Here is a 55,667-nt window from a genome sequence, read left to right as displayed (position 1 = left end):
CCCGCACGACCAATCGGGCCAGATCGGTGCCCGGACGGGTCTTCAATGTCAGTGGTACGGCGGAACCGTCGAACGACACCGGCATTTCAGCACGGGCGGTCATGCCGACCCACCCCTGCAACTGCCCCATGCCCAGAACGCCCAACTGCGTGCCCAGCCCGGTCAGCAGGTCGTTGGTCCGGACCTGCTGCTCGACGGTCGAAAACGCGGCGAGTTGCGACGCGAACTCGGTCGAATCGACTGGATTCAGAGGATCCTGATTCTGCATCTGCGCCGTTAGCATTTTCAGGAAGGTCTCAAAGTCAGAATTAAGCGCAGTTGCGCCCTTGGCCGTCTGAGCCGGACCGCCTCTTGCGTCTGTGGGCGGCGATCCGATTGGCGGTGAAATAGCATCCATTTTTATGTCCTTTCTAGAGGCGAATATCGAGGCGATCGACTGGGACCGCAGGTGCGGGCGTAGCAATCATCGGCGAACCGGCTGACTCGGCTAATACAGTGGCCGGCGCTTCATCATGGCGCGCAGGGCCGTGCGGCCCGCCGTCTTGGGCGCTTTGCTCGCGGTCAAAGGTGAATTCGGTGCCGCCATACCCGAGGTCATGAAATTCCTGACCCAAAATATCGCTATGACGCCGCATCAGATCCAGGGTCTCTGTCCGTTCTGCAGCAACGTTGACGATCATTCCTGCGTCTGAATGCGACAGAGTGATCCGCACGCGGCCCAGTTCGGCGGGATTGAGAATAATGTCTATTGGACGATCGGCGGCCTTGGCCATCACGTCATGTATCTGGCCCGCAACATGTCGCGCGGTCTGTACCGACTGCGCCAGCGTCCCCAGATATCCGCGCGACTCAGGCATCAATGCGGACGCCATCCGCAGATCCCCCGGCACGGGCGAATCGGCAGTTTCATCATTCAGTCCGCCTGCTGCGTCGCCCTCCAGCGCAAAGACTTGGCTTGTGTCCACCGCAGCGGAAATGGGCCTTGTGCCAGTGACGGCGAAATACCCCGAGATCGGCGGCGTCGCTGGTCGCCCGGCAGATGAATAGGCATCTTGCATGGACGAAAACACATCCTGCTCAGGGACAGCTTCGCCCGCCGCCGAACGAATCGTCACCTGCATGTCTGTGGCAAGGCGCAGGTCCGTATCACCTGAGCGACCTTGCATAGCTTGGGCGGTTTGTCCCGGATCGGACACTTGCGTTTGATTCGACGGTATTGAGGGCTGTTGATGCTGCGAGCCGCCCGAATGCGCGCCGGACCGCAAGGCCAGTACATCTGATTCTGCCTCACCGCCGTTCGCCACGCGCATGCCAATCATGGTCTTCGTCACATTGTCGAGCGCGCTGGCGGAGGCGTCGGTCTTCGCGGCGCCTGCCAAAGTACCTGCCTCAGCTAGCGGCATGAAACCATCGTTGCCCTCTGGTGACATGAGTGCAGCATTCTTGACGTCGTTCAATAACGACGTGGTACGTTCAGTCGCGCCAGTTAACCCCAATGCGGGTTGTGCGTCATTCCCTGTCAGCCGATCCGCCACGAGTGCAGAACCATCCGCCCAGTGCTCGCCGTGCCCAATCTGCCCGGCCACGGGCATCGCCAAGCCGGCAAGTGCCACCTTTGGGGTTTCGCCGCGCGCTGCGCTTTGCAGCTTGGTCTCATTTGCGAAACTCTGCTCGCCCATGGCTATGGATTCGTTTGAAAATTGCCGATCTGGGCCACGCATTTCAGGACGCGTGGCCAGTGACACACCATTCTCACGGTGGCCAAGCAACTCTTGCCCGAGACCGAGGTAGGATTCTTCTTCCTCGTCCAGAAATTCAAATGAATCCGATTCGGATAAATTTTCGAACGCCACCACATCATCTGCGGCAGATCCAAGGTCGCCCTCCTCATCCTCAAGCCCAGCATTCCGGCGTGTGGAGCCATCTGGCTGGGAAATCGCAACCCGCGAGGGGACAGGAGGAGTGTCATCCTCTTTAAATAATTGAATAAAGTCCTGAAACGTCTTGGTCTTGCCATCTGCTGGCGCGGCGCTATTGCGGTCGGCAGATGACCCTCGCTGCGGCACATGGAGTGTGCGCGTTGCGGCGTCGGATGTCAGTGTAGTCAAAAAGCCCTGCATGGGTGCCTCCAGGAATTCTTCCGTCGAGAGGCATATTCGCAGATGCTGGTTACTGCTTCTTTACCGGTTTGCGATCAAATGCCACGGAGTTCGATCAATTCGAGGTATTCCTGTGACAGATTCTTTACCAATCTCTATGGCTGCACAGCCAAAAACACATGCAAAGCTGACGGCGATGAACAGCGCTCGCGAGGCTGCGCAAAAGTTGGAAGCGACATTTCTGGCCGAAATGCTTAAATCCGCCGGCTTCGGCAAAAGCGACGGTTTTGCCGGCGGCATCGGCGAAGATCAGTTCGCATCTTTCCAGCGACAGGCTTTGGCCGATGAAATGGTCAAATCCGGTGGGCTCGGCCTAGCCGATTCCTTCTACCAATCAATGATGGAGACGACGAATGACCCATGAAACCGCACAATCACTGATCGACCAGCTCGATTCGCTGCTGGACGATGAACGCTGCGCGCTGCTGGACGGCGATATTGAGGCCATCGGCGCGCTACTAAAGCGCAAGGAGGGGATTATCGACGCTATGAATGCCCAGAAGCCAAGCGATCAGGCGGACATGACCAAGGTGCAAGGCAAGGTGGTGCGCAATCAGGCGCTACTGGACGGTGCGCTACAGGGGATTCGCACGGTTGCCGGACGATTGGCGGCTCTGCGCAGGGTGCGCCGCACGCTCGAAACATACGACAAGACCGGGCGCAAATCCGCGATCTCGGACGTCATCGACCACAAGGTCGAAAAACGCGCCTGACATTGATTTGTCTAAAATGCCAATGACATAGGAGAGCCACCTTAGCATTCCCTTAGCACATATCACGTCATTCTGTACCTGCATCCGATGTGGATGGCGCAGCATCAGCACACAGCCTGCTGCACTTGTCAGAATGACGTCCAAAACCGCCTCCGCTTTGGAGGTGGGATATGTAATTGGCGCAAAGCGCCACAAGCCAAAGGAAAATGCTATGTCCAGAATTCTGACCAACAATAGCGCAATGGTTGCATTGCAAACCCTGAAATCGGTCAACAACAACCTGTCCAAGACGCAGGATATGATCTCGACCGGCAAGGAAATCGGCAAGGCCAAGGATAACTCGGCGATCTGGGCGATCTCCAAGGTGATGGAATCCGACGTAAGCGGCTTCAAGGCCGTGTCGAAATCTTTGGCTCTGGGCGAGTCGACCGTGGCCGTCGCCTCGGCCGGGGCCGAACAGATCACCGATATCCTCAAGGATATCAAGGAACGTATCGTCACGGCCACAGGTGAAAACGTCGATCACGCCAAGATTACTGCGGAAATCGCCGAGATGACCGCGCAGGTTAACGGCATCATCGAGGCATCGCAGTTCAACGGCACGAACCTGCTCAAGGCGGATGTCGACGGTAACGGCGCCACCAACCTTACCGTCACGTCGTCAATCGACCGCAGCGGCTCCTCAGGTGTCACGCGTGCTGATATTACTGTGGCAAGCGCCGATTTCGAGACTGCTCTAGATCTCAGTGATATCGACGTTTCTACCTCAGGCGACGCCGACAATTCCATCGCTCTGATCGAAGCCCATATCCAGACCGCAGTAAACGGCGCGGCGGCATTGGGTGCCTCGGCCAAGCGTATCTCCGACCAGGGTGACTTCGTCTCAAAATTGACGGACGCAATGAAGTCGGGCATCGGCGCCCTTGTCGACGCCGATATGGAAGAGACTTCGGCCCGTCTGCAGGCCCTTCAGGTGCAACAGCAGCTGTCGACACAGTCGCTGTCGATCGCCAATCAGGCGCCGCAGGCGCTCCTGTCGCTGTTCCGCGGGTAAACTTGTCAGGGGTGCCCCCACGGCACCCCTGATCCAACGTCCCTGATTTAGATTTCCAGAAGGATCAAACACGTGAATGCCATTCGCCAGGCGCAAAACGCCTATGGACAGACCAACCATCCGATCCGCACGACTCGTGGCACCGAATACGAGGCCGTCGCGCGCATCACGCATCGACTGAAGTCAGCTGCCGAGAGACAGCCGTTCAGCATGGTGGAACTCGCTGGCGCCGTGAACGAAAACCGCGAGCTATGGACTCTGTTCGCCACTCAGGTCGCCGATGGTGACAACCCCCTTCCCAAGGATCTTCGTGCGCGAATATTCTATCTGGCCGAGTTCACGACCCAGCACAGCCGCAAGGTTCTGGCGCGTCAGGCCGGAACCGATCCCCTAATTGAGATCAACACCGCCATCATGCGCGGTCTTCGCGACGGGAGTAATGCAAAATGAGTGGTCTGGTTTTGAAACTCGCCCCAAAGGAGCGCGTCCTGATCAATGGCGCAGTAGTCGAGAATGGCGACAAGCGCTCGCGACTTTCCATCGTAACGCCGCAGGCCAACATCCTCAGGCTGCGCGATGCGATTCATCCACATGAGGCTACGACACCGGTACGCCGCGTTTGCTATTCGGCCCAGCTGGTCTTGTCGGGTGACGCCGTTCCCGAAGAGGCGCGCCTGCCCCTTTTGCGACACATCGAAGAACTCAGCCAGGTCCTGATCGACACGGACAGCCGCACCCATCTGGCGCAAGCGACACAGGCCGTAATCGACGGGCAGTTCTACCAATGCCTAAAGGCGCTGCGCAGTCTGCTCCCTCGCGAAGACCGCCTGTTGGCGCGCAGCCTGCAATGACCTATCAGCCGATCGTTCCGGCGGGCGGCCTGATCGGCTGGAGTTTTCTGTCCCGCACGCTGGGCCAGCAAACCGACGCCTTTTCGAAAAGCCCCGAGATCAGCCGCGACACCGAGTATTTTGAAAAGAACATCAAAAACGCACACACTGCCGAGGATCTCGTCTCGGATCGGCGCTTGATGCGGGTCGCCCTCGGCGCATTCGGACTCGAGGCCGATTTGAACAGCAAGGCGTTTGTTCAGAAGATCCTCGAAGGCGGCACGCAGGACACCGGTGCCTTGGCGACCAAGCTATCAGATGAGCGTTATCGCGACTTCGCCAAAGCCTTTGGTTTCGGCAATACCGGCGGCGCACGCACGGGCAGCAAAAGCTGGGCGCGCGACATCGTTGCCAAGTTTCGCAGGCAGCAATTTGAGGTCTCCGTCGGGAACCAGGACCAGAGCATGCGACTGGCAATGGATGCCAAGCGCAACATGCCCGAAATCGCCAGCATTGATGGCAAGAACGAGACGCGCTGGCTCAAGATCATGGGCAACCCGCCCCTGCGACAGGTGTTCGAGACGGCGCTTGGCCTGCCGGCCAGCTTTGCGCAGGCCGATCTAGATACTCAAATCGCCGAGTTTTCTGACCGTGCAAACAGGCAACTCGGACTTGGCGATCTACGCGATCTCGCCAACGAGGACGCTCAGGATGCGCTGATCGAGCGCTTTTTACTGCGCGATCAGGTCAAATCCTTCTCACTGCAATCCTCCGGTTCGATCGCACTCACGCTTTTGCAATCCGCACCTAGGCGGTTCTAACGCCGCCCGGTCCGGCGGATCCAAGCATCGCGGTCTCCAAAGTTTACCAAAGCTCGGCCCGCGAATTGGCGCGGCCTAGCCCTCAGCGCGCAGGGATTGCGGGCACACGTCCCCCGACGGTACGAAAGGCCCCGGTGCGGGCAGGAACGGCGCCGGGCGCTTCGTTCGCTTTGCGGGGTGCCTGTGGTGACGCGGTGCGCCCACCAGCTTGAGTCGATTCCGCACGGCGCAGGATCAATGCGAGGCGGTCAAAGCTGTTCTTTGTGCTGCCTTGCTCATCCTCTCCTAGGTATCGATCCAGCTCGGGCCAGGCCCGAACCGCAATGTCCAGCTCCGGGTCGCTACCGCTGGCGTAGAGGCCTGCGCGAATCATCGTTTCGGAACGGTCATAAGCCCCCATGAGTTTGCGCGCCCGGCGCAGCAGATCGTTTTCCTCATCCGAAGCGGCCCGCGGCAGGCTACGCGACACTGAGCGCAGCAGGTCTATCGCTGGGTAGCGCCCCCGCTCGGCTATGGATCGGTCCATCACAACATGGCCGTCCAGCACGCCACGCAGAATATCTGCCACCGGCTCGTCCATATCGGATCCGGCCACGAGAACGCTGAAAAGGCCCGTAATACTGCCCTGTCCTTCGACGCCTGGTCCCGCCCGCTCACACAGCGACATGATCATGTGTGCGGTCGACGCGGGATAACCGCGCAGGCTGGGCATCTCGCCTGCTGCAGTCGCGACCTCACGATGCGCTTCGGCAAAGCGTGTGATCGAATCAGCCAGCAACAGCACCTCTAGACCTTGATCGCGAAAATGCTCAGCGACAGCCATCGCGGTCCACGCACATCGACGACGCACCAGCGGCGAGCGATCCGAGGTCGCGGCCACAATAACTGATCGCGCCATGCCTTCCGGGCCCAGCACGTTCTCGATGAAATCGCGCAACTCGCGCCCACGCTCACCGATCATTGCGAATACGACCACATCAGCCTGCATGTTGCGCCCCAGATGCCCCAAAAGACTGGATTTTCCGACGCCGGATCCCGCGAAAAGGCCGATTCGCTGACCGCGCACGATCGGCAGGAACGTGTTGAATACGGCCATTCCCGTCTCAAGCCGAGCGCCCAACGCCTGACGCTGAGCCGGAGGGGGCGGGTCGGCGCGCAGCGCCCGCTCCTGCGTGCCAGGCAACAGGGGGCGCCCGTCAATGGGCTGGCCGAACGGGTCGATCACACGTCCAATCCACGAGTTCGAAGGCGCGATCGCACCCGCATCCCGCAGCGACGTGCGATCGCCCAAGGACACCCCGATCGGCGCATCGTCGGGCAGCATGACGACATGGCTCTGCGCCAATTGCAGAACCTCGCCCCACAGCTCGGAGCCGTCGCGGCGCACAACGCGTAGCCGGTCGCCCAGTCTGGCAACGCCGGACAATCCTGCAATTTCCAGCGTCGCGCCCGCGACAGCGGCAACGCGGCCGATTGCGTGAACCGCGTTCAGCCTGTCGATCTCTGCGCCAAGGCAGGTCAGATCATTTGTGCTCATCGAACTCTCCAAAAATCTTCTGAAAACAATTTCTAAAGGAATCACGGTTAATCCTAGGTTGAAGACGACACGAAAGAGGTGGAGGAATGTTCGAAAAGCTTCAGATTTTCCGCATGGCCCATGCGATGGCTCAGCATGCGGGCGCACGTCAGTCCGTACTGGCGCGCAACATGGCTAATGCAGACACGCCCGGCTATGCCGCGCGTGATGTCGCACCTTTTGCCGAAACGTATCGCAATGATGCGGGATTCGCGCCACGCACCACGCGGCCCGGTCACATGAGCGAATCGGCAGGTGGGCACGCGGTCGAAATTCGCGATGCATCGCGCGGACAGACGGATCCCAATGGCAATTCCGTCTCACTTGAAACCGAAATGCTCAAAGCCGTCGACACCAAACGCCAGCATGATCGCGCGCTGGCCATCTACAAGTCGTCCCTCACCGTGCTGCGCGCCGCAACCGGCCGCCGCTAAAGGAGATATGTCATGAGTGATTTTTCCGACTCCCTATCGCTATCTTCGTCAGGGCTGCGGGCGCAATCCGCGCGCCTGCGCCACGTGTCCGAGAATATCGCGAACAACGACACGCCCGGCTATCGGCGCAAGACCGTGCCCTTCGAAACGGTGATGCACGGGCAAACGCCCGGCGCAGTCGAGACTGGTCGCGTCCATCTTGATCAAAGCGAGTTGGAGCAGATTTACGACCCATCCCATCCGATGGCGGATGAGGCCGGCAATTACTCCGGTTCGAACGTCGAGTTGGTGATTGAGATTGCGGACGCCCGTGAGGCGCAGCGCAGCTATGAGGCGAACCTCAAGATGTTCGATCAGGCACGGCAGATGTCGTCCAGCCTGATGGATCTTTTGCGCCGATGATTCGACTCGAACCTAACTATCCCCCTAATTGAAAGGACTTCCAGAATGGAACTCAGTGCCCTTAGCTCCGCCGGTAAATACGCCGCAGCCCGTCCCGCGACCGAACCGGGCGCCAATGGTGGCCCCGCCCAACTCGCCACCGATCTAGTGCGCGATTTCGCAGCCACCCTCCAAGAAAGCGAAGCCACGGCAACGGCCGCAATGACTAGCGGCGCTGATCCACACGCTTTGGTCCAAGCCCTCGCCCAGACCGAACTGGCGATCGAGACGGCCGTAAGCGTCCGCGACAAGGTGGTCGAGGCGTACCAGGAAATCCTGCGTATGCCGGTCTGAGCCAATGCATAACGAAGTGATTTTCTACGACACGCTCCGGCAGGGACTATGGGTGGCCGTCGTCATCTCGATTCCGATCCTGACCGTCGCGCTGCTGGCGGGTCTGACCGTGGGCCTCTTTCAGGCGCTCACGTCGATCCAGGAAATGACGCTGACGTTCGTTCCCAAGCTGGCGGCGATCATCGCCGTCTTCTGGATCTCGATGGGCTTCATGACCACGACGCTCGTGTCGTTCTTTCAGGACCGGCTGATACCGCTGATCATAGGAGGCTGACCATGGAAAATGCAGGCTATACGACCCTCACGCGCCAAACAGGCTTGATGCGCGAAATGCAGGTGGTCGCCAACAATATCGCCAACGCTGCGACCACCGGCTATCGGCAAGAAGGGCTGATCTTCGCCGAGCATATCATTCGCATGGAGGACGGGCCGTCCCTGTCGATGGCCACGGCGAACGTGCGTAACACGTCGATGCTGCAAGGGGCGATCACACAGACCGGCGGCACTCTGGACTTCGCGGTCGAGGGCGATGGATTCTTTCTGATCGAAACGCCCGCTGGCGAGCGACTGACGCGCGCGGGCAGCTTTTCGGTTTCGGCGGAGGGCGATATGGTCACGAATGATGGCTACCGCGTGCTCGACGCAGGCGGTGCGCCGGTTTTCATTCCGCCGGATGCCGCCAATCTGGCCGTCTCACCGGACGGCACTATCAGCGATGATGGCCGCCCGCTGGCGCAGATGGGCCTGGTCCAGCCACTGGATCGCATCGGCCTCATCCGCGAGGACGGCGTCATGTTTCGCTCGGACGCGGGCTACGAACCCGCGCCGAACGGGCGCATTCTGCAAGGTTTTCTCGAGGGGGCCAATGTCGATCCAATCGGCCAGGTTGCCCGAATGATCGAGATCCAGCGCGCCTACGAAATGGGCCAAAGCTTCCTCGAAAGCGAGAACAAGCGCATCCGCACCGCGATGCAGACCTTTATTCAATCCAGATAGGAGACACCATATGCGTGCCCTGAAAATCGCTGCCACCGGTATGGCGGCTCAACAAATGCGGGTCGAGACGATCTCGAACAACCTCGCGAACATGTCGACCACAGGCTACAATGCGCGTCGCGCCGAGTTCGCCGATCTGCATTATCAACAGCTTAGCCGACCGGGCAGCGTCAGCGCCGCCGACGGCACGGTTCTGCCGACGGGGGTTCAACTGGGCCTTGGCGTGCGGCCGGCCGCTGTGTCGGTTCATCTCGCGCAGGGCTCTCTTTCGGCGACGAATGGCGATCTCGACGTGGCCATTGACGGCAACGGCTATCTGGAGGTGCAGCTACCCTCCGGCGATATCGGCTATACGCGCGACGGGGCGCTGAAACGCTCGGCGGACGGTGTGATTGTCACTTCCGACGGGTTCCCGGTCGCGCCTGAAATCGTGATCCCCGACGACGCACGCAGTATTTCGATCAACGGCGAGGGCGAAGTCTACGCCTATTTTCAGAACACCGCCGAGGCGCAGTTACTGGGCCAGTTCACCCTTGCCAATTTCACCAACCCCAAAGGGCTGGAGGCGCGCGGCAGCAACCTCTTTACCGAGACCGAAGCCTCCGGCCCTGCGCTCAGCACCACGCCCGGGCAAGATGGGCTGGGCACCCTGCGGCAAGGGTATCTTGAGGATAGTTCGGTCGATCCGGTCCGCGAAGTGACTGAACTGATCGAGGCACAGCGCGGGTATGAGCTGAATTCCAAGGTGATTTCAGCCGCCGATCAGATGCTCGGCGCAACGGTACAGGTGCGCTGATGCGGATCATCGCCCTGATAGGCTGCCTCATGGCCGCCCCCGCCGCCGCCGACACTGTGCTGGCCGCGCGCACGATCCGCGCACAAAGCCTGATCACTGCGCAGGATCTGGTAGTCAAAAATGTCGACGTGATCGGCGCCATCTCGGATCCTGCGCTGATCGCGGGTCAGGAGGCGCGCGTCGCGCTATACGCGGGACGCCCCATCCGGCCCGGCGATGTTGGCCCGCCCGCCTTGGTCGAGCGCAATCAAATCATCGCGCTGATCTATGACCGCTCCGGCCTCAGTATCACTGCCGAGGGGCGGTCACTGTCGCGCGCCGGTCCCGGAGAGACGGTGCGCGTGATGAACATGTCCTCGCGAATTACCGTTTCCGGGCAAGTCCAGCCCGACGGCCGCGTTTTCGTATCCCAATAGGAGGCCCACTCATGCGCCCATATCTCGCCAGTTTTTGTCTGATCCTTGGGGTCGCCGCTTGCGGGCGCGCCGGCCATATCGGCAAGGCGCCCGAATTCTCGCCCATCGCAGACTCGCCCGAGCAGGCCGCGATGTTCAGTCCCGGCCTGCCGGACACCACTACCTATCGCCGCAGCGCCGATCAGGCGTCTCTTTGGGCGGCAGGGCAGCGATCGCTGCTTGGTGATCGGCGCGCGATGAAGCGCGGCGATATCCTGACCGTTGTCATAGAAATCGACGACGAGGCCGAGATTTCGAATTCGTCCTCCCGCTCGCGCTCGGGCTCGGGCTCGGAAAGTCTGGGGTTTCCCAGCTGTTTGGCCTGCCCCAGCGCTTGGGTCAAAAACTGCCCGAAGGCGCCAGTCTGGCCGATGCAGTGTCGATTAACTCGGCCAGCAAGTCTGGCGGTGACGGATCGGTCAGCCGCCGCGAGGAACTGACATTGCGCGTCGCCGCGACTATTATGCAGGTGCTGCCAAATGGCGTTCTGTCGATCCAAGGCAGCCAGGAAGTACGCGTGAACTACGAGATGCGCGAACTTTTGGTCACCGGTTACGTGCGCCCAGAAGACATCTCTCGCCAGAACGAGATCACGTACGACAAGATCGCCTCGGCCCGTATTTCCTATGGCGGACGTGGCCAGATCACCGACATGCAGCAACCACGCTACGGCCAGCAGATACTGGACGCGGTGCTACCGTTTTGAAAGGCGCAAGATGAAAAAGCTGATACCCCTCGTGTTCATGCTGGTCGGCATAGGTGGCGGCGTGGGTGCGGGCCTTGCCCTGCGCCCGAACCCTGCCACCGTGCCTGGCGACGCGGAGCAGTCCAAGCCGGCTAGTCCAAGCGAAGCTAGTCACGACACTGCGGCGCAGGATGCGCCTGGCTCCGATTCAACCAATGGTCATGGCGCTGACTCGACGCACGATGGCGGGCTTGAATACATAAAATTGAACAACCAATTTGTCGTACCTATAGTAGCAAAGGATAGCGTCGAGGCTCTGATCGTGATGTCGCTCAGCCTTGAAGTGGCGTCCGGTCAGTCCGAGACCGTATATCTTCGCGAGCCAAAGCTGCGGGACGAGTTCCTGCAGGTTATGTTCGATCACGCGAACATGGGCGGATTTCGCGGCACTTTTACCGATACGGAAAAGCTGGATGCGCTGCGGCGCGGGTTTCTCAATGTGGCCAAAGGTGTGTTGGGTCCAGCGGTTACGGCTGTCCTAATTACCGATATCACCCGCCAGAAGATGTAGCGGCTCTCAGCAGTGCCAACTGCTGACCCACTTGTAGATCACGGTCCTGCGCAGCTTTGCGCCGGGCCGTTTTTTCTTGGACCAGCAACTGCGATACCGCCTCAGCCCGACCGAAGGCCTGACGCAGCGCGGACATCTTCTCGGCCTTGCGCACCAGAACCTGCGCCAACTGCACGTTCAACTCCTGCCGCGTACGCTGGGTCCATCCCTGCCAAAGTAGATCAGCGCCGATGGCGCGCGGAGCGGCAAGTTGATCGTCGGGCAGCGCGCGCGCACCTTGGCGCATATCGTCCAGATCCGAAAGCGCCCGGCGCAGATCGCCTTCCTGACGGGCCAGATCGCGTAGCACAGCTTGCTGAGCCTGATAGCGCGCATCCATTGCCTGCTTCAGCTGCAGAAGATCGCTCATGATCGGCCTCCGGCACGGCGACGGATAGTTTCGGCAAAACGGATGGCGGCAGCTACGGCGCGGTATTGATCAGGATCGATCTGGTCGCCAATCCGGGTCGTCGCATAAAGCGCACGTGCCGTTGGCGGATCGTGCCGTATCGGCACGCCATGTTCTGCCGCCAGTTTGCGGATCGCTAGGGCCATATGATCGACACCCTTCGCCACACATTCGGGGGCCGCGCCCGGCGCACGGCTCCATTTGAGAGCAACTGCGTAGTGGGTGGGGTTCACGACAATAACGTCGGCGGTAGGAACATCGGCCATCATCTGCTCGGATGCAATCTGGGCAGCGCGGGCGCGACGCTCGCTCTTCATGTGCGGATCGCCCTCTTGCTGCTTGTGTTCATCGCGCAGGTCCTGATGTGACATGCGGTTCTTGCGCTGATGATCGAAATGCTGCCACAGGAAATCAAGCGCGCCGATCGCGAGCGCGACAATGCAGACGACCAGCATGAATTCGGTCAGCACCTTTCCGAGCAGCGCGCCGATGCCTCCCGGCTCCGAGTACAGCGCACTTTGCAAAGCCGGGAGGCGCCACTTCAGGAAAAGCCCCAAGACGATGGAATAGACGATCAACTTTACCAGGCTTTTGGAGAATTCGAACAAACCGCTCAGACCATACTTGTTCTTGGCGTTTGATATCGGGTTGATGCGAGATGCCTTGAAGGTCAGCTTGCTGGGCGAAAAGACAATGGTGCGTGTTGCGATCAATGCCAGCATCGCGAGTCCGGCAGGCACGATAAACCACGCAGCTAACCCCAGCGAGATACCACCCATAATTCCGCCTACTGGCGCAGTCGCGTGGCCAGAAAACATCAACCGCGACAACCCGTCCGCTTGATCAATGAGCACCATTAGCTGCGTGCTAACATAAGATACCGTCTGCGAGCCGGCGGCCAGCCCGGTGATCAAAAATCCCCAATACGCTGCCGCCGCTGTCAGATCAGCCGAACGGGCCAGCTCGCCTTTCTTGCGGGCCTCATCCAGCTTGTGCTGGGTCGGTTCGTGGGTCTTGTCACTGTCGTCCTCCTGGCCGGACATCAGCGCGTGCCGAACGGATTGAAGATAAACCCCTGCAAGGCCGCAACCCAGATCCCAAGCATAATCGGCGCTAGCAGGCAAAGCAGGATCATCCCGCCCGCCGTGATGACCGGCGCCCCGACAAAGACGACCATCATCTGCGGCATTGCGCGGTTTATGATCCCGAGCGTGAGATTGTAGAGTACCGATATCAGGACAAAAGGCGCCGCCAGACTGAACGCCAGAGAAAATGCCCCCCCGACCTGCGCGATCCCCCATTGGGAGGCGGCGGATGCATCAGGCAATTCACCTAGCGGGAACATGCCGTAAGTTGCGATGATCATTTCCGCCACATGCACATGCAGATGCAGTATCATCGCCAACGCGATGCCGCCCATCGTCAGCACGTGACCCATCGCCGGCAATGGTGTGGCACCGGCCGACCCGAGGATTTGCGACAGAGAGGTTGCCTGCGCCGCCATCGACCCAGCAGTTTGAAGCGCGAGCAAAAACATGCGCAACCCGATCCCGATCATAAGACCGACCGCAGTTTCAGCCACGATGACCCAGCCAAAATTGAACTCTGGAGATGCCCCCACCGCTATACCCGGGGCGACGGCTGGCGCGACGATCGCGGTATAGGCCAGCGTCAGCACCAATTTGATCCGAACCGGCACCGACCGCTCACCAAAGCCCGGAAACAATGCGATGATCGGCCCCACTCTGAGAAATACGGTGGCATGAAGCCAAAGCATTTCTTGGCTGATCTGCAGAAGTTGCGCCAGACCTGTCACGCCGCCGCCACGCCAACGAGAGACGGCTGCGCCTCGACCCCGATTTCCTCGAAGGACAGGACTGGATTGCTGATATTCTTGGCTGCCAGAACAGTCCGCAGGAACCGCCTGCGTGCAGTCGAAGTCACGATCGCAGGATAGATGCCCATGTCGGCAGCGCGCGCCACCTCGCCCGAAACCGACGCAGTCAGGGCATTGAACAGTTCCGGCGGTAGCGCCACGTCCAGCCTGCCCCGATCCTGGTCGATCTGATAGGTCTGAAATGTATCCTCCCATTCCGGTGCCAACTGGATAAGCGGCAGTGTGCCGTCCTCGCGCTGAAGAGTCGCAACCAGTTGGAACCCCAGCCTTTGGCGAACATGCTCGCAGATAGCGTCGGGCGCTTGGAACAACTGCCGCGCTTCCGCCGTCGCTTCGATGATTAGCGGCATGTTGCGGATCGACACCTGCTCAGCCAGCAAAAGACGCAATACAGCATGCAGTAGATCGGCGGGTACGCGGTCGGGGATCATCTCGTCCAGCAGCTTGCGGTTGGCCTCGGAGCGTGTGGGGTCGCTGAGATTGACCATCTCATCCAGCAATCTGCGCATCGCCTTCATCGTCAGCAGTCGGCTGAGGTTACGGCGGATCACCTCCAGCAGGTGAGTCGCCAGAATCTCGGTCGGCGCCACGATCGTCGCACCAGACAACGCGACGCTATCCTGATCACGCTGCGAAATCCAACGCGCCGGCGCACCGTACACAGGCTCGGTCACCGTATCGCCGGGCGGGAGTTCTGCGGCGTTAGCCGGATCCAGCAACAGAACCTGATCAATCCGCAGTTGAGCATGGCCCTGCTCGACTCCTTGGACACGAATGACGTAGCTGCCGCCCGACAGGGACGGGTCGTCCGTCAACCGAATTTCCGGCAGAATCAGACCATAGTGGGTGGCCACATGCGTGCGCATGTTGACAATCCGCGCATCAAGGCCCGTCCCGGGATCCAATACCAGATTCACCAGATCCGGAGCGAATTCGACATGGATATCGTCAAGCTCGAGAATATCGCCAAGCGACTTGTCCTTCAGTGGCTCTTGTGGTGCATCAGCCACGTCCACGTCGGTCGCTTTTTTCGAATTTCTGTGACTGAAAACCGCCATCACGCCCAGTACTATTCCGCCAATGATAAACGGGATGAACGGTAGGCCCGGCACCAGCGCAAACAGCACCATCAGAACGGCAACCGTGCCAATGGCCGCCGGATGACGGCCAAGTTGCGCAGTAAGGGCGAGGTCGGTCGCACCCGTGCTCCCCCCCCCGGGCCAGCAACAGGGCCGTGGCGATCGAAATAATTACCGCAGGGATCTGTGTGACCAGACCATCACCCACAGTCAGGATCGTATAAGTCTCGAAGGCCGTGCCGAGCGGCATGTCATGCACAACGATGCCCATGATCAATCCCATAACGAGGTTGAGCAGGGTGATCAGCAGTCCCGCGACGGCATCGCCCTTAACGAATTTCGACGCACCGTCGAGTGAGCCGAAGAACGTTGTCTCCAGCTGTTCGCGCTCACGCCGCTCTCGCGCCTCGCGGTGGTCGATTGCACCTGCGGACATGTCGCTGTCGATTGCCATTTGCTTGCCCGGCATTCCGTCCAGCGCGAACCTCGCGCCGACCTCAGCCATACGCGCCGCACCTTTGTTGATGACCATGAAATTGACAATCAACAGCACGCCGAAAACGACGAGGCCCAAGAACACGCTGCCGCCCATGACGAAGCTCGCAAATCCCTCGATAACGTCGCCTGCCGCGTTGGTACCGGTATGTCCTTGGCCGATGATCAGCTTGGTGGACGATACATTCAGCGAAAGTCGCAACATCAGAGAGGCTAGCAGGATTGTCGGAAACGCAGAGAAATCAAGTGGGCGTTCGATGAACAGCGTGACCGTGAAAATGAGTATCGCCAGAGCAAACGACGCGGCCAGACCGACATCCAGGATCCATGAAGGCACAGGGAGGATCATCATAACGATGATCGCCATCAAGGCCAGCGACAGGAGGACGGTCGGCTGAAAGATATCTCGAATGGAAATCAGCTTCATCGATCAGCCTCCGCTCATCGCAAAAAGGCTGCCTTTGGATCCGCTGGCCGATGTCAGGGGTACCAGCGAACCAAAGCGCTGGGCGCCCTTGGTGTCTTGAAAGAATGGATAGTTGTTTTCTCGCGATGTGCCGGACGCCCGCGCCGCTGTTTGCACGATGGTCGGCTCTCGCGTTCCACCTTGGCTAATGGACGGACCAACAGGGATCGCATCTGACGCGAGAATCCGATCAAAGCGCTTTCGATAGCGCGTCGAGTATTTCTTTGTTCGTGAATGATAGGCGCCCGCCGCCTCGGACCAGTCGTTCTTTTCTGCATAAAGACGTTTCAGAAACCTCGCTGCATAAAGCGCGTTGGCCTCGGGATCGAACATCTCATTGATTGAGGAGAAATTTTCCCCGTGCCATCGATAATTGATCTGAAAACACCCAACGTCGAAACTTCTGGCGCCTGTGTCGTATTTTGCGCTGACATAGCCCAGCGCGTCATCACGGGAAGAAAACCACTTGCCGACGCCCTCCATATTAACCGTCCAAGGCCATGGGCGCAGTTCGCCACGCTGCGTCTGGCCCGTTTCGCTGCGCGTAATTGCGCGCAGAACCGAGACAGGAACGCCCGTCTTGTCCGAAGCATAGCGTGCAGCGTGATCGCAGGTCGCCGACACCCCGGCGTGCCCGGCATCTGCCAAAACCAGCAGTATGCTGATCGCGGCAATTCTGCCGCCAAAATTATTTTGAGCTAGCGCTTTGAAAAATGGGGGCTCAAGATGCGAGTCATCCGCCAAAGCGTGACACGTCATGTTCGGTTTGATCAAAGCGCTTCCTCTTCACTACGTTCTGTAGTCCAGAAACACGCTAGCGCTCATGTCTTTACAAAAGATGAGCGCAAGATCTCATTATCACGCTAAACTCCTGTCGGTATCACGGACAGCGTGACGACCGCATAGTTCAGCAATGCTGCATTCCTTCAAGAGGTTAAGCCGCGAGGGCGGCTTCGAGTTTGGCGCTGTGGAACTGAAACAAGCAGTCGCCGATTTCTGATCGGGTAGCAAATAAGCAGGCGGCCGTTGAAAGCGCATCGGCAACGGCCGCAGAGTCTGCAGAAACTGAGATCTCTTGCCAGTTCACCTCAGCGGGCAAACCTGTGCGCGGGTCGAGAATATGGCCTATCCGCGCGTCCGCATCGAACGTTGTGCCAAGAGGTGCGGATGTAGCGAGGGCGCGCGTGGCAAGCGGCACCTCTCCACCGGCTGCAAGTTTGACGGGCCATGCACTCCCGTCGGGGTGCGTTCCAAGAGCGCGGAATTCGCCGGTATTGATTAGGATGTTCGTTAGCCCCTCGGCGCTCAGCATATCTGCCACGCGGTCCGCGATGTATCCTTGGGCTATCCCGTTCAGGGTCAGTGCCATACCCGGTCGCATCGTGATGCCAGAAGAATCCAGCGTGACGCCATCCCAACCAGTCAATGCGCGGGCTTTGGAAAGCGCACGGTCATCTGGTAGTGCACCCTCTGAACTCGCCTCAGCGTAGCTGGCCCAAAGCGGCTGAACTGTTGGATCGAACCGACCGCCGCTGGCGCTATGAACGGCCCCCGCTAATGACAGGCATTCCAGCAATTCGAACGGTGGATCTTGCAAATTTGCGGTCCGGTTGAGCCGGGACAGCGCGCTGTCCTTGCGATAGAGGCTGAAAATATCCTCAAGCCGCGAGATTTCATCAGCGACACGTATGCTGATTGCTTTGGCGTCGGGATGCGACAGACGCAGAGTGGCCTGTGCACCAAGGGCCATGCCTTGCCAAGTGTACATGGAATTTGCACGAAGCATTCCCGGAAGGGCAATTGCGGCGGCGCTGATGGCAAGAAAACGGCGACGGTTGGTCATGGTTCTATTCTCCCACTTTGCGCGACAAGCTGCGCAGGCGATCTTCAAAATCTGCATTGCCGCTGTCGCCGTTCAGTTCGACGGGGGCCAAGACGGCGCTGTCTGGAATCTCGGCCAGTCGCATGATCTGCCCGCCATTTTCCTGAGTAAATTCGGTTGCAGTTTGCAGGTCTGTAAATGGTACGATTTCGGGCGCGCCCATCCCACCCACGACGTGCCCGTCAACGACGTAAATTGCATCGTCTGCCGCGATCCAGTTGGTTCTGCCGGGCGTGGCCCAGGTGGCCCCCGGCGCGCCCATGTCGTTGACCCAGATGGCTAGAATCTGGTGGCTTTGCTCTGGCATGCGCATGTAGGCTAGGGCATCGCGAACCTGACTGAAAAACAGCGGTGCGCCGGGCAATCCTGCCAAATGGACCTGCGCTTTAGGGCCTTCATGCTCCAATAGGTTCATCTGACAATAATGCCCGATGGCGGCCTCACTCAGCGGCAAGGGCGCGGTGTTTTGCACAGCCTCTTCCTTGCACCCTGCGAGCGTCAGCACCATCAGCGCAATAATCACGGGTCTCATGGCTCGACCTTTCGAAAGGCCAAGGCAGCCAGTCCGATCGCAATCAACGGCCAAAGCAGTATTGACGCCAGCGATTGCCATTGCGCGATGGTCGTCGCCGCGCCTCCAACGCCCGAGACTGCAGCCGTGGCTTGCGCTGCGCTCAGGTTGAACAGGCGGAATGCATCGGCCGGGTTGGCGAGCAGAGCCATCGGAAAAACCTTGGTGGTGAAGGTGCCGCCATCGTCGGCCACGACAGCCGCCAGCAAGCCCAGATCGTAAAGCACGACCAAACCCAACCATAGCCCGATCGCCAACCCCGCAGCTCCCGAGACGCGGCGCGCCAGAGATGACAGCGCATAGCCGATCCCCAGAAAGGTCGCGCCCAGTAAAGTGGACGTCCAAGTCAGCCGCCAGAGCGCGCTCAGACCCGACATTGCCGCGGGATCGACGGCAATGGTGATCGCCGCAGCGGCACCATAGCCCGCGAGGATCGCCACGATCAGGATGGCCGTGTGCGCCAGAAGCTTGCCGACCAACACCTCCCAGCGGGCGACAGGATAAGTCAAAAGCAGCGGCAGCGTGCCGCGCTCGACTTCGCCTGCCACGGCGTCGAAGGACATGAGTAGCGCCACCAAAGGCACCAGATAGACCGACAGCGAGGTCAGCGAGGCTACAACAACTGACAGCCGATCCGCGCCCAGTGCGCCGGTAGGAGCGGAACCGGCCGCCGAGAGCACCAGTGAAAAGACCACCATCAGCAGCACGGCAATCAGAACCCAGCGGTTTCGCCGCGCAATGTGAATCTCGGTCGTGGCTGTGGCAAGGATGCGGGCGATCATTGGCCATCCCTCCGGCTGAAATGACTATAGATATCCTCCAGACTGGGTGGAATGACATCGAGGTCCGCGACCTTATCTTGCAGTGCCGTGATGCGGGCCAGCGTCGCCAGCTTTTCATCTTGCGCGCAGGTCAAATGCAGCATGCCGTCGACCCGGATTGCGGTGGGCAGCGCGGTCTGAATGTCTGCGTCATAGCCGTTGATCGCCGAAATGTTAATCGCGACCGGTAATGCTGCCTCGCGCCGCAATTCGTTCAGCGACCCTTCGGCCACCATGCGTCCGCCAGACAGGATCATCAACCGGTCCGTGCGCGCCTCAACCTCTGTCAAGGCGTGGCTTGACAAGAGGACCGCAGCACCGTCGGCAGCGAGTGCATCCAGAAGCTCATAGAAATCGCGCCGCGAAACGGGATCGAGTCCACTGGTCGGCTCGTCCAGAACCAACAGACTGGGATGCCCAATCAGCGCCTGCGCAAGCCCCACGCGCTGCCGCATGCCTTTTGAATAGGTGCCGATCCGTCGCTTGGCCGCGAACGCAAGGCCAACGCGGTCGAGCAATTCCATAGCGCCGGACGGATGCACATTGCGCAGGCGCATATAATAGCTGATCTGCTCTAGCCCGGTCAGAGCAGAGTGGAACGTCGCGTTTTCGGGCAGATATGCTACTTGCGCACGCACGCCGACGTCTCCCGGAGCCGCGCCGCACACTGAAATTTGGCCACTGTCCGGCGCGATCAGACCCAGTATGATTTTCATCAACGTGGATTTTCCCGCGCCATTATGGCCAAGCAGCGCTACGCGCTCACCCGGTGCCACGCTGAGCGAGACATCGGAAAGGGCTTGGGTCCTGCCGAACGCCTTAGTGAGTTGCGATATTGTCAACGTCGAAGTCATCTAGGTTACTTTCATCCCGTCTGGCGACCGCTTCGGCCTCCATGGCGGTATATTCTGGTGAAACTGCAATTGTGGGCGCGATCATCAGGGGGGCATTGTCGACCACCCCTCCGGGCAGCGTCGCCGGAAAGCTGGATTGCGCCCAACGGATCAGTTGAACGGCAGGGGCGCCAGTTAGCAGCGCGGCAGCAGGCTGCGACCAGAGAATATGATCCATGAGGTCGTTCGGGCGAAAGGCGCTGTCGGCGATACCGTCGCCCCCGAGGTCGAAACCGGGATGGTCCGACCAATAATTGCCCCTGCCCTCAAAGCTCCATTCGATATCACGCGTGCCGACATATTTCACCTGCGTCCGGTTGCCAATAAAAGCATTTCCAGTCAGCACGTTACGCTCGGACCCGGCGGTGAAATGGATGCCGATGTTGCACCCCTCGAAACGGTTATCATAGATCAGGTTCTTGTGGGCATTATAGATGAACGTGCAGCGATCCGCACCGCCGCGCACCAGATTGCCGGACACGTCGGCATTGTTGGCATAGTTCAGCATCACGCCATGGCTGATATCCGAAAGGCTCAGGTTATCTTTCACGATCACCTTGTTCGAGAACATGATGGCATAGCCCAGATGATTGCCAATAGACACGTTGCCCGACACCTCGGAATCGTTGGTATACATGTAATGCACGGCAAAGCGCAGGTCGCGGAACAGATTGTCGCGATAGATGCCGGTGCGGGACGTGTTCGAAAAGATACCGTCGCGCCCCCAGCGGACCGAATTACCCTCGACCAGCGTTCCCGGTGAATTCCAGATATAGATACCGTTGCCGCGATCATTCATGCGCGGGTTACGAGTGCCTTCGATTTCATTTCCGCGAACCTGCGCATCATGCCCGCCATGCACGTCGACACCGTGCAGGTTGCCCAGGACGCGGTTATTTTCGACCACGGCACGGTCGGCTTTCTTGAGTATCTTGATGCCGGCGTCCAGATCCTGACTGCTTAGCCCAGATCCGGTCACGGTCAGGTTTTTGATAGTGACATCCTCGGCGTCGATGGTAACCACAGTGCCATCGCCCATCCCGTCGATGATCGCATCGGTACCGCCAGTCACCGTTAGCGGGCGGTCAATGACGACCGGCCCTTCATGGCGGCCCGGCGCGAGGATCAGCACATCGCCGGGGTCGGCCCCGGCGATGGCTTTGGCAAGGCTCCCGGATCCCGGCAGCACGCTGACCTCCGCCGCCCAAACGGGCAGGACGGTCAGCAATGACAGCACAAGGATCAGGGAACGTAACATGGCTTAGGACGCCTTCGATTCAGTTTGCATCAGCTCGCCTTTGGCTCATTTTGCATCAGCTCGCCTTTGGCTCGACGAACATCCGGCCGCGCATCTCCATGTGGAGCGCGTGGCAGAACCACTGGCAATAATACCAGAAGACGCCCGGCTGCGCGGCGACGAACGTAACAGACGCGGTTGCCTGCGGTCCGAGCTCCATCGCGACGCCGTGGTTGCCCATCGTGAAACCGTGGGTCAAATCATCGATATCGTCGAGATTCGTGACGATAACGGTGACTTCGTTGCCCTGCTGCACCGTAAACTTCTCCAGCGAAAAGCTGGGCGCGTTGCTGGACATGTAGACGCGCACCTTGTTGCCGTCCCGGATGATCTCTTCCTGCCAGCCATCCAGATCAACGCCATCGGCCTCGGCCTGCTTGCGGGTGTCGGCCCACATCGGATCGTTGCGATCCCAGACCGATTTCGGGTTTACCTTGCTGGGGTCGACGAGGATCGCATCATGCGGTTCGGCAAAGGTCGGGCCGTCGTGGATCAACGTCATCTTGTCGCCGTCGATCGCAAACAGCTGTTCGTTCTCAGGCTTTAGTGGACCCACATTGAGGAACCGGTCCTTGGAGAACTTGTTCATCGTGAGGTAGTATTTCCCGCTCGCCTCCAGCGTCTCGCCCATGACGGTCGAGTTGTGGCCGGGCTGGTAATGCACGTCCTGCTTGGTGATGATCGGATCGACGTCCTCGCCGTTATAGAGCTGGATCGCCTTGTCGATGTTCCACTTGACCACCTGACTGTCCAGGAACAGCGTCGTGAACGCATTGCCCTCACCGTCAAAACAGGTGTGCAGCGGTCCAAGACCTAGCTCGGGTTCAGCCACCACAACGCTGCGCGGATCGGCATCCTCGTTGAACACCGCGTCCAGTTTACGCACGTCGATCACCGATACCGTCGGCGACAGTTTCCCGGCGATGCACAGGTGAATCTTGTCCGGTGCCATGTTGCAGCCATGCGGGTTATTCGGGATCGGGATATAGCGGGTATACTTTTTGTTCTGCCCTTTGCGCCCATCCAGAACCTTGACGCCGTTAAGCTCCTGAAAATCGCCCGCTTCAATACCCTTCTCAATCTCGGCAATGTTAAAGACGACGACGTGATCCATGTCGGCCTCGGTCATGTCCGCCAGGTTCATGCCCATTTCCGAGTTGTAGGACGTCGAAAAGGCGTATTTGCCTTCATAGTCGCAGTCAGTGTTGTCGAGGTTGCCTGACACCATGACCTGCCATGCGACGGTCATCTCGTCCGCATTCACCGCTGTGTAGAAGTTTACATACTTCTCCGGCTCATCCAGGATCGTGCCGTCATTGACCATCGGCACCTCGTCCTCGCCATTGCAGAAGACATAGTTTGTGCGTGGCCATTTTTGCGGACGTAGGCCGTGGATCGCCTTGGCGTTCGGGATTTCGATGATCTTGTCGCATTTCATGACATCACACCGTACACGGGCGACGCGAGTGTTGGCCTTGTCGTTCATGAACAGATAGCGACCGTCATATGTGCCTTCGGTAAAGGACATATGGGGATGGTGCAAATCCCCGTTCGGCGGGAACTCGTGGCCGTTGGCGGCCAGATACTCCTTGGTCTTGGGCAGCAGGCCCTCGGTCAGGATCTTCTTGGATTCGTTGGAAATGCCCCAGCCGGTGGCCGAGCAAGTGTTGAACACCGGAATACGCATCAACTCGCGCATCGAGGGGATGCCCAAGATCCGCATCTCGCCACACTGGCCCGAGGACCAGAAACCATAGTATTCGTCCAGTTGACCGGGACCGACTTCTGCTCCGGTCGCGGCGCGCGCGCTTGTGGTGCTGGCCAATGTCGCAGCTCCGACGGCGACGCCCCCGGTCAGCATTGCACGGGTGCCGAATGCACCGGCAAGTGCAGCCCCGCCAGCGGTCGCGCCAAGCAGGCTCCTGCGCGAAATCGGCAATTTTTTTCCGTCAGACATGGTATGTCCTTTCACGTTAACGTTTGAGTTTTGGGTTGGTTTGGGTGCCCTGAAATGTCGCGCGAAAGATCAGGGGCGGCACCGACTTTGGCGCGCCGTTTCATCTTCTTGATGACAACAGGGCATGTGGTTTCGGATTGGTACAGCACTTGGCAATGCAGGCAGTTGATGCATTCGTTAGGGTTGATTTCCCCGGTTGGATGTATGGCTTGTACCGGGCATTGATGGGCGCAAGTCTGGCATGGGTTCCCGCATTCATGATACCGTTTCAGCCAGTCAAACATGCGCAAGCGCGCCGGAATCGCCAGCGCCGCGCCAAGCGGGCAGAGATAGCGACAAAAGAACCGCTCAACGAACAAGCCCGCGACCAGCAGTGCACCAACATAGGCCACGAACGGCCATGCGCGCACAAAGTTGAGGATGATCGCGGTCTTGAATGGCTCAACCTCGGCCAGACGCTCGGCTTGCTCTATGCTAGTCAGGGACACACCAAAAAGGCCGAGGAAGATCATGTATTTCAGCGGCCACAAGCGTTCGTGCAGGCCCCAAGGCAACGTCCATTGCGGGATGCGCAGCGCCTTGGCCACGCGGTTCAATAGTTCCTGCAATGCGCCAAACGGACACAGCCAGCCACAATAGGCGCCGCGCCCCCAGAACAGCAGTGCCGCCGCCAGTGAAAACCAAAGGATAAAGGTCAGCGGGTCAAGCAGGAAGGCCTGCCAGCTGAACCCCGACACCAGCGAGCCAAACAGCGCCATCAGATTGACGACAGATAACTGAGCGTTGGCGTACCAGCCCAGATAAACCAGCGTGACCGTCAAAAAACCGATGCGGAACCAGAAAAATGTCCGCTCGTTGCGCGTCGCGAATGTCTGAAAGAAGAACACGCCGGTCAGCAGGGCCAGCATCACGCTCAGCACGCCGATCTCGGTTTTTTTGCCGACCCAGATGCGTTTCCATAGCGCCCGATGCGCGTCGGCCTCAGATTGCGATGTAACCTCTTTCACGGCAGCGGGCGCTTCTGACGGAGGCGGTGGCGCGATCGCGCGCAGGTATGGCTTTGGCAACTGGTAGCCGAGGTCGAATGTGGTAAAGACTTTCTCGATCGCTGCCACTTCACGCTGCACCAGAAGCTGAATGCGGAACGGCTCGGTCGGATCAAATCCGCTATCTGCCGGGATCTTGAAAAGGTCCGCTTCATTAAAGACAGGCGCGCCGTCGGCGGCAATGGTGTTGATCCTCTTGTGCATCCGGTCACGGAATCGCACCGACACATCGTGCTGAATCAGAACAATCCGGTCAAAGATACCACCCCTCACATAGCCGGACCCCTTAAAGGAATAGAGCCCCCGCCCAAAGACAGCGATGGCGTGATCGCCTTCCTCCAGCCAATCGTCCAGATTTGTAGAAACCGCATCGCCCAGCAGCGCGCGCGCGATTGCGGGATGCGACACCAAGGCAACCTGCATCTCGATGAATGTCGTTTCAGGTGCCTCCGTCAGGGCGCGTTTGGCGGCGCGGGGGTCGTCCATCGCAGCAAAGGCTGCGTTGACCTGACCCACATCCAACGACAGGCGGCGAAGAGTACCGTCGCCTTCCAGCGTCATCCAGTCCGGCGCGGCTTCGGCGTCAGGATCAATCTCGAACCGTGGTCCACCATCTGGTTGCTCTACGGCCAGACCGCCCAGTCCAAGCTGACGGGAAACCTTAAGTCCAGCGCGGATTATGGAATCGTCGATGACCATGATGGTCACTGTCGCGCCTGAAATAATATCCAGTTCGCGTGCGGTACTACCTGATTCAGCCTCGGCCACCAAGTCGAGGCCACGGTAGTTCGCCACCAGCGTCTTAACCTTTGAATCAGGGATTCCAATCAGGACGATCGGTTCGGAGTGTTTGACGAGCGCCACGCCGATGACCTGTGCGTCATCGTCGACGGCGACCATCGTGTGAATAGGCTTGCCCGAATATCCAGTGGTCGAAACATAGTCGGAGGTGACGAACGCCCAGCCAATTTGCTTTCCGTCTCTGAGGACCTGCACCGCGGGAAGGTCTTCGTGCGTCGCGCCAAACGCGTCGGCCCCCTCGACCAGATCACCAGCCTCTACATTGGGCAAGAGTTCGGAAAGGACCGACTGCGCTGCCACCGCAACGCCGCAAAACAGCATTGCCGTGACGAGAACCATGATTTTGGCCAGAGATCGAAGGATTGTCATGCGTCAGCGTCCTTTGACAAAAGGCGTCCCTGTTCAGCGGCGACTGCGTCACCGTCTGTCGCCGCAATGGCCAATGAACCGCATGTCATCAGCAGCAAACTGGGCGAAAGTGAAACCGCATTCTTCATGCCGCCGATCTGCCATTGATCTGCCCCTAGCTCTTTGACCTAGAACAAAGGTTGCTCATTAAGGCACTCGTCGTAGTCTGATCACGTGAATCTTAGACAAGCATGGCGCATTGACCTCATCTAACTGCCGGAAAGCCATTATTAAGCTAGGAAAGCAGGACCACGTCAGATGTCTTTTGTCTTATTTGACTTAGCGCAATGAGCAGCTCACCAAGACGTTCTATCGCTTCGATATGAGAAATTTCAATCAACTCACCCAGTTCGGATTGTTCGACACGCACGTGCCGCGCTACACAAGCTATCCAACAGCGCCCATCTTTTCCCAAGACGTGGGCCAGACGTTTCAAGTTGATGCGCTCAAGGCTTTGGATCCGGATGTTCCTGTTTCGCTGTACGTCCACATTCCGTTTTGTGAACGCCTTTGTTGGTTCTGCGCCTGTCGCACACAGGGTACCCGCACCCTTAGCCCGGTAGAGCATTATCTTGAATCCGTGAAACACGAACTTCAGATCTTGTCGGAGATAATTCCAAAACGTCTTAAAATGGGCCGGCTACACTGGGGTGGGGGAACGCCGACAATCCTGCCACCGGCGCTGATCCACGACCTTGCACGCGCGATAAAGCAGGCCGTACCTCCCGCCGATGAGTTTGAATTCTCGGTCGAGATTGATCCGACAATGGTCGACGACGCCAAGATCACAGCACTCGCGGCCGAGGGCATGAATCGTGCAAGCATTGGAACTCAGGACTTTTCGCCAAAGGTCCAAGCGGCCATCGGTCGAGAGCAGTCATACGAGTTGACTGCGCAGTGCGTCCGGTCGCTGCGCAATTCTGGAATCACATCGCTCAATACCGATCTCGTCTATGGGCTGCCCCATCAAACAGAGGATGCGATCACGCAAACCGTCGAAAAGGTCCTGACGCTGAACCCAGACCGTGTTGCGCTGTTTGGATATGCTCATGTGCCTCACATGGCGAAACGGCAGAAGCTGATTGATGAGGCGGCGCTGCCTGGCGACGTCGATCGATACCGGTTGTCGGTCCTTGCCACTGACCTCTTTTGCCAAGCTGGATACCAAGCGATTGGGATCGACCATTTTTCCAAGACAGGCGACAGTCTTGCTCAGGCGGCTAATGACGGCACCTTGAGGCGGAATTTTCAAGGATATACTACAGATACCTGCCCCACCCTAATAGGAGTGGGCGCGTCCTCCATCTCACGATTTAACGAAGGATATGTCCAGAATGCGGCTGCGACAGCCGCCTACATGCAGCGTATCGAAGCAGGAAACCTCGCCGGGTATCGCGGCCACATCCTAAGCCCTGACGACAAGCTACGTGCGCGCGCCATCGAAATGCTGATGTGTAGTTTCGCGATTGATGTTGGTGCGTTGTTCGAAGGTTTCGGCGACTTTTCCAAAGAACTCGAACCGATCCATGAGCAGGTTCTGACTGCGTTCGACGGCTTCGTAGTCCGCACCGCAACCGGAATCGAAATCCTTCCGGAAGGTCGGCCATTGGCGCGGATAGTCGCGCAACATTACGACCGATATGCCGACGTATCTGCCATATATTCAAAAGCCGTCTGAGGGTGAGCAGCGGCCGCACTGCCCTCCGGTAACTGGCCTCTAGGCCGATATGTCAAAGGCGTGCCTCAGGCAGGCTCAGCAACCGGGCGCCGCCGCGACTCCGAGCGGGCGAATAGCACATAGTAAAACACCGGGGCCGCGATCAGTGTCAGCACGCTGGCAAAGGCGAGTCCGCCCATGATCGTCACCGCCATCGACACGAAAAAGGCGTCACCCAGTAGCGGCAGCATCCCCAGGATCGTCGTTGCCGCCGCCAGCACTACGGGCCGCAGGCGCGACACGCAGGCCGTCACGATTGCCTCGCGCAGCTCCAGCCCCTCGGCGCGGACAAGGTCGATCTCTTCGACCAGAACGATGCCGTTCTTGATCAGCATCCCTGACAGCGAAAGCAGGCCCAGAAGTGCCGTGAACGTAAAGGGCAGCCCAGTTGCGAGCAGTCCGATTGCCACGCCATTCACCGACATCGGCACGAGAAGCCAGATGATGATCGGCTGCTTGATCGCGTTGAATAGCAGGACTGAAATGACCACCATCACCAAAAGGCTGAGCGGCAACTGCCCGTTCAGGCTTTTCTGGGCGTCCGACGAACTTTCGAATTCGCCGCCCCAGTCCAGCGTGTAGCCCACCGGTACCTCCACGGCCTCGACAGCGGCGCGGACCTGGCCGAACACTTCGGCCGCCGTGCGCTCGGGCGGGATGTCCGCACCAACCGTCAGCGTCGCGACGCGGTCGCGGCGATGAAAGAGCGTATCTTGCACCTCGTATGTCAGGCCGTCGATCACTTGTTCGATCGGCAGGAAATGCTGCCCGGTTTCTGACCAGACCGGCTGGTCCCGCAGATCGCTGGTGGCGTCGCGTGGCAGCCGGACAGTGATCGGGATCAGACGCTCATCCTCGCGATAGACGCCGCCCGCGATGCCATCGGTGGCAAAGCGCAGCGTGTTGGCCACATCTTCGCGGCTGATGCCCGCGCTTTGGGCGCGGTCGGTCGCATAGATGGGCCGCAGGACCAGCTCTGGCTCGCGCCAGTTGGTGCGGGCGTCGAGAATATCGGGCGATGCGCCTTCCATCGCGTCGATCACCTGCTCGCCCAGCGCACGCAGCACTACAGGATCAGGCCCCGAAACGCGCATCTCGATCGGATCGCCGCCGCCCGGCCCAAAGACCAGCCGCCGAGTGCGAAACTCGCCTTGCGGCAACGCCTCGCGCCCAAAGGCTTCCAGTTCGGCGCTTAGGGCCGGGATCGTATCGATACCTTCGGTGCGAATAATCATATGGCCATAGCTGGGGTTCGGCTTTTCGGCGGCATAGGTCAGCATGAAGCGTGACGCGCCCTGACCGGCATACGAGGTGTAAGAGACCACATCGTCACGCTTTGACAGCCAGTTCTCGATTACTGCCAGATCCCCAGATGTCTCATGAATCGTGCTGCCTTGAGGCAGCTTGTAATGCACAAAGAACAGCGGCGTGTTGGAGTTGGGAAAGAACTGTTGCCGGATCTGCCCGAAGCCTGCAAAGCAAACGACAGTAATTGCGATCAGCGCCCCGATTACCAGCCAACGCGCCTTGATCGCGCTGCGCAAGGTCGCGGCGTATGCGCGAAACATCGGCCCATCATAAGCCCCAGCGCCGCCAGCCGTGCCGCGCTTAAAGAAATAGTGACCCAAAAGCGGTGTCACCGTGATCGCCAGCACCCAGCTCAGCAACAGCGAGATGCCGATGACCGCGAAAAGCGAGAATAGAAATTCGCCTGTGGCATCAGGACTAAGGCCGATGCCTGCAAAGGCCATGATACCGATCACAGTGGCGCCCAGCAGCGGGATCTGCGTTTTTCCCGCCGTCTCGCTAGCGGCCTGCCGCGAGGATTGACCGCCCCGCATTGCGATTTGCATGCCCTCGGCAACCACAATCGCGTTGTCCACCAGCATCCCCATAGCGATGATCAGCGCCCCGAGCGAGATGCGCTCCATCTCAATGGCGAAGACCGCCATGAAAAACAATGTGCCAACCACAGTCAGCAGCAGCGTGGCGCCAACGACGACCGAGGCGCGCCAACCCATGAACAGCGCCAGAACCGCGACGACGATGCCGACAGACATGGCGAGGTTCACCAGAAAGGCGTTCGAGGCCTCTTCGACCACGACGTGCTGCTGATAGATCGGGCTCAGTTCGACGCCGTGGGGGATTTCGGTAAACAGCTCGGCCAGCCGTGCATCGACGCGTTGCCCAACCTCGACGATATTTTCGGAGGCAAGTCCCGCGACACCAAAGCTGAACGCCTCCGCCCCGTCATGGCGCAGAATTAGCGAGGGCTGCTCGACCCGGCCGCGATGCACTTGCGCGACGTCATAGAGATTCAAAAGATCGCCAGCGACCCCAATTGAAAGGCCGGAAATCTCGGAAACACTGTCCGACCCCTTTGGCCCTTCGATAAGCGTGCGCCGACCAGCGCCTTGGACCGAGCCTGCTGGGGATTCGGAGTTTGCCGATGCCAGCGCGTTCACGACGGCCTGCGGCGGCACATTTTTTGCGACTGAGATCGCCAGCTCGGGCTCGACAAATATCGCTTCTTCGGGAAGCCCTGCCAGGTCGACATCCGCCACACCCTCGACTGCAAGAAGCTCGCGCCGGAGCCATGTGGCTAGGCGGTGGATCTCGGAATCCGAATAGCCCAGCGCAGTGACAGCGTAGTAAAGGCCGAATACATCACCAAAGCCGTCATTGACCCGCGGGGCACCGACACCTGGTGGCAGATCATTCACGGCATCGCGAATCTTGGCGCGTAATTTCGTCCAGATTTCAGGCAGCTTGTTGCCATCATAGGTCGATTTCACCTCGACCTCGATCATGGACCGGCCCGGCTGGTTCACCGATGTAATTGTGTCGATTTCGCCCATCTGCTGGATCGCAGATTCAAGCGGCTCCGACACCTCACGCGCAACCTGTTCGGCCGACGCGCCGGGATAGGCGGTGACGATCACAGCCTGCTTGATGGTAAATGCCGGATCCTCCAGACGGCCCAGAGAGGAAAACCCCCAAAGACCCCCGAACAGACAGCCGAGGATCAGAATCCAAGTCAGGATCGGCTTCTCGATCGAAGCGCGTGCGATGTTCATCTGTCGGGTTCCTTACTTCGGAAAGCCGGTAAAGCGGCGCACCACCTGGCCATCAACCAGCGCGCTCGCGCCTGCGGCAACGATCTGTTCGCCCGGTGTCAGGCCGTCCGTCACCAGAAAACTGCCATCGTCGGCGACATCAAGTTCGACGGACCGCGTGCTCACACGGGCATCTGTATCCGTCTCTTCGTAAACCATGACCGATACCGTTCCATCCGGCGCGGGCACCAGCGCCGAGGCGGGCACCGCCAGCCCACCTACGCTGTCCAGCTGCCTTGCCGAGACCGTGACGGAAGAGCCGGGCAATACGTTGGGCGCGGCGTCGGCATCGAAGGCCAAGGTGAACTTGAACGTCTGACCGACAAGGCTGGCATCCGAGGTGAATTCGCGGATCTCAAGCGGATATGTCGTGGGGTTGCCGGGAAATCTTGCATGGATTTCGACATTCGGGTCCCGGCCAGCGCGCTGAAAGAGGATCTCGGGCACTTCAACTTCGATGCGCAATTCCGACATGTCATGCAGCCGTGCAACCGGGGTTCCCGGTGCGGCCGTAGTAAAATTGGCAACCAGCCGCTCGGCCACCAGCGCCTCAAAAGGTGCCGTTAACGTGGCCTGTGACAGCTCGCGCTCTGCCTCTCTCAGGGCAACTGACGCCAGTCCTTCTGCGGTGCGCGCATCGTCCTGTGCGGCCTGACTGACCGACGCACTGCTGAGGCGTGACAGCCGGTCAAGATCGCGCGCGGCTTGCGCTTGGCGCAGGCGTGCCTGTTCAAGCGCTAGCTCAAAAGGCTCGGGGTCGAGCCGTGCGACCAATGCCCCGGCTGGTACAGTCTGCCCCTCCACCAGCGGGAATTCGATCAGTTGACCGCCGGTTTGAAAGGCCAGATCTACCGTCTGGCGCGCGACCACTTGGCCATAAAATTCGCGGGTCAGTCCGACCTCCGATCGACCTACCGTCACCACCTTGACCGGCCGGGCCGCCGGCTCCGTAGCCGATGCTGTTAGCGGAGAGATTGAAACTGCAAGAAGCAGCGCACACGCAGCTAGACGGGTCAAAACGGCAATCCTTTTGGCAGGCCACCGGTCATGATGTGGTCACGAATCCGAAGCATTAACGCACCGAACACCTTGAGGTCGGCCTCCGGCAGGCCAGTTGCGTCTCGCAAGGCAATCTCTATCCGGTCGAGCAGATCACGCCGCGCGGTGCGACCTTTTTCAGTCAACTCAAGCAGCCAGGCACGGCGATCATCTGGATCACGATTGCGCGCCACCAGCCCTTTTTCTTCCAGCCCGTCCGCCAGCACCGTCAGCGTCGAGGGCAGTGTATGCATGATCCGCGCAAGATCTCCCATCCGGCGTGGCCTGGACAATCGCATCAGGAACAGACGCTCCTGCTTGGACAGGTCGGGGCCGGAGCAATCGAGCTTGTCGTGAAGAGACCAATAAAGGATGGCGATGCTCAGCATCACCTCGCCACGCGTAAAATCAATATCGTCCACAACTGTCATGACCTGATCCATTCACCGAGAGGTTCAGACGTCATATGCTTCACAATATGAAATATTCAAGACGACAATTATTTGATTTCATTCACTCACGGTTTTCTGAGCAGGCGGATCGCCGCGCGCGAGGCTGATCTCGTCGCTGCAACACCGAAAGACAAGTTCAGTTCCGCCTTTCAGATGCGAACGATCAAGAGGTTGCCGCTGCGACCGTCAAGGCCGCAGTATCCGGGTGCGGCCGCCTGTAGATACGCTGATCCTCGCTGTAGGCAATCAGCCCAGAACCAGCTGCCAACTCGCCTACCTTTTCGTCTGGAAACGGGCGAGGTTCAAAAGATCAGCTGGAATGGTAGATTCGCTCGACCTCCGCAGACCTAGATCGAACGCAGCCTCAAACGTTGTCCCGTTGAAAGTGCTGACACTGGAACAACGTTCTGCCCCGTAAATCCACTTGGCCCCTGTTGGACCTTTCGCGCCCCGACGCGTTGTAGGTGCAGGTGCAGGTGTTAGATCCGCAGCTAATGATTGGAGACTGATATGAAAAAGCTACTCGCGACGGCAGCCCTCGCGCTGACCCTCACCGCGCCTCTGGGCACCGCGCAGGCCGAAACGTGGGATGTCGGCATGTCTGGCGGTTACTTCCCTTTCACCTTCGTGAAATTGGACAAACTTCAGGGTTTCGAGGTGGATTTCATCAATGCGCTCGCAGCCGAGACTGGGAATGATGTAAATTTCGTCACCATGTCCTTTTCCGGGCTGGTCGGCGCGCTGGAATCAGAGCGTATCGACACCATCGCCAATCAGATCACCATCACACCCGAACGCGAGGCCAAGTTCGCTTTTTCGCAGCCTTACGTCTTTGATGGCGCGCAGGTGGTCGTCAAAAAGGGCAACGAGGCGACAATCCAAAGCACCGACGATCTGAGCGGCAAGACCGTCGCCGTCAACCTCGGCTCAAACTTCGAAGAGTTGCTGAATGGTCTGCCCAATGCAGGCGAGATCGACATTAAGACCTACGAGAGCAACATCGCTCAGGATACTGCGCTGGGGCGCGTTGATGCCTTTGTCATGGACCGCGTATCGTCGGCGCAGCTAATCCAAGAAAGCCCACTGCCGCTGGCATTGGCTGGCAAGCCGTTCAGCCAGATCCGCAATGCGCTGCCCTTCCGCGACACCGATGAGGGGCGCGCCCTGCGTGATGAGATCAACACCGCGATCACCACGCTCAAGGAAAACGGCACGCTGGCTGAGATTTCGCAGAAATGGTTTGGTTCCGACATAACCACGGCGGAGTGACCTGATGCGCGGGCTTAACGTCGAATACATGCTGGACCTTTTGCCCGTGCTTTTGGGCTATGTGCCGCTGACGCTGTTCATGGCGGTGGTGGGGATGGCCTGTGCGCTGATCCTCGCCGCTCTCATGGCTGTCGAGCGGGTGGCCAAGGTGCCAGTGCTCGACGTCTTTGTGCGTCTTTTCATCAGCTTCTTTCGGGGCACGCCGCTGCTCGTGCAGCTATTCCTGTTCTATTTTGGCCTGCCCCAGATGTTGTCGTTTCTGACCACGATCAATGGTGTGACCGCGACAATCATGGGTCTGACGCTACATTTTTCTGCCTATATGGCCGAGAGTATCCGCGCCGCAATCCTCGGCGTTGATCGCGCCCAGTGGGAGGCGAGCCGCGCAGTCGGAATGACGCAGGCGCAAATGATGCGGCGCATCATACTGCCGCAAGCCTCACGCGTGGCCGCACCGACGTTGATCAACTACTTTATCGACATGGTCAAAAGCACGTCGCTGGCCTTTACCCTCGGCGTGACCGAACTGATGGGCGCCGCGCAAAAGGAGGCGGCCGGCAGTTTTCTTTACTTCGAGGCGTTTCTCGTCGTGGCGGCGATCTATTGGATCATGGTCGAGGCTCTGTCTTGGTGTCAGCGGCGACTTGAGACCTATCTGAACAAGGCACATGCCCGATGATTTCCATTCAGAACCTCAACAAGAGCTTTGGCACGACGCCGGTTCTTCAGGACATATCGCTGGATATAGCGCCGGGCGAGCGGGTGGTGGTGATCGGCCCCTCTGGCACTGGCAAGTCCACGCTGCTGCGCTGTTTGAATTTTCTCGACACACCCGATAGCGGGAAAATCACCATTGGCGATTTAACGGTCGATGCTGCGCACGCATCCAAGGCCGATATTTTGGGCCTCCGGCGGCGCACCGGGTTCGTCTTTCAGAATTACGCACTGTTTGCAAACAAGACGGCGCGCCAAAACATCACCGAGGCGCTGGTGACGGTCAAGAGCATGAGCCGCGCCGACGCGGACGCGCGGGCGAACACGATCTTGCGCGAGACAGGGTTGGAGGCGCGGGCTGATGCGTACCCTGCATCCCTCTCCGGCGGGCAACAGCAGCGCGTCGGCATCGGACGCGCAATGGCACTGGACGCCGATTTGCTGCTCTTCGACGAGCCAACCAGCGCGCTTGACCCTGAATGGGTGGGCGAGGTTCTGGACCTCATGCGCAAGCTGGCCGAGACGCGCCAAACCATGCTGATCGTTACCCACGAGATGCAATTCGCGCGAGAGATCGCTGATCGCATCCTTTTCATGGATGGCGGACGCATCGTAGAAGAGGGCCCACCCGCTGAATTACTGGATGCACCACGCGATCCGCGCACCAAGGCGTTCCTACGCCGCGTGGGCTAAGGGGAAAGAATGTGGTAGCTTGCTGGGTGCTGCAGGCACGAGCAGCGCCTGAGCCACGGCCACCAATTTGAACTGAATCCAATATACGGCATTGACGTCGTTGGCGTTCTTGTCCCGGCAACAGGGGTGGTGGGGGCGGTATTCAACCGCAGCGCGGCTGGTGTGGGCTTACCGCAGCTTGGCCCGCGAACCAAGTCATGCTCGAAAACGGGTGTTCCATACGGAAATACGATCGCTGTCACGCTGTTCGTATTCCTTGATCGCCGCCTCTAATGCCGTTGCATCTGCTGGCGTCCGGTCCTCACCAAGCTCCGTCAGTCGCAACGTATACCACGCCGTGACCCCGCCTTCGGGTGGGTCCTGAAACCTTGGAAAGACAGGGTTGTCGGCCTCGCCAGATTGCCATCCATTCGGAAGGGCTGGTTCAAGAGCCAGTGCGCGGGCGAGGCCGACCATATCGACGACCCCTTGGGCGACCGCGTCCACCGCCTGCTGCAAGGTCTTGAACCCGCCGGTCAGCATCAAAGGCTTGCGCGTCAGGGGCCGGGCACGTTCTGCAAAATCCATGAAATACGGCCCACCGCGCGTATTGTCGGTCGCGGATCGCGCACCGGGGAAATATGTTCCACCGCTAATGTCGATCAGGTCGATTCCTGTGCCGTCCAGTGCCGCAACAACGGCTAGCGCATCGCCTGACTCAAGGCCCCCTTCCAACTGATCGGTCGCATTCAGCTTGATGGCGACCGGAAAACCGGGGCCGACAGCGCCGCGCACCTCATCGACAACCTCCAGCAATAGCCGCATCCGGTTCGCTATGGAGCCGCCATATGCGTCATCCCGCCTGTTGAACAAAGGCGAGAAAAACTGACTCAGCAGAAACCCGTGGGCAGCGTGTATCTGCACCCCGCCGAACCCAAGCCTCTTCGCGAGGCGCGCTGTTCGGGCAAATTCGGACGGCAACGCGCATATTTCATCACGGGTCAAGGCGGCACAGGTCAGGCCGGGAATGTCGAGCGCGCTGGGACCTTTGGGAGTGCTGATGGGGGGATGCGCCATCGCACCTGCATGACCCAGCTGAAGCCAGAGTTGTGCGCCATCGGCAGCCCCTCTGCGGGCGAGGGTTTCAAACATGCTCAGATCGGAATCCGGCGCCAAGACCAAATTTCCCGGCTTTTCTGCGAAATTCGGATTGCCCTGGACCTCGCCGATGATCGACACGGCCACCCCACCTTCCGCCCAGCGTTCATACAGTCGGATTTGGGCATCCGTTGGATTGCCGCGCCCGTCGCCCAAGGAATCAGACATCGCCGACTTGGCAATCCTGTTTTTCAAGACTGCCCCGCATGGCAGTTCGATTGGTTGAAATAGAGCCGAATTATTCTGGTTTTCCACGACAGCACCCATAAACGTAAAGGCTTGCATTCACGACACCCGGTTAGCCGAATTCAGCCTGGACGTTTTTTGCCATGCGCATCCTTGTCGTCGGGCGCTCACCTCGCTGTCGACACCGGCTCAGGCGGGCCGCAATGACGACGGCGCAATCCGGCAGAGGATGTCAGGACTACTCAGAAGTAGGCACCGCCCGGCATTGAAGCCGGGCGATGCATATGCCGCTTTAAATGGGTCGCATGACAATGTGCACGGTGGTGATGCCGTTCGATCCGATCATGTCGGTTTGGACAGTATGGGCCGTAGCGGCATTGACCCCCGAACTATGCTATGTGCGCTGCGGAGGCAGCCGTCCTTCGGGGGTGTAGTGATCCACCGCTTTGGGAAGGTCCCGCGACAAGCGTGAGAGTATTTCTTCCCGCGACAGGCCCGTATGCTCGGACAACTCGGCAAGCGTCTCAGCGCCCAGAGTTTGCTCAAGATCTTGGGTTGAAACGTCACGATTGGGTCCAGTCCCGACCCAAGACTCCACTGTTTCGGAACGCCCGCTCTGGCGGAAGCGATCAGTCAATTCAGACAATCCGCCACCGAGCAGTCGGTCAAGCCCAGATGCGTCGAGAAATCCGCCAAGAAGCTCTTCCAATCCGGACGCCTTGGAAGAATCCTCGCCGGATGAGCTGCTGCCCAAATCTTGCGGAGCTGCGCCCGGCGAAGTTTTATCTGAACCAGCGCGGTTCGACAGCATTTCCGAGATTTTGTCCCGGTTCTGATAACCCGCAACTGCTAACAAACCTAGCAGCGCGGTCATCGACGGAAATCCACGTCGTGCCATAATAGTAATCCTTTCTTTGAGAGGCGCGATGGCCCGTTTTCATTAAATTCGGCGTCAGGAGTTTCCGCGTTTTACAACCGCACCCCAGATTAGCAGGACTATAACAGCGCCGATAATCGCGCCAATAAATCCCGCGCCGTCACCCGCACTATACCAGCCGATAGCCTGCCCAAGCCAAGTCGCGACGAAGGCGCCTACGATGCCCAGAATGGTGGTCAGAATGAAACCGGATGGCTCGTTGTCACCGGGAGTGACGAACTTTGCAATCACTCCGGCGATGAATCCGATCAATATGGTCCAGATAAAACCCATCGTGTTTCTCCAATAAAAAATGCCGATAAGGGGCCATTTTTGAAACGGCCCCCGACCTTAGTGTTGGCGAAATTCACAAGCGCTCAATGCTTGTGCTCGGGCAGGTCTTTCAACTGATCTTTCGTCATGCTTGTCGTTGCATGAACCTTACCATTTTCGTCGCGCATGAAGTTCAGGCTTGAGACTGGCAAAGCCACTGGCTTGGCGCCCAAGCCGAGAAATCCGCCTACATCCAGTACGGCCTCTGCGGTCTGGCCCGTGCCATGAAAGTGGGAAACGTCGCCGATATGGCTATCGTTCGGTCCATATACATTTGCGCCTTCCACTGTCGAAGAGTTCAGTTCATCTGCGCGGAGGGGGGTATGTTTCGAGTGATCCATTGTGCTACCTCGTTTAGGTTAAAGTTTTTGATGATTACTAAACTACTTCTCAGCGCCCGAGTTCCGCTCCGACTAATGATCGTGCCATTATGGGCGAAATGCCGCGCAATCAAAGTGCAGGACATAGTTCGATTTCCGCCCTGCCGTCGTCGCCTCACTATTTAAAGCGAGATCGAGAATCTTGTGCCTGATGGGAATACTGTTTCATAACTCGGCTGATAGTGGGCACTCCCCCTTTTCCCCATGCGAACTTATCCCAAGACCTGTGTTGCGGGTGTGCGAAGTGCGATGTGCCTTTCATGGCCGCGATGGAAAATTGAAACTCAGGTGATTAAGTTGTCGAAGTTCCGCGTTGTGAGTCGCTGACCAATCAGTTTCACGCAATGCGTCCGATGCCCGGCAGTGGTTTGCCGACAAACCGCGAGAGGGATTATCTCGACGTGGCTTCGGCGGTGGGCGCCGGTTGCCTCTATCAGTAAGCGAGATCCGCAATTTTGCCTGCATGACCCAGGTCAGAAGTAAGTTCTTCGACATTCATAGCTTATCGGCACACTAGCGCATGTCCTTGGCTACCAGATCACCCGCATCAAAGATGCCGTTGGCGCCGAACTGACCCCGACATTACGCTCAGCTTGCACGCCTATTTATAGTTCTAATACCAAGGTTTCCCCCTCAGCCTGTGCCAAGCATCTACCCTTTTTGCGCCCCCAGCCTGTCCGCTTTTTCAGCGCCGCGCTGGCCCATCGGCTCATCATGCCCGACGGTTGTATCATGCCGCGTCTGGGCCTCCATCTCGGCGTTCAGCTCGGCGCCCATGAGGACAATATAGGCCGAGATCCACAGCCACATGAGCAACACGATCACACCGGCAAGTGAGCCAAAACTCTCGTTATATGATCCAAAATTCTTGACGTAGACAGCAAACCCAACAGAGGCGACCAGCCAGATGATGCAGGCGATGATCGAACCGGGAGAGGCCCACTTCCACTCGGCACGGTCGCGATCAGGGCCAAACCGGTAAAGGCAGGCCAGTGCGACGGCAACCAGAACCAGCATGAGTAGCCAGCTTGCCGCGGTAACGATGATCTCGACCACGGGCCCAAGCTGAACAAAGGATAGCGCCGCGGGCACGGCCATCATCAATCCTATCGCCAACAGAACACCGATCATCAGGCCGATGGTCAGACCGAACGTGATGACCTTCAGCCAAATAAATCCCCGATCCTCCTCCTCGTCATATGCGACATTCAGCCCCTCGATCAGACTGCCGATCCCTTTGGACGCAGAATATAGTGCCAGCACAATGCCAAGAACGGCAGCAAGGCCCAGCCCTCCCTGACGCGACCCTGCGACATCCTTGGCCTGAGACAGAATAATTGAGGCCACTTCCTCGGGCATGATCGAGGTCAACGTCTGCAACTCGTCAACGATCTGCGTCGGCTCAACCAGGAGGCCGCCGATCGCCAAAAGAGCGGTCAACGCGGGGAAAATCGCCAGAAGCGCATAGAAGGCGACACCAGCAGCGATGAGGCCAACATGATCCGCCGCCATCTCGTCCTTGACGCGCAGCGCAATGTCCTTCCACCCCTTGGCCGGAAGGTCTGTCGGTTTTTCGGCATGACGTCCTCGGCTCATCAGGGCACTCCTTGGATTGATCTCTGCAATCGATGGGCGGCCCAGATGACGGGCCGCCCACAGTCTTAACTGTTTTTGATGTCTTTGCTGATGTTGCCGAGGTTCTCCTCGTCCGCCTTGTCCTTGGCGGCATCGGCGACGCGGTTCGCTGCCGATTTGGCCTTGCTCACTGCGGCATCGGTTGCACTTTGGTCGCCGGGCGCCGCGCTATCGACATCGGACTTAAACTCCGACGCGACGTTCTTGGCTTCGTCCACACCGGCTTTGACGACCTTTTGTGCCTTCTCAACCTCCTCGGAATAGATCCGTTCGGCTTCGTCATAAAGGTCGTCGCTGTAGCCGCCGACATACTCGTCTTCTATCCGAGTGCGAGGCAATGCGCCTGCAATGGCCGCGCCGACGGCGAAGGCAACTGCGCCAACGACAAGCGGATGTTCGTCGTAGAAATCCGCTACCTGATCACTACCGCGGCTAAGGCGGCGCGCCGCTTCGTCGCGTGCGTCGATGGCACGGGCGCGGGCAGCGGCGATGCGCTCGCGCGCTTCCTCGGACAGATGCTCGGTCCCTTCGGACAGGCGGGCCTGCAACGCTTCTGCGCGCTGTGATGCACTGCTCCAGACATTGCCGGCAGTGTCGCGCACGCCCCGCGCGGCATTGCCGACTGTATCGCGCGCACTGCTGGCCGCATCATAGGCCGTGTCCCGCGCCGAAGCTGCGCCGGACGATACCGACTGCGCGGCAGAGGACGAACCGGAGGCGATCGCGTCTTTGGCACTGCCAGCCGTATCCCTGATGGATGCGCCTGCGCCTGACACCCGGTCACCCAGCGACCTACCCGAGCTGGTGGCACCATGTGAGGCGCCCAGTTCGTCGTGGCCCCAATCGCGTGCCCAATTGGGTTGACGGCCGGTATTGCGCGCAGCTTCCGACTTGGGGCCGGAATAGGCCGCACCGCGCCGCGCTGCGTAATCTGGAACGTCGTGGTCCAAGCGATCCGTATGACTGCCACGGGGCGCAGTGTAGCGATCATCGCGGGTGTCGGCCTTGCGATTGCCGCCAAACATCATCCACGCCAGCCCAATACCGGTCAGGGCCAATGCGACGGGATTGTCCCGCGCCGATTGCGCTACCGAGCGACCGAAATCGCCGCCGTGCTCGCGGAATTGATCGCCGACCTGCTGCACAACGCCGTCAAAAGAAAAGCGGTCCTGCAGGTCTTCGATGGAGTCTTTGAGGCCAGCGCGCTCACGTTCGATCTCGCGCTCGATCTCTTCGGGGGATTTGCTATCACTTGTCATCGTAGGCATCCTTTACTGCGTTGGCGTCACGCTTGATGTTTTTGGCGGTGCGCGAGGGTGCGAGGCTGGACAGCTTGAGATCGTTGATCCCCTTGCCGACCATCACGAATGCGATGATTGCGAAAACCGCACCGACGATCAGCGCGCTCCAGCCTGCGTCGATACCCGCATTGGTGATGGCAGCGACCAGAGCAGCCGACAGCACGTTCAACGCCGTGAGGGCGATGATAACTGCGCCGACGATTAGCCCGATGGCCACAGCCGCCTTGTTCAGATTTTCCGAGACCTCAGCGCGGGCCAGATCGACTTCCTTTCGCACCAGGCTGCTGACATGGTTCAAGGCGTCGCCCAGCATGTCGGTCGTGGACTTTCTTGTCGGATCGCTCATGACGTGCCTCCTGCCCGGTTGGGCGTTACGGGGGAAAAGTCGGCAGGGGCGCCGGACGTATGCCGACCCGCATAAATCTCGGATGAGCTCTGCGATGGCGCGCCGTCATCGTCGCGTCGCGCAGACGCCGTGGCAAAGCGCGTGGCGGCGAAACCGGCCAAGGCGATACCGCCCAAGAACAGCATGGGGTTGCGCTTGGCGAATGTGGTCAGCTCGCTGGCCATCTCGCCCAGATCCTTGCCGCGGATTGAGTCGGAAACATCTGCCAGACCGCCTGCGATCTGCCCAAACGTCCGCTCCTGCGGGGATCCGTCGCGCATGTCGTCCGCTGCCTTGCGCAGTGCCGATGCGATGTCCAATACTTCGTCGGCAACACCGGATTTGGCACTGTCAGCACGGCGCGCGGCCTCTTCGCGTACGGCGCCTGCAGCGTCTTGAGCGGTCTCGCGCGCACTGCTGCTCAGATCTTCGGACACGGATTTGGCCTTGGCCTTGATGTCCTTTGAAGTAGGTGAGGTCGATTTGGTCATGTTACTCTCCTATGGATTTAAAACGCGAGATTGAGGATGGCGAGGACCACCACGATCAATCCGATGAGATAGAAAATTCCGTACATATTTTCCTCGATTCAGGATGAATGTTCACATTCTTGTTGGGTGTGTAGTTAAGGTAGATCAGCCATCGTTGGTTCCGCGAAAACAGCATTTAGCGATTATGCGGCTGCGATGACCCAAACAGCGGCGGCAACAGCCACTACGCATTTATCGACAGAGCATCCGACAGATTAGCCACGAAACTTTGCAGCCACTTATGTTGCGCAACGAGAAAGTCGAACTTCTCATGCCTGCCCGAAATAGGTGCGATTGCCTTGTCGTAAGCTGCCAGAATACGCCTCTCATTCGCGACCAGCTCTAGGGGCGACGACACGGCTACCGCATCGCTGCGCGGAGCGTCTGTAACGTCGGTCCTTTTGATGCAGAGGTAGACTCTCAGTTCTGCGATATTATCCTTTCGGCGTGACAGGATCGTGCTGATCACATCGCCAAACTCAGTATCTTTGACCTTCGCAAACAGAGTCGCGTACTGATCTTGGGTTTCGCAAAGTTGGTTATAAAGCTTAGTTATCGCGTCGTTCGCGTCGATCATCTGATTCTCCTCATGTAGGTTTGCCTGTTTAAGGTTGGTGAGGTGGGAACTCCGCCTCACCTCTGTTGAAGACAGCTATGCGATTGCATCGACGTTGCGCGATCGCTCGGCGAGATCAGTCATGAAGTCGTCGGACCCATAGATTTTGTCCAAAGCCGCATCCAGCTTTTGCGCGGCAACATCGTTTCCGAGCGCCTCGGCAAAGGCCTTGGTCGTGCCGAACCCTGCAATGCCGTAATGGCAAAGGCGCTGGTATTGGGCGATGATCGCGACATCGAGTGCGGCGCCCTGCATGTCACTATCGACAGCATGTTTGCGAGCCTCTTTGACGAGGCCTTCCATGCCTTTGCAGTGCTCTTTTTTTACCTCTGCGCCAGATTCCTCGAGGAGGGACTTGAGCAGGCGAGTATGCTGATCGATACCGTCCTTGGCCGAACTGAGGCGGTCGGTCAGCTTCATGTCCTCGGCCTTGTCGGCCATCGCCGAGACTACTTCGGACATCTGTTCATTCGCGGACCACAGGTCCTGCAATTCTTCGGTGTAGAGATCTTTTAACGTCGTCATTTCAGTTTCCTTTCAATGTAGATCCTGCCGCTGGTGCGGCTGAGGTCGGGTTGCTGGCAACCGGGGGGGTCCCACGTTGCCGGGGCGGCGGCAGATGCCGCCAGTCCATCGCCCGGCCAACGCCCGGCGGGATGCGACCACGCCGTCCGTTGGGTCCGGGCAATCAAAGTGGAGCGCGCTTTAGCGACTCTCCTTGATCTGAAAAATGTCTCGAGCGCCGATATGTTCGCGGGCAGGTCCTGCACGTGGACGCGGCGTTCGGCGGGCACCAGCGGTGGCCACACGCCAAGCGTTCCAGCGACTGCCGACCTTACCAGCCAATCGGCGGCAGGCAGGCAGTCGTCGACCAGATAATCGGTACCTTCGATACGAGCCTTCAGGGCGTCGGACATCCCGCCAACCGCCCGCCCCGCCAAACGACAAGAGGCATGAACGATGACGTCGTCGGCGTGCAACACTTGATACCCTGAGGATCGCAATGCGCGGACAAACTGGCGATCTTCGCCGCATCCGGCAGGCTCGAACCCGCCCACGGCAAGATATGCGGCTTTGTTAAAGACTATACTGGCACCCGCCGCCTCGCCATGAGTGCCACCAAGCTGCGCAGAGCCTGCGGCGTATCTGGCGTATAGCCTCTGAACCAGCGTTCGATAGCGCCCCTCATTCGTGGCGAGAGCGTGATTCATCCCGCTCAGAATGCCCTTTTCGCTCTCGATCAACTCGACCCTGCCACAGACCACATCCGCAGTTTCAAGATGTTGGACGTTGCGGGCAATCCAGTCCGGCGCGACGATACAATCGGCATCTGTCGTCATAAGATAGCGCAGCTGGAGCATGTGGCGCAGGGCATAATCGCACCCTATCCGCCGGGCCGCGCCGACACCGTCCGTAGGGCCTAGGACACAGATCAGAACCTTCAGATCCACGTTATCACGCTCTGCTGCAGCGCGGGCAATCTCGGCCGTCGCATCGGTCGTGTTGTTGACGACCAGAATGACGGTGGCCCTGCTCCGTTGCCCGGCAAAGGCTGCCAGACAGGCACCGATCCGCTCTGCCTCGTTTCGGGCGGGAATGATGACAGCGACATCTTTGGGCGCGGCACACATCATGATCCGTCCCTCGGCAGGCCGCGATCAATGCGATATCCTTCGGTCTGCTGGACCAGATCGAACGCATGAGTGGCACGTAAGGCATGCGTGAACATCCCAACCGCTTCACAACCCTGCAGTTCGTTGCCAGACGGGCCGAGGTAGGACACGCAGATCAGCTCGGCATTGGGCCACTTTGCAGCGACGTCCGTGGCAAGCGCGCCTATGCTGTCCTCGTCCAGAAAGTACAGGATTTCGGAAAATATCAGCAGGTCGAAATGATCGCTGGGAAGAGCGCAGGGATAGAAACCTTTCACGAAGTTGGCTGTCGGAACAGTATGTCGCGCCGCCTCCAGAGCGGTATCCACCGCATCCATGCCGGTGTAGCTTGCGCAAATACCGGCCAAATGGTGCGCAAGCTGTCCGTTGCCGCAGCCCAGTTCGAAGGCCGATTGGTAATGTGCGCGCGCCAATGCTTTGCGGGTCTGCGCAAATTTCTGTTGCTCATACGCGCTGGTCCTGAAGGCCCACGGATCATCACCGCCCGCGTACAAGCCATGAAGATGTTCAAGGTCCACGCCCATCACGGCATCCTCCAAAAAATCTCATCGCCATCGACGAACTTTTCAATCAGCGCTGAAGGCAGCGTGAAGCCGCTTGGGTCGTCGCAGACGATCTGCCCCAGCTGACTTTGATGCGCCGCGATCGCATCACGTTTCGCCGCACGCCAGACTGGGGCGTCGAGAAACAGAGGATCATGCGTCAGCACCTTGCGATCAAAGTCAGGATCATCCCAGCGGCACCAGACCGGGTAGCTGTAGTAAGACCAGTCAGGGCGCATCCGGCGCAGGATTCTGGCGACCTCGGCCACAACCTTGTGGTCTTCGTGATGGTCCTCGGCAGCGGGAACAAAGATATGCCGGGCTGCGCAGGCATCAAGAATTGGCAGCAGGTCCGAAGCGATACCGAACGGATCAAGCTGGTAGAGCTTGGCATCCGGAAGGCCCATCCACGTCACATCAGCGGCCGTGCCGCCTAGTCTGATCACTGCGCTTGTCACTTCGCCTCGTCTGCACAGCGCCAGCCGGGCCGGCGGCCATTCCTGCGAATTCGGGTGCGACGCACTTCCGTCCGTTATGCAGATTACATGAGCACCCCCACCCGCGAATGCCCGCGCCAGCAGCTTGCCACAACCAAGCGACTCGTCGTCCGGATGCGGCGCGAGCACGACCAGCTTGTCATGTGAGGGCACAATATTGGACAGGTGCGGGGCGCGGTCCAGCATCATCCAAATACCCCCCAAGCATTGCCTTCCCGGCCCAAGGCATGTTCCGACGCGCGTTGCTGGAACGCATCGCGGGCCGCTTGCCGCAGATAGACCGCCAGATCGCGGGCCATCCTTCCGGTCTGTGATCCCGCAGCAAAGTGCTGAAGCCCGATGCTCTGCTCGACCGCGCGGATTGCATCCAGCGCGATTTCTTCGGTCAGCAGTCGGGCGGAAATCGAGGTGCTGACAATCTGTTCTGTCGCCAACTCAGTGTCGATGGTGGCCAACGCAGCACGCTCGACCAATGCACTACCTGCCCATGCCCGCATTAGAACAGGCATCAGACGCGCCTTTTGCGGCTCGGCTTGCATCCGGTCCATGGCGCGTAGCTGCGCCGCAGCCCGATCAACAAGGCCAATCGCAGCTCCGGCTTGCAGAGCGGCGATCCGCCAGACTCCGCCGACGAAATGTGGCTCTTTCAGATAGTCGCCGGGCTCTCCCAACCAATCGACGCTGCTCATTGGACAGTCCGTAAAGTCGAACCTGCCCGACGCTGTCGCCCTCATTCCGTGCATGTTCCACACACCAGCATCCGCGCGCGCCATATCCGAGACATCGACCAAGGCCAGACAAACTTCGGGGCCAGAATTGACCGTGACAACAGCGTGGGTCACCGTTCCAAGGCCGGAGGCGAACATTTTGGCACCGTTCAGGCAGGTGCGCGGCGCCGTCCACGTCACCGGAACGTCGGCATCCGCCCCCCACACACCCAGGAACGCGCCCTGAGCGATCAGCGTGCGAACGCGGCACTTCAGGCCGGGCGATCCGTAAAGGTCGATCAAAGCGGACGCGTTTATGTGCCCCTCCCACAAACGCCCGACGCTTAGGTTGGCCGCACCGACCCTCATCAGCATTCTGGCAGTTAGGTCCGGCTGCTCGTATCTGTCCGCGTTCAGTAGGCTGGCCGATCTTAGCAAGTCTATCGAGCTACCGATAGGACGCGTACCGGCTTCCTCAGCCTCTGCTCCGTTCAGCAATTTCGCCAACAGATCTGCCGTGAGATCGCCTTGGCTTGCTTTGGAGGACGGCGTCGCTGGACTTATAGTCGATAGCGGCATCATCTAAGCCTCCCGCGCAGGCAAATACGCAGCGGCGTTGGCTGGCCCCCGCCTGAGCGCGCTTTGTAGAAACTCGGCCCAGACATCCGCGATTTTGGCCAATCGAAATGCGGGATTGACCGTCACAAGCGGAGCGGTGCGCCGCCACTCGACAATCCTATGGAGGATGGCAGCTGGGTCATGCCCGTCGATCCGCTGGTCTGGATCGGCCACGACCTCATCGTTCGCGCCCAGACCCTCGTGGATCAGAACAGGCGTGCCCACCGCATTTGCCTCGGCCAACACAAGGCCGAACGTCTCGGCAAAGGAGGTTTGCGGATAAAATAGGCAGAGCGCCTGTCGCATGTGCCGCACAAGCGTTGGATGCGGCAGCGCGCCCAGAAATGACACGCCATCCGGCACGGTGCCTGTATCCCACCTTAGATAACCCGGATCCGCAACGGCAAGAGTAAGGCTGGGGACAGACAAGCGCAGAGCCGCAAACTGTTCGAATACTTGTCCAAGTCCCTTATGAGGCGAACTGGCGAAGAGAAGCATGTTCGAATCGCGGGCCGAACCGTCGGGTTGCAGATCATCGGCGACCGGATTGTAAATGAACGTGACGCCCGGACAGTCCGACCGTCCGAGAAACGTCGCAAGCGATCTCGCATGTGTCCCCGAGACACATATGACGGTTATTCCAGCAGCTTTCAGAGCCGCGCCCATCGCGCGGTTATGCCGTCCGGGGTAAACATGGAGCCATAGAAAAATCGGCGTGTCGGGATACCGCTTGCGCAGCTTGACCGCGACTTTCCATCGGTTGAGCACGATCATCACGTCGGCGGCCTGCGCATGAAATGGCTTACCGAGGGGGCGCAGTTCGCCCGCAGCAGACTGGATGCAATTCGTTCGGCCAGCCTGATAATGCGTTACGCAGAAACGGCGCCGCAAGGCTGCCCCGACACGCAAAACGGTCGCCTCGGTACCGCCCAGCCCGCCCGTTTCTAGATCGGGCAAATCATAGCCACCCGCGCAACACGGATCGACAAATGCGACGGAGGGTGGGTTGGGTGAATTGGCCAAGATATTCATTGCGCGGCCACGGCGCTGGCAGAGTGCGATGTGACGATATCGGCTAGCCTGACGGCGGTTCGCGCGGTCATGGGCACATCACGCGCTACTAATTTGCAAGGATTGCTGGCAAAACTGACGTGCAGGTCATCGATGTCGATAGGAACAGGCGCGACCCTACCGGTTCGTCGCCATTCATCAACCTTGCCCCATACCAGCTGCCGGTCGGTCTTGCGCTTGGCGCTGTTGTAATCCGAAACGCTGGACTGGGTCAGGCTGCCGGGTGTTTCGATCTTCGTCAGAAGCAACTCGGGAATGATCCACACGATTTCGCCGTTCAGGATCAGACGATTGCGAAATTCCCGATCCTCTTCGATGCAATCCTCGAACCCGCCCAGCCGTTTTAGCACATCGGCGCGAAAGAGGCCGGAGTTGATATGCGTCCACTCGCCGGGTACGCGGCTGCCCATCTGGAGGTTTGGGAACACGTCATCAAACAGCGAAATGTCTCGCCGAATTTCCACCCGCCGCCCGTCCGGAAGGATGAGTTCGTGATGCGTCAGCGCTGCGCCCACCTCCAGCGTTTGCCCAGCGACCTTGCCCGAGAGCGCCCAGTTCAGACACTCGTCAGCTCTGATATTGCAAGCTGTCAGCACACGCACCTGATGCAGAACCTTATCGCGATGCGGCAGATCGTCGGAATCGTGAAAGGTGATGGCCTCGCCGTCAGTCAGCAGAATGCCAGCGTTTTTGGCCTGCGCCGTACCGAGGTTATTAATCAGTCGGATATAGTTGAAACGGGGATCGTCGAAAAATGGGCGTAAGGTGACGGCCGTATCATCAGTGCTGGCATCGTCGATGACGGTTACCCGGCAATTCCACCATGACTGATCCAACGCAGCTTGGGCGGCCTTGGCGATCAGGTGAGCGCGATTATAGGTCGGAATGACGATATCGACCAACGGTGCGAGGGGATCACTACTCATGCTGTGGCCCTCACCCTATCCAGTGCGATGGAGGTGCGATAGGACCGCAGGCTCTTGTTTGTAAGCAGTGCAGCGGGCAGAGGCAGCATGAGCGTGAACAACGCTGCGATGACCAGAAGATGTGTCGGCCCGACGACGATCAGGGTACAAAGCGAGACAATGAACAGGACCATATGACCGATCGGCGCTGGGCGGTTTTGTTGTTCCTCGGCGCCGGATTTGTTCGTGACGACAAATTGCAATTTGACGCCAAGTAGCCCGTCAAGGGTCGCCTTCGCAGATTGGGGTGCCAACGCGATGCGGCATGCCAGAGCGGCGAGGATCATGGAAGGACTGCGCGCTTCGTTGATGCCGCGCTCTGTCACGCGCAAGACGATATCGAGAAGGCTGAGGACGATCGTAGCAGCGGCAAACGCCACCAAAGCAGCGGGCGCTCGGTCTAGCAGCAGCGCAGTGAGCAAGAGGACCGCAGGCACCAAAGCCAGATTAAACCACGCAGTAAGTTGCGTAATGACGACCAGACGCTGTTGTAGTTTGAGCGAGCTTGCCTGCCCAAGGATGATCGGCAAGTGACGAAGCAAGGTCCGCAGGTTTCCGCTGCACCAGCGGTATCGTTGCTTCTCTAGATCGCTCAAGGACAACGGGAGCAGTCCCTGACCCACGACTTGATTGATAAAGCGTCCAGCATATCCGGCATGGCACAGCCTTACGCCCAGTTCGGCATCTTCGGTGGTGGTGACGCCGGACCATCCACCGACAGCCTCCAAAGCATCGCGGGAGATCACGCACAGCGTGCCGGTCAGCAGCACCGCTTCGGCGTCATCGGCGATCATCGCATTCGATCTGAAATATTCCTCCAGTTCGGCATCGACCCCGGCAGCCACCTCACCCGTCCCGCGGTAGGATTGCGGGAACTGAACGTAGTCTGCACCGGTCCGTTGCAGCGCCGATGACGCGATGCTCAGGAAATCCCGCTGCACGACGTAATCTGCGTCCACCGTCACTATATGCGTCGCGTCCGCACGCGTAAGTTCAAGGGCAATGTTGAGCGCACCAGCCTTGGCGCCGCGCACATTCATTCGGTGCGCGAACTTTAGGCGATCAGGATACTGCGCGCAGAAAGCCTCTACCGGACGCCACAGATCGTTATTCAAAGTGTTATTGTCCATCACCACGATCTCATAGTCGCTTGCTGGCCAATCCTGTTTCAGCAACGATTGCAGCGTATGAATGACCATCGCTGCAGGCTCTGAATGGGTTGCAACATGAATGGAAAACACAGGCGCCGGAAACGATCCGCCTGCCCGGTTCGCAGGTCTGGAGCAGTGTGCCATCAAGGGTCGAAGGCACATCAGCACAACCTGAAAAGCAAGAACTGCGCCGCAGACGACTATGCCAACGACAGGGAGCAGAACACAGACAATCAACAATCCGCTGGCGACAAGCAGTCTGAGTTTCATTGTTCACCCCCGAGGTGTTAAACGCCGCAAGGGACGCTTGGAATTGGGCTGATAAGATCACCGATGCGTAAACGTCGTCTTGGGAACGTCAGTTCCCGCTTTAACGAACATTGCGCGACTCAGCCTTACGTCTCTGATTTATCGCGCGTCGGATGACGCCGCTTAGAACTAGATTAAATGAGCGAATTTCCGCTAGGCCGCAGGAAACCAAGAGGTGTCCATATCGGCATAACGATCATGGAAATCCGTCAGCGCAATTAACTCTTCTTCTTTCAGCAACTGAAGATGATTGTCGCGTCGCCGGATAACTCCGGCTTCTTCCATTTTGATCAGCGTTTTGCTGATATAGACGTTGGTGAGGCCCAGATAATCAGCAATCTGACTTTGTGTCATGGGTAGCCGGATGGTATCGGTCATCTGCAGGTTGGTAACCCGCAATCTGGATATTAGGTCGAGCAGCATGTAACTGACACGCTCGCGAGCGCTCATCCGTCCCATCGCGCGCAGAAGATCAATCAGAACGACCTGATCGCGCAGCGCGATTGAAAGCAAAAGTGCGGAAAGTCGCGGAGACTCCCTCAGAATTACATCCAACGCTGATTTGGGGAACGGACAGAGACAGACCTCTTCCATTGTGCAAAGCGTCGTCGTCAAATGCTTCAGCGCGACATCCGGAAAACCGATGATATCGCCCGGATGATGGATCTTGACGATCTGACGCCGCCCGTCCGGCAAGTCGGTATAGCTGAAAGCCCAGCCATGCTTGACCACGTAGAGGTCGCCGTTCGAGTCACCGCCTTGATAGACTTCTACTGCAGCGCCGTAGGTCCGTTCGGATTTCTCCAGCTTTGCCAGCTTGTTTTTATCGGCGTCGGTCAGGTCGACATAATGGGATAGTTTCGTAACCAGACAGCTTGATTTATCGGGCATTGGAAACCTCATCTGTTGCTGCGGATATGGGGCCAATCAAATACATTGGAACGCAAAAGGTAAGCGCCAAGATGAACTCGGCAACCGTTAAGCTACCTAGTCCGCAAGCGATATCTATCGACCCCACGCTCCGGATTGCGGCACCGCAACTGATACCATTCAGGCGTTGGCCTTTGTCGGTTGGCATGATGGCACCGGCCCCCAGTGGCTTGCCTTTAGTCTCGCGATAGAGATCGACGACCAGTCCGCGACCTCCGGCAAAGAGGGCCGGTGGGGCAAATTCGGTAAAATCGTTCATCGGGGAAACCCTCATCCCAGCCGGTGTCTACCTTTGGAGCGCCCGTGTAACCGCCTACCTGCCATGCCAATTCAATCTGGATTGAACCGGCGCGGGCGAGGCTGCGTTACAGCGGTTTACGGGCGGACAAGGATAAGTTGGCCGAGCGCGCTTGAATCACATTCTGCGCGCGTGATTCGCGCTGGCGGGCAATCAGGGAGGGAGCAACCATGTTTTTCGAAGATGTCATTTTAGACGCGATTGCCAAAGGCCTCTTTCTAAGCGCCTGCGGCATCGCGTGGATCATTCTGCTGGTTCGGATCATCGGTCTGCGGTCGTTCTCAAAAACCACCGATATCGGTAAACAACTCGACCCGCTAAATGTTGTGCTTGTCGCAGCCCCAACGGGTTTCTTCCGCTCAAATAGCGGATTTCGGTCATTTAGCGCTGTTTGTGGTGCTATGTCGGCACAAGTTTCACGAGGCGTTTTAGGTTCTGGGCGGTGGCTGCGAGGAGGAATTCTTCTTTGGCTCCTGATAACCCGCGAAGCCTGAGGCGGGTTAGTTTCTGCCATCGTTTGAGGTGGGCAAATAACATTTCAATTTTCTTGCGTCGGGTGCGGGCAACTTGAAACGCCTTTGTATCGGCCAAGTCTTGAACGGTCTGCCTGGCCTCCTCGTCCATCAGCCGCATGACTGCGCGCGATGGGGCATCTGTGCATTGGCTTTTAAGCGGGCAGTCACGGCATTGGGACGGCGTCGCCTTGTATCGTTTCGCGCGCGTGTCTTCATCAATACTCTTGAGGGGTAACTGATGGCCATGCGGGCAGACATATTGATCGTTCGCCGCATCATACTCGAATGCATCACGTGTGAATTTACCGAAGGTTTGAGCCTTGCGATCAAGGACTGGAATGTAGGGCGTGATCTTGCGTTCCAACAACCAAGATAAAAACGGTCCCGTTCCATAGATCTTATCCGCTGGGATTGTCTTGGGGTCATACCCTGCAACCTCACGTTCCAGCATGGCTTTGGCGGCGGCAATCTCTTGGCTAAGCCGTGCAGGGGTGCCCCCAACATCAACAATGATGGCGTGCTTGTCGTCCGCCAAATAGTTGACCTCATAGCTGAAGCGGCCCGGACCATCCTTTAGCGACCACACCGCTTGTGGATCTGTTTCAGACAGGTATTTGGGCGGCTTGTGTTTGGGGCCCGGCACTGGGTTCGCGCTATTCTCCAAGCCATCAAGGTAGTCCTGAACCGGTCGCGATATGGTATTATGCGTCGCCCAAATCTCTTCGACCTCTGTCGGCGCAGCCTTTCTGGCGCGATTGGCATCAGCATGAATGGTGCTGCCATCGATTAACGCCCCGGCGCCCCCAATCAAGCCGTTATCTGCACAAGCACCAACCACCAGATCAAAGACACGCCGTATGACATCACCATCAGCGAAACGCCCGTGTCGGTTTTTGGAAAATGTTGAGCGTTCGGGCACCGCCCCTTCAAGGCTGAGACGACAAAACCAACGATAGGCGAGGTTCAGATGCACCTCCTCACAAAGCCGAGTCTCAGACCGAATGCCGTAGAGATAGCCCACAAGCAACATCCGGATCATCAACTCAGGGTCAATCGACGGGCGGCCTGTGTGGCTGTAAAGCGAAGCAAGTTCAGTGCGGAGGGCTGAGAAGTCCACAAATCGATCCACGTGGCGCAGCAGATGATCCTCAGGAATGTAATCTTCCAACCGAAGCCGATAGAAAAGTTGCTCCTACGGTTCGACTTGCCCCATCATAGCGCCACCCTCCACATTAATAAATCAATTGAATTAGCCGGATGGCAGGTAATCAACCATATTCTACGGCCAGAAACACAACATTTAGCGGGTCGAGTTTTTCACCGATATCCACCAATTTTGATTTCGTCATGACTATCGCAATGGGATCGCTGCTTGCCAGCGCGTCTCAGTCATCGCAGTGGACGAGTTTCCTGCAAAGCCTTGTCGCAATGGCTGCTCTTTTTCTGATGCAGTATATTGTGGCTAAGATGCGCCAACGCTTGCCCCGTTTCGACGAGGTGGTCCAGAATTCCCCCGCCCTTCTGACGAGGGATGGTATCATTTTTCAAGACGCTTTACGTGCGACCCGTGTTTCCGAAGATGACCTGACCGCAAAGTTGCGCGAGGCCAATGCTCTCGATCTGTCGCGTGTTCGCGCGGTAGTGCTTGAAACGACGGGCGATGTCTCCGTTCTTCACGGTGACCGTATGGATGAAAAACTGTTGCAGGGTATAGGTCGAACTTAGTTTTGGGATCAATTTGGCGTCGTCAAGGCACCTATATCCGAAAAACTTAGCGGACAACATTTTCATCCGCGTCTCCACACAGCGTCCGGACTTGGTTCCCGTTGGCGCAGACCTCACTGTTAGTGATTTCGCTTGCCAACCAATCATGGCATTCCGAGATATTGTTATGAATGAACAATATCCCGTAACGCTTTTGTTGCTCTAACAACGTCCACTAAGCTAGCCTGTTAACTTCGCGTCGGCGGTCGGCTTGACTGCTTGTCATCCGTTTCCTACACTATTTCCCAGTTCATTCTATTGGCGCTACTACAATCCCGAATTGGAAAGTGTTTTGAGCCTAACTGAGCTGTCAGCTTGCATTTTCACGACTTGGTCGCCGACGATAGGTGATCCAACCTTGATGGGGTGGATAACAGTAGCCTCATACGTCGCGGCCAGCGTATTGGCGGCGCTGGTTTTCTACCGGCAAGCCGGTCGGCAACGCATATTTTGGCTGGGATTGTTAGCCCTTCTTCTTTTGTTGGCGATTAATAAGCAGCTTGATTTGCAGTCAGCTTTGACCGCAGCAGGACGGTGCTTAGCCAAGGCGCAGGGCTGGTATGCTGAACGTCAATCCGTACAAATCAAGTTCATATTTTTGATTATTGGAACAAGCCTTCTGGCAGCGCTATTATTGGCTTGGGCGATGCGAAAGGAACTGGTGAATATTTGGCTTGCTTTGATCGGGATCGCCTTTCTGCTTGCATTCGTCGCCATTCGTGCCGCCGGATTGCATCATTTTGACCACTTCATCGGACATAAAATAGGCAGCATTCACATGAACTGGATACTCGAGCTGGGCGGCATTGCAATGATTGCTGTGAACGCACTCCATCTGCTTCTGCGCAGATCAAAGGGCGACTCCTGATTTATTTCATACGCTAAGCCGTTCTATCCTGCCAATCATCGACCAGATTGCATATCCACTATTGCACATCAAACAGGCGCATTAGTTTTTTCAGTTCTTTTCTGCTTAATGCGAAAATATTCCGATGATCAAGATTTCAAACCTCACCGTTGGCGCATGGTATCAACCCGTTGCAAAGCATCGTCTGCTCACAGATGTCGCGCCAGACCGGCCACTGCATCATAGTAATATCGTCCAGATTCAGGCCGAAAGCGACAGGTTCAAGGACAAGTAAAATGTAGGGTTCAGCGAAAGCCGAACGAAAAGGCAAGAAGCAGACGCTGAACGCCGCCGTCACCACGACAGCGGTTCACTTTCATTCCATGAAATTTCTCAAAATGGAAATTGTGTGCGTTTCCTTCAGTTGCAACCTATTGCTCTATAAACCACGAAGGGAGAGTATGTTGAGGCGCCATTCCGCAGGCGATCCGACCCGCTTTTACCGCAGCAACGAAACGTGTTCCTGAGTAGTGCCTGCGTCGCATCTTTCCTGATTGCTATAGCGGCATACGGCCATCTGTTAGGGGCCAAAATTCGTTCAACCAGGCTGAAATAGACTTTCAGTGGGCAAAATGCGCCCGCGTTGGAACGTGTCTATTGCAGAGCATTACCAAAGCTATTCACCCTAAGGAATGTTTTGAAACGGGGCAGACAAACATCCTGTTGTCGGGCGACAGCCACGGTGCATCGCTGTATCTCGGATTGGCAAATCTTATGGGCGACGGGATGGCTTTGACGCAATTGACCGCAAGCGGTTGCCCGCTAATGCTAATGCTAATGCCAATGCCAATGCCAATGCCAATGCTTGAGAGTTTGACGCATCGAAGAAATTGTAATGAGGTTAATGCTCACGTCTTCGATCATATCGCAAAAGTAGGCTATGATCGCATCATCCTCGACGCGGGGTGGCGTCATGGCCACTATCCAATATCACTCGACGAAACGGTAGCGAAACTGCTCTCTACGCAAGCCATGCGAAGTCTTTCACCGATATCAGTGGTTTAAAACTGGTTTTGTGAATGTGCCGCTCTTGAGGCTCCGGAACAGCGCCTGGAGGCAGTGATAGTCCAACGCGTTGACTAAGGGCCACCCGAAGGCAGCCCTTGTCAGATATCGACCTATTAAATCAGGCTTTAGTGTCTTGCGGAATGCGCAGAACCTGACCGGGATAGATTTTGTCCGGATGACTCAGCATCGGCTTGTTTGCCTCAAAGATCTCCATGTAACGGTTTGCGCTACCAAGCGTCTTCTTAGCGATGGCCGAAAGGTTGTCGCCCGCTTCAACGGTGTGGAACACTGGTTCGTCTGCGTGATCGTCTTCAACTTCGGCTACGCCTGCGACGTTCCCGACAGCCAAAATGACCTTTTCGCGGACCTCTTTAGACACCGCCTTGCCTTTGATTTTCACCTTGTCAC

At 58.4% G+C, this 55,667-nt stretch carries 59 protein-coding genes and 4 pseudogenes (2 of these 63 cut by a window edge); 23 read left to right on the top strand and 40 right to left on the bottom strand.

Annotated elements, in window-relative coordinates:
* Both U3654_RS20190 and U3654_RS20185 read right to left on the bottom strand, forming a co-directional pair.
* Window positions 1-397, bottom strand: partial view of a flagellar hook capping FlgD N-terminal domain-containing protein gene (locus U3654_RS20190; RefSeq protein ID WP_324753317.1) — the 5' portion only. The gene continues 284 nt to the left of window position 1, outside the view; the window shows 397 of its 681 coding nt (coding positions 1-397); the start codon lies at window positions 395-397; its stop codon lies beyond the left edge, outside the window.
* A 13-nt stretch (window positions 398-410) separates the two neighbouring features.
* Window positions 411-2,120, bottom strand: coding sequence for a flagellar hook-length control protein FliK (locus tag U3654_RS20185; RefSeq protein WP_324753316.1), 1,710 nt, complete (start codon window positions 2,118-2,120; stop codon window positions 411-413).
* Between U3654_RS20185 and U3654_RS20180 the strand changes: the two genes are divergently transcribed.
* From U3654_RS20180 to U3654_RS20155, 6 genes are all read left to right on the top strand, one after another.
* On the top strand, window positions 2,119-2,523 hold the full coding sequence (locus tag U3654_RS20180; RefSeq protein WP_324753314.1) for a rod-binding protein: 405 nt from the start codon (window positions 2,119-2,121) through the stop codon (window positions 2,521-2,523). The genes U3654_RS20185 and U3654_RS20180 overlap by 2 nt on opposite strands.
* Window positions 2,513-2,872 carry a flagellar protein FlgN gene (locus U3654_RS20175; protein ID WP_324753313.1) on the top strand — a complete coding sequence of 120 codons (360 nt, stop codon included), beginning with the start codon at window positions 2,513-2,515 and terminating at the stop codon, window positions 2,870-2,872. Before U3654_RS20180 ends, U3654_RS20175 begins: the two co-directional genes overlap by 11 nt.
* Before the next feature lie 211 nt (window positions 2,873-3,083).
* Window positions 3,084-3,926, top strand: a complete 843-nt coding sequence (locus U3654_RS20170; RefSeq protein WP_324753312.1) for a flagellin — start codon at window positions 3,084-3,086, stop codon at window positions 3,924-3,926.
* Window positions 3,927-3,998: 72 nt separating this feature from the next.
* Window positions 3,999-4,376: a flagellar biosynthesis regulator FlaF gene (flaF, locus tag U3654_RS20165; protein WP_324753311.1), complete on the top strand. Its 378-nt coding sequence runs from the start codon at window positions 3,999-4,001 to the stop codon at window positions 4,374-4,376.
* Window positions 4,373-4,777 (top strand): flagellar biosynthesis repressor FlbT, encoded by a 405-nt coding sequence (gene flbT / locus U3654_RS20160; RefSeq protein WP_324753310.1) that lies wholly within the window; start codon window positions 4,373-4,375, stop codon window positions 4,775-4,777. The genes flaF and flbT overlap by 4 nt, the downstream gene beginning before the upstream one ends.
* Entirely contained in the window at window positions 4,774-5,577 is an 804-nt protein-coding gene (locus tag U3654_RS20155; RefSeq protein ID WP_324753309.1) for a DUF1217 domain-containing protein, read from the top strand. Before flbT ends, U3654_RS20155 begins: the two co-directional genes overlap by 4 nt.
* Window positions 5,578-5,659: 82 nt before the next feature.
* Here U3654_RS20155 and U3654_RS20150 read toward each other — a convergent pair whose 3' ends face one another.
* On the bottom strand, window positions 5,660-7,114 hold the full coding sequence (locus tag U3654_RS20150; RefSeq protein WP_324753308.1) for a FliI/YscN family ATPase: 1,455 nt from the start codon (window positions 7,112-7,114) through the stop codon (window positions 5,660-5,662).
* 86 nt (window positions 7,115-7,200) lie between these two features.
* Here U3654_RS20150 and U3654_RS20145 point away from each other — a divergent pair, with 86 nt between their 5' ends.
* The 9 genes and pseudogenes from U3654_RS20145 to U3654_RS20105 all read left to right on the top strand — a co-directional run bounded on the left by U3654_RS20145 (window position 7,201) and on the right by U3654_RS20105 (window position 11,825).
* Window positions 7,201-7,587: a FlgB family protein gene (locus U3654_RS20145; RefSeq protein ID WP_324753307.1), complete on the top strand. Its 387-nt coding sequence runs from the start codon at window positions 7,201-7,203 to the stop codon at window positions 7,585-7,587.
* Window positions 7,588-7,599: 12 nt separating this feature from the next.
* Entirely contained in the window at window positions 7,600-7,989 is a 390-nt protein-coding gene (flgC, locus tag U3654_RS20140) for a flagellar basal body rod protein FlgC (RefSeq protein ID WP_324753306.1), read from the top strand.
* 45 nt (window positions 7,990-8,034) lie between these two features.
* The gene (fliE, locus tag U3654_RS20135; protein WP_324753305.1) at window positions 8,035-8,322 is read left to right on the top strand and encodes a flagellar hook-basal body complex protein FliE; all 288 of its coding nucleotides are present in this window, start codon (window positions 8,035-8,037) and stop codon (window positions 8,320-8,322) included.
* 4 nt (window positions 8,323-8,326) lie between these two features.
* Entirely contained in the window at window positions 8,327-8,596 is a 270-nt protein-coding gene (locus tag U3654_RS20130; protein ID WP_324753304.1) for a flagellar biosynthetic protein FliQ, read from the top strand.
* Window positions 8,597-8,598: 2 nt separating this feature from the next.
* Window positions 8,599-9,318 (top strand): flagellar hook-basal body complex protein, encoded by a 720-nt coding sequence (locus U3654_RS20125; protein ID WP_324753303.1) that lies wholly within the window; start codon window positions 8,599-8,601, stop codon window positions 9,316-9,318.
* Between the two features lie 10 nt (window positions 9,319-9,328).
* The gene (gene flgG, locus U3654_RS20120) at window positions 9,329-10,114 is read left to right on the top strand and encodes a flagellar basal-body rod protein FlgG (RefSeq protein ID WP_324753302.1); all 786 of its coding nucleotides are present in this window, start codon (window positions 9,329-9,331) and stop codon (window positions 10,112-10,114) included.
* Entirely contained in the window at window positions 10,114-10,530 is a 417-nt protein-coding gene (flgA, locus tag U3654_RS20115) for a flagellar basal body P-ring formation chaperone FlgA (RefSeq protein WP_324753301.1), read from the top strand. Before flgG ends, flgA begins: the two co-directional genes overlap by 1 nt.
* Window positions 10,531-10,541: 11 nt before the next feature.
* A pseudogene (gene flgH / locus U3654_RS20110) lies at window positions 10,542-11,275 on the top strand (flagellar basal body L-ring protein FlgH).
* 10 nt (window positions 11,276-11,285) lie between these two features.
* On the top strand, window positions 11,286-11,825 hold the full coding sequence (locus U3654_RS20105; protein ID WP_324753300.1) for a flagellar basal body-associated FliL family protein: 540 nt from the start codon (window positions 11,286-11,288) through the stop codon (window positions 11,823-11,825).
* Here U3654_RS20105 and U3654_RS20100 read toward each other — a convergent pair.
* The 13 genes and pseudogenes from U3654_RS20100 to U3654_RS20045 form a co-directional block, all read right to left on the bottom strand.
* Complete coding sequence (locus tag U3654_RS20100; RefSeq protein ID WP_324753299.1) at window positions 11,806-12,234, bottom strand: hypothetical protein; 429 nt, start codon at window positions 12,232-12,234, stop codon at window positions 11,806-11,808. The two genes, U3654_RS20105 and U3654_RS20100, sit on opposite strands and share 20 nt — an antisense overlap.
* Window positions 12,231-13,316, bottom strand: a complete 1,086-nt coding sequence (locus tag U3654_RS20095) for a flagellar type III secretion system protein FlhB (RefSeq protein ID WP_324753298.1) — start codon at window positions 13,314-13,316, stop codon at window positions 12,231-12,233. The genes U3654_RS20100 and U3654_RS20095 overlap by 4 nt, the downstream gene beginning before the upstream one ends.
* Window positions 13,316-14,050: a flagellar biosynthetic protein FliR gene (locus tag U3654_RS20090; protein WP_324753297.1), complete on the bottom strand. Its 735-nt coding sequence runs from the start codon at window positions 14,048-14,050 to the stop codon at window positions 13,316-13,318. The genes U3654_RS20095 and U3654_RS20090 overlap by 1 nt, the downstream gene beginning before the upstream one ends.
* Window positions 14,051-14,085: 35 nt before the next feature.
* On the bottom strand, window positions 14,086-15,321 hold the full coding sequence (locus tag U3654_RS20540; protein WP_416384610.1) for an FHIPEP family type III secretion protein: 1,236 nt from the start codon (window positions 15,319-15,321) through the stop codon (window positions 14,086-14,088).
* A 118-nt stretch (window positions 15,322-15,439) separates the two neighbouring features.
* A pseudogene (locus U3654_RS20535) lies at window positions 15,440-16,093 on the bottom strand (FHIPEP family type III secretion protein); the annotation flags it as partial.
* Between the two features lie 81 nt (window positions 16,094-16,174).
* Window positions 16,175-16,693 (bottom strand): transglycosylase SLT domain-containing protein, encoded by a 519-nt coding sequence (locus U3654_RS20080; protein WP_324753296.1) that lies wholly within the window; start codon window positions 16,691-16,693, stop codon window positions 16,175-16,177.
* Between the two features lie 451 nt (window positions 16,694-17,144).
* Window positions 17,145-18,053, bottom strand: a complete 909-nt coding sequence (locus U3654_RS20075) for an FAD:protein FMN transferase (protein ID WP_324753295.1) — start codon at window positions 18,051-18,053, stop codon at window positions 17,145-17,147.
* Window positions 18,054-18,057: 4 nt separating this feature from the next.
* The gene (locus U3654_RS20070) at window positions 18,058-18,624 is read right to left on the bottom strand and encodes a nitrous oxide reductase accessory protein NosL (RefSeq protein ID WP_324753294.1); all 567 of its coding nucleotides are present in this window, start codon (window positions 18,622-18,624) and stop codon (window positions 18,058-18,060) included.
* The gene (locus tag U3654_RS20065; RefSeq protein WP_324753293.1) at window positions 18,621-19,445 is read right to left on the bottom strand and encodes an ABC transporter permease; all 825 of its coding nucleotides are present in this window, start codon (window positions 19,443-19,445) and stop codon (window positions 18,621-18,623) included. Before U3654_RS20065 ends, U3654_RS20070 begins: the two co-directional genes overlap by 4 nt.
* Window positions 19,442-20,338 (bottom strand): ABC transporter ATP-binding protein, encoded by an 897-nt coding sequence (locus U3654_RS20060; protein WP_324753292.1) that lies wholly within the window; start codon window positions 20,336-20,338, stop codon window positions 19,442-19,444. The genes U3654_RS20065 and U3654_RS20060 overlap by 4 nt, the downstream gene beginning before the upstream one ends.
* Window positions 20,304-21,635 (bottom strand): nitrous oxide reductase family maturation protein NosD, encoded by a 1,332-nt coding sequence (locus tag U3654_RS20055; RefSeq protein ID WP_324753291.1) that lies wholly within the window; start codon window positions 21,633-21,635, stop codon window positions 20,304-20,306. Before U3654_RS20055 ends, U3654_RS20060 begins: the two co-directional genes overlap by 35 nt.
* 55 nt (window positions 21,636-21,690) lie before the next feature.
* A complete protein-coding gene (nosZ, locus tag U3654_RS20050) occupies window positions 21,691-23,631 on the bottom strand; it encodes a TAT-dependent nitrous-oxide reductase (RefSeq protein WP_324753290.1) in 1,941 nt (646 codons plus the stop codon).
* Between the two features lie 11 nt (window positions 23,632-23,642).
* A complete protein-coding gene (locus U3654_RS20045) occupies window positions 23,643-25,847 on the bottom strand; it encodes a 4Fe-4S binding protein (protein ID WP_324753289.1) in 2,205 nt (734 codons plus the stop codon).
* Window positions 25,848-26,208: 361 nt separating this feature from the next.
* Here U3654_RS20045 and hemN point away from each other — a divergent pair, with 361 nt between their 5' ends.
* Window positions 26,209-27,564 carry an oxygen-independent coproporphyrinogen III oxidase gene (gene hemN / locus U3654_RS20040; RefSeq protein WP_324753288.1) on the top strand — a complete coding sequence of 452 codons (1,356 nt, stop codon included), beginning with the start codon at window positions 26,209-26,211 and terminating at the stop codon, window positions 27,562-27,564.
* Between the two features lie 65 nt (window positions 27,565-27,629).
* On the opposite strand, the gene U3654_RS20035 is transcribed toward hemN, so the two are convergent.
* From U3654_RS20035 to U3654_RS20025, 3 genes are all read right to left on the bottom strand, one after another.
* Window positions 27,630-30,680: an efflux RND transporter permease subunit gene (locus U3654_RS20035; RefSeq protein WP_324753287.1), complete on the bottom strand. Its 3,051-nt coding sequence runs from the start codon at window positions 30,678-30,680 to the stop codon at window positions 27,630-27,632.
* 12 nt (window positions 30,681-30,692) lie between these two features.
* Window positions 30,693-31,640, bottom strand: coding sequence for an efflux RND transporter periplasmic adaptor subunit (locus tag U3654_RS20030; protein ID WP_324753286.1), 948 nt, complete (start codon window positions 31,638-31,640; stop codon window positions 30,693-30,695).
* A gap of 92 nt (window positions 31,641-31,732) precedes the next feature.
* Window positions 31,733-32,188: a MarR family winged helix-turn-helix transcriptional regulator gene (locus tag U3654_RS20025; protein WP_324753285.1), complete on the bottom strand. Its 456-nt coding sequence runs from the start codon at window positions 32,186-32,188 to the stop codon at window positions 31,733-31,735.
* 531 nt (window positions 32,189-32,719) lie between these two features.
* On the opposite strand from U3654_RS20025, the gene U3654_RS20020 reads away from it, so the two are divergent.
* From U3654_RS20020 to U3654_RS20010, 3 genes are read left to right on the top strand one after another with little or no spacing between them, the layout of a single operon-like run.
* The gene (locus U3654_RS20020; RefSeq protein ID WP_324753284.1) at window positions 32,720-33,478 is read left to right on the top strand and encodes an amino acid ABC transporter substrate-binding protein; all 759 of its coding nucleotides are present in this window, start codon (window positions 32,720-32,722) and stop codon (window positions 33,476-33,478) included.
* 4 nt (window positions 33,479-33,482) lie between these two features.
* Window positions 33,483-34,157, top strand: coding sequence for an amino acid ABC transporter permease (locus tag U3654_RS20015; protein WP_324753283.1), 675 nt, complete (start codon window positions 33,483-33,485; stop codon window positions 34,155-34,157).
* Window positions 34,154-34,885 (top strand): amino acid ABC transporter ATP-binding protein, encoded by a 732-nt coding sequence (locus U3654_RS20010; protein WP_324753282.1) that lies wholly within the window; start codon window positions 34,154-34,156, stop codon window positions 34,883-34,885. Before U3654_RS20015 ends, U3654_RS20010 begins: the two co-directional genes overlap by 4 nt.
* A 195-nt stretch (window positions 34,886-35,080) precedes the next feature.
* On the opposite strand, the gene U3654_RS20005 is transcribed toward U3654_RS20010, so the two are convergent.
* The 20 genes and pseudogenes from U3654_RS20005 to U3654_RS19910 form a co-directional block, all read right to left on the bottom strand.
* Window positions 35,081-36,289, bottom strand: coding sequence for an NADH:flavin oxidoreductase/NADH oxidase family protein (locus U3654_RS20005; protein WP_324755340.1), 1,209 nt, complete (start codon window positions 36,287-36,289; stop codon window positions 35,081-35,083).
* Window positions 36,290-36,602: 313 nt separating this feature from the next.
* Window positions 36,603-37,106 carry a YidB family protein gene (locus tag U3654_RS20000; protein ID WP_324753281.1) on the bottom strand — a complete coding sequence of 168 codons (504 nt, stop codon included), beginning with the start codon at window positions 37,104-37,106 and terminating at the stop codon, window positions 36,603-36,605.
* A gap of 54 nt (window positions 37,107-37,160) precedes the next feature.
* Window positions 37,161-37,418, bottom strand: a complete 258-nt coding sequence (locus tag U3654_RS19995; protein WP_324753280.1) for a GlsB/YeaQ/YmgE family stress response membrane protein — start codon at window positions 37,416-37,418, stop codon at window positions 37,161-37,163.
* Window positions 37,419-37,501: 83 nt separating this feature from the next.
* Entirely contained in the window at window positions 37,502-37,798 is a 297-nt protein-coding gene (locus tag U3654_RS19990; protein WP_324753279.1) for a PRC-barrel domain-containing protein, read from the bottom strand.
* A gap of 690 nt (window positions 37,799-38,488) precedes the next feature.
* Complete coding sequence (locus tag U3654_RS19985; protein ID WP_324753278.1) at window positions 38,489-39,433, bottom strand: YihY/virulence factor BrkB family protein; 945 nt, start codon at window positions 39,431-39,433, stop codon at window positions 38,489-38,491.
* Between the two features lie 65 nt (window positions 39,434-39,498).
* Window positions 39,499-40,731: a DUF3618 domain-containing protein gene (locus U3654_RS19980; protein ID WP_324753277.1), complete on the bottom strand. Its 1,233-nt coding sequence runs from the start codon at window positions 40,729-40,731 to the stop codon at window positions 39,499-39,501.
* Window positions 40,721-41,119: a phage holin family protein gene (locus tag U3654_RS19975; protein ID WP_324753276.1), complete on the bottom strand. Its 399-nt coding sequence runs from the start codon at window positions 41,117-41,119 to the stop codon at window positions 40,721-40,723. Before U3654_RS19975 ends, U3654_RS19980 begins: the two co-directional genes overlap by 11 nt.
* A complete protein-coding gene (locus U3654_RS19970) occupies window positions 41,116-41,649 on the bottom strand; it encodes a hypothetical protein (RefSeq protein ID WP_324753275.1) in 534 nt (177 codons plus the stop codon). Before U3654_RS19970 ends, U3654_RS19975 begins: the two co-directional genes overlap by 4 nt.
* Window positions 41,650-41,872: 223 nt before the next feature.
* The gene (locus U3654_RS19965; RefSeq protein WP_324753274.1) at window positions 41,873-42,265 is read right to left on the bottom strand and encodes a hypothetical protein; all 393 of its coding nucleotides are present in this window, start codon (window positions 42,263-42,265) and stop codon (window positions 41,873-41,875) included.
* Between the two features lie 75 nt (window positions 42,266-42,340).
* A complete protein-coding gene (locus U3654_RS19960; protein ID WP_324753273.1) occupies window positions 42,341-42,829 on the bottom strand; it encodes a ferritin-like domain-containing protein in 489 nt (162 codons plus the stop codon).
* A complete protein-coding gene (locus tag U3654_RS19955) occupies window positions 42,826-43,938 on the bottom strand; it encodes a glycosyltransferase (protein ID WP_324753272.1) in 1,113 nt (370 codons plus the stop codon). The genes U3654_RS19960 and U3654_RS19955 overlap by 4 nt, the downstream gene beginning before the upstream one ends.
* Window positions 43,935-44,501: an SAM-dependent methyltransferase gene (locus U3654_RS19950; RefSeq protein ID WP_324753271.1), complete on the bottom strand. Its 567-nt coding sequence runs from the start codon at window positions 44,499-44,501 to the stop codon at window positions 43,935-43,937. The genes U3654_RS19955 and U3654_RS19950 overlap by 4 nt, the downstream gene beginning before the upstream one ends.
* Entirely contained in the window at window positions 44,501-45,205 is a 705-nt protein-coding gene (locus tag U3654_RS19945; protein ID WP_324753270.1) for a PIG-L deacetylase family protein, read from the bottom strand. Before U3654_RS19945 ends, U3654_RS19950 begins: the two co-directional genes overlap by 1 nt.
* Window positions 45,202-46,305, bottom strand: a complete 1,104-nt coding sequence (locus U3654_RS19940) for an acyl-CoA dehydrogenase (RefSeq protein WP_324753269.1) — start codon at window positions 46,303-46,305, stop codon at window positions 45,202-45,204. Before U3654_RS19940 ends, U3654_RS19945 begins: the two co-directional genes overlap by 4 nt.
* The gene (locus U3654_RS19935; protein ID WP_324753268.1) at window positions 46,306-47,364 is read right to left on the bottom strand and encodes a glycosyltransferase family 4 protein; all 1,059 of its coding nucleotides are present in this window, start codon (window positions 47,362-47,364) and stop codon (window positions 46,306-46,308) included. It abuts the gene before it with no gap.
* Window positions 47,365-47,369: 5 nt separating this feature from the next.
* Window positions 47,370-48,338 carry a glycosyltransferase family 2 protein gene (locus U3654_RS19930; protein WP_324753267.1) on the bottom strand — a complete coding sequence of 323 codons (969 nt, stop codon included), beginning with the start codon at window positions 48,336-48,338 and terminating at the stop codon, window positions 47,370-47,372.
* On the bottom strand, window positions 48,335-49,672 hold the full coding sequence (locus U3654_RS19925; protein WP_416384609.1) for a glycosyltransferase family 2 protein: 1,338 nt from the start codon (window positions 49,670-49,672) through the stop codon (window positions 48,335-48,337). Before U3654_RS19925 ends, U3654_RS19930 begins: the two co-directional genes overlap by 4 nt.
* 318 nt (window positions 49,673-49,990) lie before the next feature.
* Window positions 49,991-50,728, bottom strand: a complete 738-nt coding sequence (locus U3654_RS19920) for a Crp/Fnr family transcriptional regulator (RefSeq protein WP_324753265.1) — start codon at window positions 50,726-50,728, stop codon at window positions 49,991-49,993.
* Window positions 50,718-51,026 carry a hypothetical protein gene (locus U3654_RS19915; protein WP_324753264.1) on the bottom strand — a complete coding sequence of 103 codons (309 nt, stop codon included), beginning with the start codon at window positions 51,024-51,026 and terminating at the stop codon, window positions 50,718-50,720. The genes U3654_RS19920 and U3654_RS19915 overlap by 11 nt, the downstream gene beginning before the upstream one ends.
* 438 nt (window positions 51,027-51,464) lie before the next feature.
* Window positions 51,465-52,766: pseudogene (locus tag U3654_RS19910) on the bottom strand (transposase); the annotation flags it as partial.
* Window positions 52,767-52,837: 71 nt separating this feature from the next.
* Between U3654_RS19910 and U3654_RS19905 the strand changes: the two are divergent.
* The 4 genes from U3654_RS19905 (at window position 52,838) to U3654_RS19895 (ending at window position 55,256) form a co-directional block, all read left to right on the top strand.
* Window positions 52,838-53,305: a DUF421 domain-containing protein gene (locus U3654_RS19905; protein WP_324753262.1), complete on the top strand. Its 468-nt coding sequence runs from the start codon at window positions 52,838-52,840 to the stop codon at window positions 53,303-53,305.
* 400 nt (window positions 53,306-53,705) lie between these two features.
* Entirely contained in the window at window positions 53,706-54,212 is a 507-nt protein-coding gene (locus tag U3654_RS19900; protein ID WP_324753260.1) for an isopropylmalate isomerase, read from the top strand.
* A gap of 124 nt (window positions 54,213-54,336) precedes the next feature.
* On the top strand, window positions 54,337-54,486 hold the full coding sequence (locus tag U3654_RS20530) for an ATP-binding protein (RefSeq protein ID WP_416384536.1): 150 nt from the start codon (window positions 54,337-54,339) through the stop codon (window positions 54,484-54,486).
* 362 nt (window positions 54,487-54,848) lie between these two features.
* Window positions 54,849-55,256 carry an SGNH hydrolase domain-containing protein gene (locus U3654_RS19895; RefSeq protein ID WP_324753259.1) on the top strand — a complete coding sequence of 136 codons (408 nt, stop codon included), beginning with the start codon at window positions 54,849-54,851 and terminating at the stop codon, window positions 55,254-55,256.
* A gap of 121 nt (window positions 55,257-55,377) precedes the next feature.
* Here U3654_RS19895 and lysM read toward each other — a convergent pair.
* A pseudogene (gene lysM, locus U3654_RS19890) lies at window positions 55,378-55,667 on the bottom strand (peptidoglycan-binding protein LysM); its annotated part runs 79 nt beyond the window's last position; the annotation flags it as partial.

Source organism: Roseovarius sp. Pro17, assembly GCF_035599575.1.
Taxonomy (GTDB): Bacteria; Pseudomonadota; Alphaproteobacteria; order Rhodobacterales; family Rhodobacteraceae; genus Roseovarius.
Note: the sequence above shows the minus strand (reverse complement) of the source record. Positions and strands in the feature narration are given on the sequence as shown.

Excerpts from the sequence above, each read along its gene's own strand:
- U3654_RS20055 (WP_324753291.1), bottom strand. The coding sequence starts at position 21,635 with ATGTTACGTTCCCTGATCCTTGTGCTGTCATTGCTGACCGTCCTGCCC.
- U3654_RS20080 (WP_324753296.1), bottom strand. The coding sequence starts at position 16,693 with ATGGAGGGCGTCGGCAAGTGGTTTTCTTCCCGTGATGACGCGCTGGGC.
- U3654_RS19900 (WP_324753260.1), top strand. The coding sequence starts at position 53,706 with ATGGGGTGGATAACAGTAGCCTCATACGTCGCGGCCAGCGTATTGGCG.
- U3654_RS19905 (WP_324753262.1), top strand. The coding sequence starts at position 52,838 with ATGGCAGGTAATCAACCATATTCTACGGCCAGAAACACAACATTTAGC.
- U3654_RS20070 (WP_324753294.1), bottom strand. The coding sequence starts at position 18,624 with ATGAGACCCGTGATTATTGCGCTGATGGTGCTGACGCTCGCAGGGTGC.
- hemN (WP_324753288.1), top strand. The coding sequence starts at position 26,209 with ATGAGAAATTTCAATCAACTCACCCAGTTCGGATTGTTCGACACGCAC.
- U3654_RS20130 (WP_324753304.1), top strand. The coding sequence starts at position 8,327 with ATGCATAACGAAGTGATTTTCTACGACACGCTCCGGCAGGGACTATGG.
- U3654_RS20185 (WP_324753316.1), bottom strand. The coding sequence starts at position 2,120 with ATGCAGGGCTTTTTGACTACACTGACATCCGACGCCGCAACGCGCACA.
- U3654_RS20100 (WP_324753299.1), bottom strand. The coding sequence starts at position 12,234 with ATGAGCGATCTTCTGCAGCTGAAGCAGGCAATGGATGCGCGCTATCAG.
- U3654_RS19970 (WP_324753275.1), bottom strand. The coding sequence starts at position 41,649 with ATGACCAAATCGACCTCACCTACTTCAAAGGACATCAAGGCCAAGGCC.
- U3654_RS19930 (WP_324753267.1), bottom strand. The coding sequence starts at position 48,338 with ATGAGTAGTGATCCCCTCGCACCGTTGGTCGATATCGTCATTCCGACC.
- U3654_RS19980 (WP_324753277.1), bottom strand. The coding sequence starts at position 40,731 with ATGACAAGTGATAGCAAATCCCCCGAAGAGATCGAGCGCGAGATCGAA.
- U3654_RS19950 (WP_324753271.1), bottom strand. The coding sequence starts at position 44,501 with ATGGGCGTGGACCTTGAACATCTTCATGGCTTGTACGCGGGCGGTGAT.
- U3654_RS20025 (WP_324753285.1), bottom strand. The coding sequence starts at position 32,188 with ATGACAGTTGTGGACGATATTGATTTTACGCGTGGCGAGGTGATGCTG.
- U3654_RS20125 (WP_324753303.1), top strand. The coding sequence starts at position 8,599 with ATGGAAAATGCAGGCTATACGACCCTCACGCGCCAAACAGGCTTGATG.
- U3654_RS19940 (WP_324753269.1), bottom strand. The coding sequence starts at position 46,305 with ATGATGCCGCTATCGACTATAAGTCCAGCGACGCCGTCCTCCAAAGCA.
- U3654_RS20090 (WP_324753297.1), bottom strand. The coding sequence starts at position 14,050 with ATGCTTTGGCTTCATGCCACCGTATTTCTCAGAGTGGGGCCGATCATC.
- U3654_RS20180 (WP_324753314.1), top strand. The coding sequence starts at position 2,119 with ATGGGTGCCTCCAGGAATTCTTCCGTCGAGAGGCATATTCGCAGATGC.
- U3654_RS20095 (WP_324753298.1), bottom strand. The coding sequence starts at position 13,316 with ATGTCCGGCCAGGAGGACGACAGTGACAAGACCCACGAACCGACCCAG.
- U3654_RS20000 (WP_324753281.1), bottom strand. The coding sequence starts at position 37,106 with ATGGCACGACGTGGATTTCCGTCGATGACCGCGCTGCTAGGTTTGTTA.
- U3654_RS20060 (WP_324753292.1), bottom strand. The coding sequence starts at position 20,338 with ATGACTTCGACGTTGACAATATCGCAACTCACTAAGGCGTTCGGCAGG.
- U3654_RS19925 (WP_416384609.1), bottom strand. The coding sequence starts at position 49,672 with ATGGCACACTGCTCCAGACCTGCGAACCGGGCAGGCGGATCGTTTCCG.
- U3654_RS19985 (WP_324753278.1), bottom strand. The coding sequence starts at position 39,433 with ATGAGCCGAGGACGTCATGCCGAAAAACCGACAGACCTTCCGGCCAAG.
- U3654_RS19955 (WP_324753272.1), bottom strand. The coding sequence starts at position 43,938 with ATGATGTGTGCCGCGCCCAAAGATGTCGCTGTCATCATTCCCGCCCGA.
- U3654_RS19995 (WP_324753280.1), bottom strand. The coding sequence starts at position 37,418 with ATGGGTTTTATCTGGACCATATTGATCGGATTCATCGCCGGAGTGATT.
- flbT (WP_324753310.1), top strand. The coding sequence starts at position 4,373 with ATGAGTGGTCTGGTTTTGAAACTCGCCCCAAAGGAGCGCGTCCTGATC.
- U3654_RS19960 (WP_324753273.1), bottom strand. The coding sequence starts at position 42,829 with ATGACGACGTTAAAAGATCTCTACACCGAAGAATTGCAGGACCTGTGG.
- U3654_RS20105 (WP_324753300.1), top strand. The coding sequence starts at position 11,286 with ATGAAAAAGCTGATACCCCTCGTGTTCATGCTGGTCGGCATAGGTGGC.
- nosZ (WP_324753290.1), bottom strand. The coding sequence starts at position 23,631 with ATGTCTGACGGAAAAAAATTGCCGATTTCGCGCAGGAGCCTGCTTGGC.
- U3654_RS20155 (WP_324753309.1), top strand. The coding sequence starts at position 4,774 with ATGACCTATCAGCCGATCGTTCCGGCGGGCGGCCTGATCGGCTGGAGT.
- U3654_RS19945 (WP_324753270.1), bottom strand. The coding sequence starts at position 45,205 with ATGATGCTGGACCGCGCCCCGCACCTGTCCAATATTGTGCCCTCACAT.
- U3654_RS20530 (WP_416384536.1), top strand. The coding sequence starts at position 54,337 with ATGATCAAGATTTCAAACCTCACCGTTGGCGCATGGTATCAACCCGTT.
- flgA (WP_324753301.1), top strand. The coding sequence starts at position 10,114 with ATGCGGATCATCGCCCTGATAGGCTGCCTCATGGCCGCCCCCGCCGCC.
- flgG (WP_324753302.1), top strand. The coding sequence starts at position 9,329 with ATGCGTGCCCTGAAAATCGCTGCCACCGGTATGGCGGCTCAACAAATG.
- U3654_RS19975 (WP_324753276.1), bottom strand. The coding sequence starts at position 41,119 with ATGAGCGATCCGACAAGAAAGTCCACGACCGACATGCTGGGCGACGCC.
- U3654_RS20145 (WP_324753307.1), top strand. The coding sequence starts at position 7,201 with ATGTTCGAAAAGCTTCAGATTTTCCGCATGGCCCATGCGATGGCTCAG.
- flgC (WP_324753306.1), top strand. The coding sequence starts at position 7,600 with ATGAGTGATTTTTCCGACTCCCTATCGCTATCTTCGTCAGGGCTGCGG.
- U3654_RS20005 (WP_324755340.1), bottom strand. The coding sequence starts at position 36,289 with ATGGGTGCTGTCGTGGAAAACCAGAATAATTCGGCTCTATTTCAACCA.
- U3654_RS19965 (WP_324753274.1), bottom strand. The coding sequence starts at position 42,265 with ATGATCGACGCGAACGACGCGATAACTAAGCTTTATAACCAACTTTGC.
- U3654_RS20045 (WP_324753289.1), bottom strand. The coding sequence starts at position 25,847 with ATGACAATCCTTCGATCTCTGGCCAAAATCATGGTTCTCGTCACGGCA.
- fliE (WP_324753305.1), top strand. The coding sequence starts at position 8,035 with ATGGAACTCAGTGCCCTTAGCTCCGCCGGTAAATACGCCGCAGCCCGT.
- U3654_RS19990 (WP_324753279.1), bottom strand. The coding sequence starts at position 37,798 with ATGGATCACTCGAAACATACCCCCCTCCGCGCAGATGAACTGAACTCT.
- U3654_RS20010 (WP_324753282.1), top strand. The coding sequence starts at position 34,154 with ATGATTTCCATTCAGAACCTCAACAAGAGCTTTGGCACGACGCCGGTT.
- U3654_RS20170 (WP_324753312.1), top strand. The coding sequence starts at position 3,084 with ATGTCCAGAATTCTGACCAACAATAGCGCAATGGTTGCATTGCAAACC.
- U3654_RS19915 (WP_324753264.1), bottom strand. The coding sequence starts at position 51,026 with ATGAACGATTTTACCGAATTTGCCCCACCGGCCCTCTTTGCCGGAGGT.
- U3654_RS20020 (WP_324753284.1), top strand. The coding sequence starts at position 32,720 with ATGAAAAAGCTACTCGCGACGGCAGCCCTCGCGCTGACCCTCACCGCG.
- U3654_RS20075 (WP_324753295.1), bottom strand. The coding sequence starts at position 18,053 with ATGACCAACCGTCGCCGTTTTCTTGCCATCAGCGCCGCCGCAATTGCC.
- U3654_RS20150 (WP_324753308.1), bottom strand. The coding sequence starts at position 7,114 with ATGAGCACAAATGATCTGACCTGCCTTGGCGCAGAGATCGACAGGCTG.
- U3654_RS20015 (WP_324753283.1), top strand. The coding sequence starts at position 33,483 with ATGCGCGGGCTTAACGTCGAATACATGCTGGACCTTTTGCCCGTGCTT.
- U3654_RS20065 (WP_324753293.1), bottom strand. The coding sequence starts at position 19,445 with ATGATCGCCCGCATCCTTGCCACAGCCACGACCGAGATTCACATTGCG.
- U3654_RS20035 (WP_324753287.1), bottom strand. The coding sequence starts at position 30,680 with ATGAACATCGCACGCGCTTCGATCGAGAAGCCGATCCTGACTTGGATT.
- U3654_RS20175 (WP_324753313.1), top strand. The coding sequence starts at position 2,513 with ATGACCCATGAAACCGCACAATCACTGATCGACCAGCTCGATTCGCTG.
- U3654_RS19920 (WP_324753265.1), bottom strand. The coding sequence starts at position 50,728 with ATGCCCGATAAATCAAGCTGTCTGGTTACGAAACTATCCCATTATGTC.